Here is a 57238-nt window from a genome sequence, read left to right as displayed (position 1 = left end):
GCGAGGCGTCGCCGACCCATCTCGCGCGATACCTGGCGCATGTCGGCGTCGCGGTCCATCTGACCTCGCTCAGGGGGGATGATGCCGAGATCCAGCCGGGCATCCTGTCGCTCGCGGCCGACGAGTCGCTCGATCTCCTGGTGATGGGCGGCTACGGGCATTCGCGCCTCAAGGAAACCGTGCTCGGCGGGGTCACGCGCGAGATGCTGCGCTCGATGACTGTGCCGACGCTGATGTCGCATTAGATTCGAGACAGATGCCATGCGCGCCCACCAGATCATGACCAGGGACGTCATCACCGTCAGCCCTCATGCATCCATCATGGATGCCGCCAATATCATGCTGCGCTGTCGCCTGAGCGGCCTGCCGGTGATGGGCGAGGATGGTATGCTCAAGGGCATCGTCTCCGAGAGCGACTTCCTTCGCCGCGGCGAGATCGGCACCGAACGCCGACGCGCAGGTTGGCTGCAGTTCTTCGCCGGGCCCGGCCGCGCGGCGATCGATTTCGTGCATGAACGCGGGCGTCACGTCGAAGACGTCATGACGCCGGATCCGATCACGGTGGACGAGCAGACGCCCTTGGACGAGCTCGTGCGCATCATGGAAAAGACGCGCGTGAAGCGCCTGCCGGTGATGAGCGGCAAGATGCTCGTCGGCATCATCACGCGCGCCAACATCCTTCAGGCGGTCGCGAGCCTTGCCAAAGAAATCCCCGACCCGACCGCTGACGACCAGCATATCCGCGATCGTATCCTGCGTCAGATTCAGGGCACCGATTGGCGGCCCGCCGGCTTCCAGGTCACCGTGCGCAACGGCGTCGTTCATCTCCATGGCGTCATCTTCGACGACAGCACGCGCAAGGCGGCCATCGTTCTCGCCGAGAACACCGCCGGCGTTAAAGCGGTCCACGATCACCTCTGCTTCGTGGATACTTATTCGGGGTACTACGTGGAGCCGCCGGAAGACGTCAGTGCGGCGAGGTGAACCGCCCCCGGGAGCGCTGCCGATTCCATGATTTCTAACTACGCCTCCTGAAGCGATCTTCCGAAAGCGGCCGATCTCTTTCGGAAATGCACGCAACGGGGGCGCTGCAGGATCGATCGTCCGGGATCGACGGCAAGCGCATATCGAAAAAGTACGGCCGACATTCCGGATCGAACGAAAAGTTCTTGCGCATTCTGGCGAGGCCTTATCGGCTGACGTACCCTTCGTGTAGATATGGGTGCGGCTTCAATACAATCGCCGCACGGAAATTCGTTCAGGATCGGACTATCGCCATGCTCAACGATGGGCGAGCATTTGACCGCGAGACAACAACAACGGCCGGCAGCTCGAACATCTCGTCGGAGCGAGCGCTGGGTATCGCGCATATATGGCGCTTTGCGCCGCGTTGGCATCAACGCACAAGGCGCATCGTCACGGGAATAGCCGGGCTCGCCGCGGTGGGCACCGTATTGGGCGGCCTGACCGGCTATTGGACGACCTACAAGGCGCTCAACGACTGGATCAGCCGCAGGCAAGTGGTGATGCCGGCGCCGCGCCTCTCCATTGCCGTGCTGCCCTTCGAGAATCTCAGCGGCGATCCGGCGCAGGATTATTTCGGCGACGCCGTCGTCGCGAACCTGACGACGGACTTATCCGTCAACATCCCGGCTCTTGTCGTCATCACCGGCGGCTCGGCACTGACAGACAGAAACCAGAGGATCGATCCCAAACGGATCGGTCAGGAGCTGAATGTCCGCTACCTGCTGCTCGGTTCGGTGCTTCGCTCCGCCGACCAGCTTCGCATCAATGCGCGGCTGGTCGACGCTGAAAACGGCGAGCAGTTGTGGGCGGATCGCTTCGACGGAAGCGCGGCCGATTTATTGAAGTTGCAGGATCAGGTCACATCGCGCATTTCCAGCTCGCTTCAATTCACCTTGCCGATCGCCTGGATGCGCAAGACACAGATGACGACGACCACGCTATTGTCGATGTGACGCCAAGCGGCGGTATCGCAAGGGATGCCTGACAATCCCTACAATATGGTCGGATATTTTTTCTTCAGAAGCGAAGCAAATTTTCTGGCGGCCCATGCGTTGAGGCGGATAACCCGAAAGCTATACGAAGGTATAGAACGGGCATACTAACGACTTCTCTCACGGCTTTATCCGCGGCCAACTCTCTCAGAACTAAAGCAAATTCGCCTCGACGCGGAGGCGAGCACGCTGCCGCCATTTGCAATATCTAACACCCGCTAAGCATCTATAACGGGCATCATAGCGCGAAGGGCATATGCTCTTCAGCATTGCAACTGTTGCATTCGCAGAGTTCCTCGGTCGCAGGCGATGCCGACCGAAACTAGAAAGGATGAGCGATGCTTACGCAGGCTATCAACGAGAGGCTGAGCCACCCTCACGTCAGCCTCCCGATCGGCTCGGAATCGCACCACGTCCATCCTGATGCCGAAGGGCTCCGCCAGGAGCACAAGTGGCGCGACCTGAAAGAGGATGATGCGGCTGCGATCGGGGAGATCGCGATTTCGCGCTGGGCGGGTTCGCAAACCGGCTCCCGATACGAGGAGGCGGCAACGCCGCCCGGTCGATATGTGGTGGCGATCGCCCTGAAGAGCACGCGCCTCACCCTGACACGGGGGCGGCAGATCATTTTCGACGGGGTCATGCCGGCGGGCACGCTGCACGTCACGGCGCCTTCGACCCAGCTTGGTGCGCAGTTTCACGCCCCCTACGACTTCCTGCACTTCCATGTCTCGGCCGACTATCTTCACGGGCACCGCGCCGCGGCCGAGCCCTGTGCGACCGGCGAGGATCTCGGCGACCTCATCCTGCTGCGGGACTCCTTTGCCGAGCAGCTCGGCAGGGCGCTGATCGAGCGCGGCAATGCCAGGGACCCGGCTTTCACCCGCTGCATTGGTCAAACGCTGGCCATGCATATCGCCCGACTCGAGACGCCGCGGAGCAAGGTCAACGCGCTGCCGAAATGGCGGCTCAGGCGGGTCGAGGAGTACGTCAACGCAAACTATCATCGCAGCGTCAGTCTTGCCGATCTGGCCAAGGCCGCCGGCCTGTCCCGCATGCATTTTGCGGCCCAGTTCCGGGCAGCGACAGGTTTCCGCCCGCGCGAATATCTGCTGCACCGGCGCGTCGAGCGCGCGAAATCGATCCTCTCCGACGGCGAGACGCCCCTGGCCGAGGTCGCATTGGCAGTGGGCTTCTGCACCCAGGCGCATTTCTCGACTGTCTTCAAGCGCATCACCGGGGAAACGCCGGCGCGCTGGCGAACCGCCAGCCGAAGCGCATCGCCCTCGCCGATCGACCAGAGCGTCCGGACCAAGATCCCGTTCGGCCGGCCACGGGCTGAAGTATGGCGCGCGGATCATCTCATTGCCGCCGGCGGTCACGCCTCGCTGTGACAGCACCTGAGGCCGTGTCGCAAATTGCGACACCGGCCGCCCCATAGTCACTTGCAATCACTCGATTGAAAATCGGCATCATCGCCGTGGCAGCTCGCGCGCGCATGCTTTTGCCGCGCGGCGCGATATTATTCCTATTTCGATCTGTCGGACGCAGCGCTGTCGGGTAACACCTTTGGCTATCCTGTAACACCTTTGGCTAAGGTTGCTAGGCGTTCGGAAAGCAATATGATGCGCTGGATTGGTCCCTCGACGATCTCAGGTCATTTGGAGTTCGGACGGGCACCGCGACGTGTTGCTCCGGTGCGCATCAAGCTGATGCGGTGAAGGACGGAGAGCGTCGGCCACCTGCTTGATTGAGGTCCCGAACATGGGCGACCGCACGCAACGCGCCGTCCGCGAGGCCGGTCGGGATTCGGCCGCGCCGGAGACCGTTTGCTTCGGTCCGTTTCGGCTGCATGCAGGGCAAAGAACGCTGGAGAAGGACGGCACTCCGATTCAGCTCGGCGGCCGGGCGCTTGATCTTTTGATCGCCCTGGTCGAGCGTGCCGGCACGGTGGTCAGCAAGAATGACCTCTTGGCCAAGGTGTGGCCCGACATCATCGTCGATGAAGGCAGCCTCAGGGTGCAGATCGCGGGCCTTCGGAAAGCGCTCGGCGACGGCGAGGCCGGCGCGAGATACCTGACCACCGTTTCGGGGCAGGGCTACTGTTTCGTCGGACGGCTTTCGCATCCGAATAATCAGGAGCAGTCCTCGATCGGGCCGAGCTCCGAACCGCCCCACAATCTGCCGGCGCGGCCGATGCGGATGGTGGGACGCGACCAGACCGTCCGCGACATATCGGCCAAATTGAGGAGCGAGCGTTTCGTCACCGTCGTCGGCCCCGGCGGCGTCGGCAAGACCACGGTGGCGGTCTCCGTCGGCCATGAATTGCTCGAAGCGTTCGCCGGTGCGGTCCGCTTCCTCGACTTTGGGACACTCCATGATTCCGCACTCGTTCCAAATGTCGTCGCCTCGGCGCTCGGCCTCCTCGGCCAGGCTGGTGATCCATCGGACAGTCTGGTGAACCTGCTCCGCGACAGGCGGATGCTGCTGATACTGGATTGTTGCGAGCATGTGATCGAGACATCGGCCGCGCTGGCCGAGCGGCTCTATGCGGAGGCGCCGCAGCTCCATATCCTGGCCACCAGCCGGGAGTCGCTGCGGGTCGAGGGCGAGCATGTTCACCGTCTACAGCCGCTCTTGAGCCCGCCTGATGACGCCGGCCTGACGGCCGCACAGGCACTTGCCTTTCCCGCAGTCCAGCTATTTGTGGAGCGCGCGGCTGCGAGCGGCGGGCATCTCATCGAGCTGAGCGACGCGGACGCGCGCCTGGTTGGCGAGATCTGCCGCAGGCTGGATGGCATCGCACTGGCGATCGAGCTCGCCGCCAGCCGCGCCAGTGCCTCCAATATCAAGGACACGGTCGCGCTCTTGAACGACGCATTCAAGCTCCTGGGTGAGGGACAGCATGCCGTGCTGCCACGGCATCAGACCCTGCGCGCGACGCTCGACTGGAGTTACAAATTGCTGTCGGAGCCCGAGCGCATGGTGCTGCGGCGAGCGGCCGTGTTCGCCGGCAGCTTCACCTTGGAAGCCGCGCGCTCGGTTGCTGGCGCAGAGGACGCCGACGACGGGCAGGTGATCGCGGCCGTTGCGAGCCTGGTGGCGAAATCCATGCTTGCGGCAAGCGCGAGCGGCACATCAACGCGATACAGATTGCTCGACACGGCACGGGCCTATGCCCTGGAACGGCTTGCCGCCAGCATGGATGCCGATGCGACGGCGCGGCGGCATGCCCGCTATTTCCTGCATCTGCTGCAAGAGGTCGGTAGCGGCTCGGCCCCATCATCGGAAGCGAACCGATTTGCGGCGATCGCAGACCAGTTCGGAAACATACGCGCGGCGCTGACCTGGTGCTTCTCCGAACGCGGCGACCGCGCAACGGGCGTCGCGCTGGCCGCAGCGGCCATGCCGTTTTTCCTCAAACTGTCCCTGTTCGCCGAGTGCCAGCTCTGGGCCAAGCGCGCGATCGCACAGCTTGACGTGGCAAATCACAGCCTGAAATACGACCTCGACCTTCACGCCGCCCTGGGCCTGGCGCTGTTGCTCACGAAGGGGACCACCGACGAGGTCCACGCTTTTCTGACGCGAGCGCTTCGAATAGCCGAAGAGATCGGCGACGTTCCCAGCCAGCTTCGCCTGATCGAGCGGGTTCACGTATTCCAGATGAGGGCAGGAAATTTCACGGAAGCGCTGGCGCTCGCCAAGCGCGGCGAAGCCGTCGCGTCCGATCACGGCGACCGCATTAAACTTGCGCATATGCGGATCGCGCTCGGCGTCTCCTGCCATCTTGCCGGAGACGCGCGGCTGGCCCGGTCTTATGTGGAGTCGGCGTTGTTGCAATTGCCGGGCTCGGAACCTGATGTCGATGATCCCCTGAACTACGACTACCTCAGTCGCGCACGAATCACGCTGGCTCGCATCCTGTGGCTTCAGGGATATCCCGATCAGGCGGTCGACACGGCGCGGCGGGCCATCGCCGACACGATGCGTATCGGTCATCCTGCCAAGCTCTGCATGGCGATGCTTTGGGCATTCTCGATCTTTGTCTGGAACTCGGAGACGGAGAGCTACGAAGAATACGCCGACAGACTTATCCTGGAGGCGAGCAAGCACGCGCTCGGGCCGTACCAGACGATTGGCTACGGAACAAAAGGCGTCGTCCTGGTGGCGCAGGGCCAGGTCGAGACCGGGATTGCGCTGCTGCGGGGCGCGCTCGAAGTCATGCACAGCCATCGATATGGCTCGCTCGCGGATTTCCGCATCGCACTGGCGCAGGCGCTCGCCACCATCGGGCAGGAAAAGGAGGCGCTGGAGACGATCGATCTGGCAATCGCCCGCGTCGGGCACAACAAGGATATGTTCTGCATGCCCGAGCTGCTGCGCGCAAAGGCGGAAGTTCTGCTCTCCGCAAGGAGCCCCGATGCGGTGCAGGCAGAGCGCTGCCTGAAGGAATCGATTGACATGGCCCGCCGTCAATCAGCGCTCGCCATGGAGCTGGTTGCGGCGACCTGCCTCGCAAAACTCTGGCTCGGGCAGGATCGCGCTGGCGAGGCGCGGCGGCTCCTCGCGCCGACCTATGCCCGCTTTACCGAGGGGTTCAACAGCCGCGCGCTGAAGGCGGCAAGGGCGCTATTGGATGAGCTCGGCTCGCAGCACCCTGATTCATCGACGGACGCAAGACTGGCGGTTCGGGGGTAAGGCACCGAACGCATCCGCCTGGGCCGATCTGCGTCTATCCGGCAACCGCGATCATGCGAACTCGAAATGAAGGTGCAGATCCGAAAGACCCGAGCCATCCCATCCGGCATGGTACGTGGCGTAAGCATTCAAGGCCACCAGCTTGCGCCATCGGCTCGCAGCGCCCTTCCCAAGGCAACGAGCCCACGGGGGCCGTCCTATCCCCCGCCCCATCCCCGGGACGGCCCCCTTCTCTCCCCATGCATTGTCCCGTGAGCGGATCCCGTCCAAACTGGTGCCCTAATCCGGGCACAAATCATAGTTGGGCCAAAGACGGCTCTCGCAGCAGGCAGGTACCGCGTGCAGGGCGACAATAGCGACGAATCTGCACTGGCATTCGGGCCGTTCCGACTGCTGCCGAAAGCGCGACTGCTCGAAAAGGACGGCAATCCCGTTCATATCGGCGGCCGCGCGCTCGACATCCTGATCTTCCTCGCCGAACGCGCTGGCGAGGTCGTCGGCAAGCGGGAATTGGTGTCCCGGGTGTGGGCCGATGTGAACGTCGACGAGGGCAGCCTCCGCTTCCACGTCAGCGCGCTGCGCAAGGTGCTCGGCGACAGCGCGTCCGGCGCGAGATATGTCGTGAACGTTCCTGGTCGCGGCTATTGCTTCACCGCGCCGATCGTGCGCGCGGATACGAAGCCTGCCGCAACGCCGGCCGGCAGCCCTCCCCTTCCGGCGCAAATTGCCAGGATGATCGGGCGCACCGAAACAGTCGAGACGATTGCCGCCGAGCTCGCCCGCCACCGCCTGGTCACGGTGGTCGGACCGGGCGGCATCGGCAAGACCACCGTTGCCCTGGCGGTGGGGCACCGTCAGCTCGGCGCTTTTGCCGGAATGGTCAGGTTCGTCGACTTCGGCTCGCTGCGGGACAAGCGCCTGGCGCCGAGCGCGCTGGCATCGGCATTGGGGCTTTCGGTCTCCTCCGACAATCCGGTGCCCAGCATGCTGGCGTTTCTGCGCGAGAAGCGGATGCTGTTGATCTTCGACAGTTGTGAGCATCTCTTGGAAAGCCTGGCGATGCTCGCGGAAAGCATCATCCGCGAGGCGCCTGAGGTTTCCATCCTGGCAACCAGCCGTGAATCGTTGCGCGCCGAAGGCGAGCAGGTGCATCGGCTGTTTCCGCTGGATTGCCCGCCGGAGCGCGCTGCCATCACCGCTCCCGACGTGCTGGCCTATCCCGCGGCGCAATTGTTTGTCGAACGCATCGCCGCGAGCCTCGGGGGGTTCGAGCTTGGCGATGGCGAAGCGCCGCTGGTGGCGGAAATCTGCCGCAAGCTCGATGGCATTGCGCTGGCGATCGAGCTCGCCGCCGGTCGCGTCAACGCCTATGGAATCCAGGGCATCGCCACGCTGCTGAACAGTCGCTTCTCGCTGTTGTGGCAGGGCCGACGCACCGCAGCGCCCAGGCATCAGACGCTGAGCGCGGCGCTCGGCTGGAGCTACGATCTATTGACTCCCATCGAAAGCGTCACTCTGCGCAGGCTGTCGGTGTTCGCCGGCACCTTCACGCTGGAAGCCGCCCTCGCGGTAGCCTCCGAGGATGGGACCGACGAAGCCGAGGCGGTTGAGGCGATCGCAAACCTGGTGGCAAAGTCGCTGATCTCGCTGCCGTCTACGGCTCAGCCGGTGCGCTATCGGCTGCTCGACACCATGCGCGCCTTCGCCGCAGAGAAGCTTGCGGAAGGCGGCGAAGCCACAAGGATATCGCGCAACCATGCGATCTATTTCCGCGATCTCCTTGCGGGCATCGCGGCGAGAGCAGCAGCATTCTCGACGGGCGACAGCTTCACTCCCTATGCGGATCATCTTGCCAATGTGCGCGCGGCGTTGGATTGGAGCTTCTCCGACCAGGGCGAGCGCGCGATCGGGATCGGGCTTGCCGCGGCGGCCGCCCAATTCTTCCTGCAGCTTTCGCTGCTGACGGAATGCCATCGCTGGGCGCGACAGGCGCTGGCGGGGTTTGATCCGCAAATTGCCGACCCGCGTCAGGAGATGGAGCTTCAGGCCGCGCTTGGCGTGTCCTTGATGTTCACGCAAGGCAACACCGAAGAAGTCCATGCGGCCCTCACCCGCAGCCTGCAACTGGCAGAGTCCCACAACGACCTGCACTGGCAGCTATGGCTGCTGCGAGAGCTTCATATCTATCTGACCCGGATCGGCGATTATCATGGCGCGCTGGCGATGGGCGAGCGCGGCGCGGTGGTTGCCAGGACATTGAACGATGCCGGTGCCATCCGTACCGCGGAGTGGATGCTCGGAGTCGCCAACCACCTGATCGGGAATCAGAACGATGCCGTCTTGCAATGCGAGAGCGCCACGACCCATGATCCGTCTCGCCTGCAGATCAACATGCAGCGGCTCGGATATGATGACCGGATCGTTGCGCTGGTAGCCCTTGCGCGAAGCCTCTGGCTGACGGGACGTCCCGACCGCGCCATCGCGGCGGCGAGATATGCGATCAGCGAGGCCGAGCGCACAGAGCAGCCGCTCACCATCGGCATCGGCCTGATATGGTCGATCTACGTGTTTCTCTGGGTCGGCGATTGGGAGGACGCCGACAAGCTGATCGAACGTCTCATCAATCATGCGGCCAGGCATTTTCTCGGGCCCTATCAGGCCGTGGGACTGGGACTGAAGGGCGAACTGTTGATCCGCCGCGGAGAAGCCAAGATCGGCATCGAACTGCTGCGCCAGGGCGCCGGAACATTGCGGCAGACCCGGCACAAGATCCTGAGCACGGTGTTCGCGGCAGCGCTCGCCGAAGGCCTGGTGCAGGTGCGGCAATACGAGGAGGCGCTCGGCATCATCGATGAGGCGATCGCGCAGCGCGACAGCGCCGGGCAGTCGTTCGATCTGCCGGAGATGCTGCGCGTCAAGGGATACATCCTGGCTTCCTCGGCCCGTCCTTACGAGGCCGAAACCTGTCTGATGCAGTCGCTCACGTTGTCCCGCGAGCAAGGCGCGCTCGGATGGGAATTGCGGGCGGCCGCGACCTTGGGACGGCTCTGGCGTGAACAGGGCGATGCAGCAAAGGCACATGCACTGATCGTTCCGCTCTATGCACGATACAGTGAAGGCCTCGACAGCGCCGATCTCAGGTCCGTAAAATTACTGCTCGATGAGCTGACTGCGGGTATCTAACAACATCTAACGCGCAAATTCGCCCGCGCTGGGCCATGCTCCCTGTACGATTTTGGGGCTCGTCGAAGACGGGATTTGCGAATGGCATTGCTTGATGACGCCCTCGATGCCTGCGGTGGGCTGGAACGATGGCGTCGGTTGAAGAGATTCACCGTCCACCTTTCCATCGATGGCGCGCTGTTCTCCCGCATCGGCAATGCAGGGCGGCTCAAGGACATGGTCATGGAAGGTTCGACCGAGGTCCAGACGCTGCAATTCACCGGCTTCACCGCTCCCGACAGATGCGGCCTGTTTCAGCCCGACTGGGTCGCCATCCAAAGTCTGCAAGGCGAGATCCTGCGTTCGTGTGGCGACCCGCAGACAGCATTTTCGGATCACCACGAGGAAATGCCGTGGGACGATCTGCGCCTGGCCTATTTTTGCGGCCTCTCGCTCTGGAACTGTCTGACGACCCCCTTTCTGCTGGCGCAACCTGAAATTGAGACCGAAGAGCTGCCCCCCTGGAACACCGGCGGCCAGATCTGGCGGCGTCTCCGCGCGCTGTTTCCACCGACCATCGTTACGCATTCGCGGGAGCAGATCTTCTACTTCGATAGCGATGGGCTGCAACGGCGATTGGACTACGAGGCCGCGGGCACCCCAATCGCACACCTGACCTGGGCGCATCAGAAGTTCAACGACATCGTTATTCCCACGCTCCGCCGCTGCCTGTCGCGTCAGCCCGGTGGCACGCTGGTTACCAAGCCCGCTCTGATCGACATCGAGATCTTCGACGCGGCATTCGAGTAGCAGCCAGCGAGCGGTGTCGACCGTCGCGTCGCGTGTACGATTACTCCTTGCCCTGAACAAAGAGCTGAATCAGTGCGACGAGAACATCGGGCGCATCCTCCTGGCTGAAGTGGCCGGCATTGGGCAGCTTGATGATGGGCCGGTCCGGCCATATTCCCCTGAAGTCGGCGATTTGGACCGCCGGCGAGATAGCTCTGTCCTTCATACCGACGGCGAGCATTGCTGGCTTTGACTTCAGATTGTCGACGAGAGGAAAACCTTCAACGACGTATGGGATAATCCGACCGAGCAGCACATCGAGCGGGAACTCGATCGCTCCGATACAGTCCTCCCTTGCAGGAAAGGCCGAACCATAGGCCGCGAGCCAATCGGAATTCACTGCCGACAGATTCTCAAGACCAATGATCTTCATGATGCTGAGAACGTTGACGTCCAGATGTCCCAACACCTCGCCAAGCGTGCCGGCTTCGTAATGCTTGCGGACAAACTGAAACCAGGGCGTCTGCGCGTCGAACTCCGCGTTGCCATAGCCCGCCAATGTGTTGAGGAGGAACAGGCGCTTGACGCGGTCGGGGTGTCGCAGCGTGAAGGCCGAACCGATCGGCCCGCCCCAATCCTGCATGACCAGGGTGATGTTCCTCAGATCGATCGCTTCGATGAGGTTCGTAAGGTTGTCGACATGGGCTTTCAGCGAATACTCGCGATCGCGAGGAGTCTCGCTTTTGCCGAAGCCCATATGATCGGGAACGATGACCCTGTGCGTCGCAGAAAGCGGCGGAATAAAGTGTCGATATAGATAGCCCCAGGTCGGCTCACCATGCAGACAAATGATGGGATCGCCGTCGCCCTCGTCGATATAATGCATACGAAAGCCGTTCCCGTCAAAATAGTGCGGCGCAAAGGGCCAGGTTGCACCAAACGTCTCGGCCGCAGGAATCGTCATTTGCTGGATCTCCTCATGCGCGGGTGTCAGTTGCAATTATATACGTCATGTAAAAGCCTCATCGAATGTTCGCTACCAACGACGAACCGTCGTAATGCCGGCATGACGATAATCTTTGCGTGAGAAGCCGCGCGTCGGCGACCGAAAATATTCGGTTCCGATTGAATCAGAACCGAATACCCAGACGGGTGGTCAGCCAAGCGCGAATGCCGTCCAGCGTGCGGAAATCGTCCAGAGATCGGGTCGCGACGTCATGATAGGCGCCAGCCACCATCTCGCTCAGCGCGCGGCCCGGCCCGAGTTCCAGAAACACCGTCGCTTCGCTCTCGATGCAGGCCTGCAGGCAATCGGCCCATTGCACCGTCTGCGAGATCTGGACCGCCAGCTTGTCGAGACCGGCTTTGACATCGATGACGGGCGCAGCGTCGATCCCGCTCAGGAGCCGCGTTCCGGCTGGCAGTACCATCACGGCAGCATGGCTTAGTCTGTCGCGGAATTCCGTCGATGCCTTGGCAAGCCGCGGGGTGTGGGAGGCAACTTCCACCGGTACGTCGACGACCCTGGCCGCCTTCATCGCTTTCGCGTCATCGGCGAGCGCTTTCAACGCTGCGCGGCTTCCGCCGAGAATGAAGGCGTCGCCCGGATTGACGATGGCGACGGCGGCATCGTGCCGCTCGCACAAGGTGTCGATGGCATCGCGGGGAAGGCCGCGAACGAAGACCATTCCGTCACCGGGCAGCGTGGCAGCGTCCATCGCTTCCGCGCGGCAGGCCACCAGGTCGAGCGTATCCGTCATGCTCGTAAGGCCTGCGACGCCCCAGGCCGCGACCTCGCCAACGCTGTAGCCGGCAACGATGAGCCGGTCAGGCATTTGGGCGCGCAGCACGGAAGCTGCGGCCAGCGCCTGCAGCGTGCAGAGGATCTGGCCGATGCGATTGTGGTGCAGCACTTCAGCGCTCTCGCTGCGGACGATCTCGCGCGGATCACGGCCGCCGAGCAGCATCGCCGCATGGGCAAACAGGCTGGCCGCCTCCGGCGCATCGCCGGTCAGGGCGAACATGTCGCGGTGCTGCCGTCCCTGCCCCGAGCAGAGGATTGCGAGAGTCATGGCCAACCCAGCATCACGAAGAACACCAGCGCCAGCGCAAGCAGGATCGCATGGACATCAGGGACACGACCTTTCGTGGGCGTCGACGAACAGGGTCATGGCCAATAGATCGGCCGATCCGCCGGGGCTGAGCCGGCGGACGACGAAGCTCTCGTGGATGGCGCGGGCGCGCTCCTGCCAATCGGGCGCACCTACGCCGCCCCGGCCGAGAAATTGCCGCGCCACACGGCGCGCAAACAAGAGGCCGTCCAGCCCGCCGCGATGCAGCAGGTTGGTGTCCTCGACCGCGGCGATCAGCGCAAAGCATGCTTCAACCCGCGCGGCCTCCGCGTCGGCAGCAGCGAGAGCTCCCCTGTGGAAGGCCGGGAGGCCGACGTGGTAGACACTGGGAAATCCCTTGGCCGCTTCGACGCGCGCGCCACCGGCACCGAAGCGATGACGGGCTTTCATGCCATGGCTGTGGAGCAGCACAGGCCCGCCGAGGATGCTGCCGCCCCACAGTCGCGTCACGGTTGCTCCGAGCGACAAAACCGGATCGACCTGCCCGCTGCTCCTTGCGCCCGCCGCCGCGCACAACAGACCGAGGCCGAAGATCGCGCCGCGATGGGTGTTGATGCCCGACGTCGCCGCAAACATCGCCGCCTCGGCTTCGAGACCGATGATCCTGAGCCGCTCCATCGCCCAGCCGCCGGCACCGGCCTCCGCCAACGCGGCAAAATACGGGCCGATGGTCTTGGCACTGACGCGCAGCGTCTCGGCATCCATATCCTCATGACTGCCGCGATCGATATGGCTCACAAGGCCGGGCTTCGGCCATGTCTCCACTTCCAGCAGCAGGCAATCGACGGCGCTTGCCGCGATAGCCGCCGCATCGGGCGCGCATGGCGCCATCACCTGTGGACGAGGCGCGCGGTGCTGCGCGCTCCATGCCAGAGCCGGCGTCATGACAGCATCTCCCCGGCGAGGAAGAGATTCGTATCGAGCAAGGCGACGCCGCCGATGGTCTTGACCAGCACCTGGTCCGCGCCGGCATGCAGCTCCCGCCAGTTCACGGCGGCGCCGTCGTCGCGGACCAGTTCGCCATCGAGCCGCATCGGCGCCGGCGCCTCGATCTCGGCCATGCCGGTGACAAGAGCGGCAACATCCGTGTCACGATCAATGCGCAGCAGCAGATCGAGGTCGGAGTGATCGGTCAGATAATCCAGTCCGGTCAACACGCGCCAGGCCAAGCCGCCGAACACCCTTGCTTCCACCGAATGACGCGAAGCGAGTTCATCGAGACGTTCAAGCGTCGGCCGCCACGTCGGCGGCGCCATCCGAGCCGCCGCTCCTAACGAGGGTGGGGGCGCGATCGAGAGCACGTCTTCGGCCCGCATCAGGAAGGAAAGCCGCCGCTTGCCGGCAAGGGGCGGCAATGGCAAGCCCGCCGCCACGCCGTGCTGCTCGCAAGGCGTGGCACGCCGCCCGATCAACGGCCAGCCGTTCTCGACCCATCGCGCGATCAGCGGATCGGCCGCCAGATCGCTCCGCATCGCAAGCGCCGCACACCAGCTCTCGGGGCGGACGAAGATCAGATCATGGCGCCTCATCGGTCCCTCAGCCGGTTTGCATGGCAAGCTCACGCACGCGCTCCGCGATCTCAGCGGCCTTCATACGGCCGCCGCGCTCCTTGCCGAGTGCATCGCGTCGGTCGCGCGCATCGCCCATGTTGCGCAGCAGTTTTTCCAATTGATCGGCCAGCGAGACCTCGTCGTCCCAGATGACATGCACCGCGCCGAGCTGAAGCAGATTTTGCAGGCCGGGAGCGAACACCGGCGTGGACTTGGCTTTCTCCTCGAGTACCCCGATCGGCAATTTCGTCACCTTGGACATCGACGGCAAGTCCATCACCGCCGGGTCCGCGCCCGGCAGTCCCACCAGCACGCGGGTCGCCAGCGCGGTGGCGAGGAACGCTCCCGCCGCCGAGTGGCCATACAGTAACCCGATCGTGGGCCTTCCCTGGATATCCGCATGGATGAGCGACTTGGCGAGATGAGCCAGGAACTCGTTCAGTCCCAAAAGCTCGTCGCGCTTGCTCATGCGCTGGCTATCACTGTCGACGATGACCAGGATCGGACCGCTTCCGCGCTTGATCGCGCCAAGAACGGCGCCCGAGAGCCTGATCGCCTCGTCGACACCAAGCGCGGTTCGATCAGCGACTCCGATGACCAGCGCGCGGTCGCCGGATCGCAGCGTGCCGAACCCGAGCAGAACGCCACCGTCATTCTTGACGTCGTGGCCGTCGGGAAACATCGAGGCGAGAATCCTATCGAGCGTCACGGGCAATCCTCCGGACCTTGTCGGCAAGTTCGATGAACTGATCGGCCGGCAGCGCTGGAACGGACGCAGCGTCGGCAACACCCTCCGCCGCCCAGATCTCGACCGCATCCCGGCAGGTGCCAAAGCGCTGCAATCGATCTTCGAGGCGGGACTGTTCGGCATTTAACGTATCGATGCCGAAGCCCGCGGTGGTCTCAAGCAATTCGAGGGCAGCCTCACGGAAGGCTTGCACCGTGTCGTCGGTGAAGAGCTCGGCGCCGCCGATCAGGCGCCGGTGCTTGCCGCCCATCGTGCGCCAGACCAGGGCACGGTCGCGCGAGTCGAACTCTTCGACGCCGCGATTGGTCTCGATGACCTCGGGACCGGAGACGGCGATACGTCCCTGCTCGGACACTGCCAGCGCCGAACAGCAGCCCGCGATCAGTCCGCCGCCGCCATAACATCCCGAGCGGCCACCGATCAGCCCGATCACCTTTACGCCGGCGGTCCGCGCCTCGATCACCGCGCGCATGATCTCGGCAATGGCAAGCTCGCCCGCATTCGCTTCCTGCAGGCGGACGCCGCCGGTGTCGAACAGGATCACTACCGGGATCGACTTGAGCTCCTTCGCCGCACGCAGCAATCCCGTCAGCTTGGCGCCGTGGACCTCGCCGAAAGCGCCGCCCATGAAGCGGCCTTCCTGCGCGGCGACGAAGACCGGCGATTCCGCAAGTCGCCCGCGGCCGATGATGATGCCGTCGTCGAACTGCTCGGGAAGGTCGAACAGTTTCAGATGCGGGCTGACCTCGCGCCGTTCGGGGCCGATGATTTCGACAAAGCTTCCGGGATCGATCAGCAGCCGGATCCGTGCCCGCGCCGAGGCCTCGTAGAAGCTCGTCGCCCTCGCCTGCTCCAGCGACGGCTTTTCCAGATCCGCGACGCTCATTGCTCGTTCTCCGCCATCAGCCGGACAGCCTGGGCGAGACGCAGCGACACGGTGTCCGGCCGCGCGCCGCCGTCATTGATGGAGAACTTGAGCCCGCCCGGCGAGTAGCGCTGGACGAAGTCGGCGACCACGGCGTTCCACACCTCGCCAAAGCCTTCCGCCGCGGTCTTGATCTCCAGTCGGCATTCCGTTTCAGGCAGCACGCGTTCGGCGAGCACTTCCAGATTTCCGGAAGCTACAACACCGATGATCGCCATTTGCCTGGTCCCGCCGGCACGAGCGCGGGCTTGATGGTGAAAGCTCAAATCTTCCATCGCGGCTATCCCCTCACCAGTTGCGGAATTGCGAGGGCGGCGCGTAGAGCCCGCCCGACCACCGCACGAGATCCTTGATCGAGCGCGCCGCCAGCATGCTCCTGTCGGCGTCGAGCGGATCGATGCCGAGATCCTCCGGCCGGCGGATCACGCCGCGCTCGCGCAAGTGCTGCACCATTTTCCTGTCCCTTCTGCGGCCGACATCAGTATAGCCGGCGACGCCGCGGATCGCCTGTTCGCGTTCGTTCTCATCCCGGCACAGCAGCAGGTTGGCAACGCCTTCCTCCGTCACGACGTGGGTGACGTCGTCGCCATAGATCATCACCGGGGCGAGCTCGAGCTTGAGCTTCTCGGCGAGCGCGAGCGCGTCCAGCTTCTCGACCAACAGCGGCACGTTCTTTTCGCCAAAGGTCTCGCCGATCTGCACCACCAGCTTGCGGCCACGGCGCAGCAGCGCCGAGCCGTCGGGATCGGCCTCGCGGCCGGCCTGCAGCCATGGCGTGCTCGGATGGCGCCGCCCGCGGGCATCGGCGCCCATATTCGGCGCACCGCCGAAGCCCGCAATACGCGAGGTGGTCACCGTCGATGAATTGCCCTGCAGGTCGATCTGCAGCGTCGAGCCGATGAACATGTCGCAGGCATAGAGGCCGGCGGTCTGGCAGAAGGCGCGGTTGGAGCGCAGCGAGCCGTCAGGCCCGGTGAAGAAGACGTCGGAGCGTGCGCGGATATAGTCGTCCATGCCGACCTCGGAGCCGAAACAATGGATCTGCTCGACCCAGCCCGATTCAATCGCGGGGATCAGCGCCGGATGAGGATTGAGCGCGAAATGGCTTGCGACCTTGCCCTTCAAGCCCAGCCGCTCGCCATAGGTCGGCAGCAACAATTCGATCGCGGCTGTGGAGAAGCCGATGCCGTGGTTCAGCCGCCGCACGCCGTAGGGCGCGTAGATGGCCTTGATCGCCAACATCGCTGTCAGGATCTGCCCTTCGGTAATGGCGCCGGGATCGCGCGTGAACAACGGCTCGACGAAGAACGGCTTGTCGGCCTCGACCACGAACTGCACCCGGTCCGCCGGGATATCGACGCGCGGCACCTTGTCGACGATCTCGTTGACCTGGGCGATAACGACGCCATTCTTGAAGGCCGTCGCCTCGACCACCGTCGGCGTGTCCTCGGTGTTCGGCCCGGTATAGAGGTTTCCGTCATGGTCGGCGCTGACGGCCGCGATCAGCGCAACCTGCGGCGTGAGGTCGATGAAGTAGCGCGCGAACAATTCGAGATAGGTATGAACGGCGCCGAGCTCGATCTTGCCGCCGAACAGCATGCGCGCGATGCGCGCCGCCTGCGGTCCGGAATAGGCATAGTCGAGCCTCTTTGCGACACCGCGGTCGAACAGGTCCAGATGTTCCGGCAGCACGATGCCGGACTGCACCATATGCAGGCCATTCACCTTGGCGAGGTCGACGGCAAGCAGCGCGCGGCACAAAAGATCCGCCTGCTTCTGGTTGTCGCCCTCCAGGCACACCCGGTCGCACGGCCGGATCACCGCTTCCATCAGGCGGGTGGCATCACTCGCTGCGACGATCTTGCCCTTCGCCAGTTTCGCGCCCGCTTCGATACGGGCATCGCGCGCTTGCCGGCCTTGTTGCCAATTCTTCATTCGCCATGCTCCTGGATCCGGCATTTGAAACGATATGCTTCGGATCCGACTGGATCAGTGAGGCGCTCCGGCGGGCATGCGTCAAAACCCTGTCCCGCCGGAGCCCATGCGTCATTCGCAACCGTCTTGTCAGCGGGCTGCCAACTTTTCAGCGTTGCGAGCAGCTTCGGTGATTACGGCCGCCACTTCCTTCGGATGGGATTCGTAGACGGAGTGGCTGGCGCCCTTGATCTCGGTCGTGTGGCTCTTCGCCCGCGCGTAGTACCAGCGCTCGAGATCAGGATTGATGATCTTGTCGCTCTCGGCGACGATGCCCCAGCTCGGTTTGGTCTTCCAGGCAGCCGCGGTCAGCGGCGTGCTGAAGACCTGGGCCGCAGCCAGGACCTGGGAGCGCGACTCGAACTCCGCCTGCTCGCGCGGCAGATCGGGCGCGAAGAGCTTGGGAAAATCGGCAGGGTTCAGATAGGTGTATTGATCTGGCGTCTTCTTGATCGCGCCTTCGCTCTTGGCCAGCACGCTCGGCATCTTCTTGCCAAGTTCGCCCTCATCTTCGCCGACATCAGGCGCATGCGCGGCGACATAGACGAGACCGACCACGTTTGGATGAACGCCCGCCTCCGTGATGATCGAACCGCCATAGCTGTGGCCGACGAGCAGCGTCGGACCGTCCTGCAAATCGAGGATTCGTTTCGCCGCCGTCACGTCGTCGGCGAATGAAGTTTCCGGCTCCTGCACCATGGTGACATGGAATCCCTCCTTGGTGAGGATTTCATACACGGGCTTCCAGCCCGACGCATCCACCCAGGCCCCGTGCACCAGAACGATGTTCTTGAGCGGATCGGCGCGCGCAGGGACAACTGTCGAAACAAGCGAAAGAGCGGCCGCGAAGGCCAGGCAGGCTTTGACGTGCTTCATGTCCGAAGACTCCAGGTTGCGTCGCGCAAAACATAGAGGCGGGAACCGTCTCGCGTATTTCTGCAACGAAAGGCGTTTTCGACTTTGCACGCCGCCGAGTGATATCGGCTCCATAATCCACTCACGCTGGCCGCGGAGCGCAACTATTGTAAGCGCTTCCCGAAATGGCCGGACGCGCCCTCATATGGTTCATCAACATGCGTAGACACAAGTTCACTCGAGTTCTCGGCCTGGTTGCGGCAGCAGCCGCCGTCGAGATGCTGTTGCCATCGATCGGCTCGACGCAGGAATTCCGTCGGGATCAGGCCGCGAGCGAAGCAGCACCGCCGCTCGTCGTCGAGCTGCGATTACACAGCGGCCTGCGTCAACGCCTGCTGTATATATCACCGCCCAAGCCGCTTGCCGCGATCGTGATGCTGCCGGGCGGCGCCGGAAATATCGACATCGAAAGCAATGGTGATATCAGGCATGGCGACAATTTTGTCGTCCGTTCGCGCGAGTTGTGGGTGCAGCGCGGATATGCCGTGGTCATTCCCGATACGATCAACCACGCCAATCTCCGGGGCGATCGCAGCTCTCCGGAGTATGGCGGGATCGTTGTCGAACTCGCCGAGTTCGCGCGATCGCAGGCTGGCGTTCCCGTGTTCCTGCTCGGCACGAGCCAGGGCGCGATCGCAGCGGTGAATGGCGCCACCCGCGCGCCGCAGGGAAGCGTTTCGGGTCTGATTCTCACGGAATCCGTGTCCAGGGTCGGCAAGAGCGGCGAAACCGTTTTCAGCGCGAAACCGGAGAACGTGCGCGTGCCGCTTCTCATCGTCGCTAACAGGAGCGACCGGTGCAACGTCGCGCCGCCCGGCGACGCGCCGCGCATCGCTGCGGCGATGGGCCATTCCCCCGAGGTCCAGGTCCGATTCGTCAGCGGAGGAATTAACCGGTCGCGGCACGCTTGCGGATCCTTGTCGCCGCACGGCTATTACGGAATCGAAACGCGCATCGTCGATCTCGTTGCCCGCTGGATCAGCGAGCATCGCTGATCCCGCTCTAAGGCCGTGCAGCCAGCTCGCTGCGGTTCTCGGCCCGCGTGGCTTCGTCGTGGATCGGCACCGGCGCCATCGCCTCGAACACGCCATCATGCCGGACCAGCGCGTGGAACAGCGCGGCGGCGACGTGCATCAGGATCAGCGCAAAGAATGCGAAGGCCAGATAGAAATGCGCGTTCCACAACAGCGTACGGAGGCTGTCGCTCTGCGGCAGGATCGCTGGGAGATAAATGCCGCCGTACAGCTCAACAGGATAGGCCGATGCCGACAGCATGGCCCAGCCGAGCAGCGGCATGCCGATCATCAGTGCATAGAGCGCGTAATGCGACAGTTCCGCAGCGAGCTTCATCGGCTCGGGCAGATCAGCCGGCAGCGGCGGCGCGCCGTAATAGAAGCGCGTGACCAGGCGGATCAGCGCCAGCACCAGGATGACACTGCCGAGCGTCTTGTGGATCGAGACCAGCGGCACGTATTTCGGCATGACCGTGGATACCATGCCGACGCCGATGAACAGCATCGTCAGGATGCAGACGGCCATGACCCAATGCAGCAGGCGCTGAAGTGGGGAGAAGTGATGGATAGCGTTCATGGCTTCGGGCCCGTTACGGTTCGCGGATAATCCTTGGCCTCCGCGGTGCGGAGATCGTACGACTTGGCGTAGACCGATGAGCGGGCCGCCGGGAAAGGGTCGTCCGACGTGCGCATGCCCGGCGGCAGCACGGTCGGATCGAAGTTGATATCGCGGCAAGGACCATCAGCCTCGGCCTCGATCCGCGACACGACCAGCGTGCCGATCTCGATGGTGCGACGATCCTCCGGCCAGACCTTGGTCGGATCCGCGGTGGGATCACCGGGGTTGGCGACGGTCACCGTCATGGTCCAACGTTGCGGGCCGCTGCGGACGCGCTGCGTGATCTCCTGCTCGAGGAAGTCAGGATCAAACTTCTTGAGGTCATCCTGCGTCACCGGAACCACCTGTGCCTGTGGCAGCAACGACCATCGCACCGCGTGATCGGCACCGGAACTGTCGGTGAAGACGAAGCTGTTGAGGCCGTTGAAGCGATCCTCCGCATAGCTGCCGGTCCAGGGCGCGGTCTTGGCCCATGCGCCGAACGGCGCAAACTCCGGATGCGCTTCGGCAAACACCTTCATGGCGTTGGGGTCCTTGCTGCCCGCTGCGACCAGGAGTTCGTGAAAACCTTCCGGCGTGGAGGCAGCAAAGACCGGCGCATTGATCATCGCCATGCGCCATTCCTGACCATTCGGCGGCATGATCCGCAGTCCCAGGCCCCGCACGCGGACCGACGCATCCGCGGCATCGGGATTGGGCGTGCCCAGATTGAAGCGTCCCAGCGCCGGATGCTGGCCTGCGGCAAGGACCGAGGCGCGTGAGATCGCCGCGCCATTGCCGTTGGATTCGAAAACGCCGGTGAAGCAGATGCCCTTGGCGTGATTGCGGCGGTGGCCGAGCGCCGGGCCGCTTGGCGGCGCCAGCGCCTCCAACATCTTCCAGGGCGTCAGTCGCTCCGGCGAAAGCCATCCGGCGGTGTAGGCGAAGGCGGCCGCGCTGCCGGCAACGACGACGCCGATCAGCACGAGTGATCCCAGCACCGAACGTGCGGGAGATGGACGCGGCTCGGGCATTCGGACCTCACGATAATAATTCTATCCTGGGACCCTCAGTATCGCTCCGGCGCTTCGGCCGGTCTTCCCGAACCTGCCAAGACTCTTTCAAAATCGCACGGCAGGCATCGGGAACGCGCTGCGCGGCGGAGGGGATTGTCCATCCGCCGCCCCCGTCCTAACCTGCCGGAAAAAACAGGTGGAAACGCAATGGCACGGATCAAGACTATCGAGACCGGACTCTACCGGATTCCGCTGTCGGTCACGCTGTCCGACAGCACGCATGGCGAAATCAAGGCATTCGAGCTCATCACCGTTCGCCTACGCGATGCGGACGGCGCCGAAGGCGTAGGCTACACCTACACAGTCGGTCGCAACGGGGGCGCCATCGCTGACATTCTCCGGCGTGAAGTTCCCGAACTGATCGAAGGCCGCGAGGCCGACGATACCGAGGCGCTGTGGCACCACGTCTGGTGGGGCCTGCATTATGGCGGGCGCGGCGGCCCCACCGTGCTCGCGCTTTCGGCGCTCGACATCGCGCTTTGGGATCTGAAGGCGCGGCGCGCCGCACTGCCGCTCTGGCGCCTGCTCGGCGGATTCGATCAGCGCGTCCCCTGTTATGCCGGCGGCATCGACCTCGATCTGTCGGTCGAGGCATTGCTGAAGCAGACCGACGACAATCTGGGCAAGGGCTTTCGCGCCATCAAGATGAAGGTGGGCCGGGCCGATCTCGGTTCCGACGTCGCGCGCGTGCAGGCGATGCGCAAGCATCTCGGCGACGGCTTTCCCTTGATGGCCGACGCCAACATGAAATGGACGGTGGAGGAAGCCATCCGCGCGGCGCGGGCGCTGCAGCCCTTTGATCTTACCTGGCTCGAAGAGCCGATCATTCCCGACGACGTCGCCGGCCACGCCCGGATCCTCGCCGCAGGCGGCGTGCCGATCGCGGCCGGCGAAAACTTGCGCACGCTCTGGGAGTTCAAGAACTACATCGCCAATGGCGCCGTCTCCTATCCCGAACCTGACGTGACCAACTGCGGCGGCGTGACCGCCTTCATGAAGATTGCGCGGCTTGCCGAAGCCTTCAATCTTCCCGTCACCAGCCACGGCGCGCACGACATCACGGTGCATCTGCTCGCGGCCTGCCCGAACCGTTCCTATCTCGAGGCGCACGGCTTTGGCCTCGATCGCTATATCGAGCATCCGCTCGTGCTCGAAGAAGGCATGGCGCTGACGCCGAGCCGCGCCGGCCACGGCGTCAACTTCGACTGGACAGCGTTGGAGAGTCTCGCCGCTTGAGCCGCGATGGATACTGCGCTCCCTCTCCCGCTTGCGGGAGAGGGTTGGTGTGAGGATGTCTCCACGATGGGACTATGATGACAGGGTGATTTGGGCCATCTCCCCGCTATCAAACAATTGAATCAGAACTCTCCACACGTCGTCCCGGGCTTGACCCGGGACGACGGCGAGAGTGCTGTTGAGTGCAGCCGACAACGGTTCCGGCAGACCAAGGGTGATCGGCTTCCATTGTACCTGTGCAAGCCGTGCGCTTTCGGGGTAGGTTTGAGGCAAACGACGAGCTCTGAGAATTTTACTGGAGGCGGAACGACAAATGCCGACAAAAGATCCGGTCAACTGGATGCTGTCTGAAGCGATCGAATCGCTCGCGCGCGCCGAACGGCTGCATCAAAGATTGTTCAGCCTGCAGCCGGGCGGCACGCGCGAGGTCAATTGGGAGCCTCCGATCGACGTGTTGGAGACCGATCGGGAATTGTTGATCTTCGTGGCGCTGCCCGGCGTCGATCCCGATCAGGTGGTGGCGATCATTGAGAACGGCGTGCTGATCATCAAGGGGCACCGGATATTGCCCGCCGAGCTCCGTGATGCGCTGATCCACCGGCTTGAGCTGCCGCAAGGCGGGTTCGAACGCCGCATTGCCCTGCCGGCCGGACGCTATGGCGTGAGCCGGACCGCCTCGAATGGATGCGTCGTATTGCGCCTGTCGAAAGCCGTGTGAGAATTCATGATGTCGCCTGATAGTCAAAATCCCGGTTCGGCTACAGCCGGTGCGAAAACGGAATCGGTCGCGATTCCCTCGGATGCGCTGATCATCGTCGCGGTCCGCAACATCGTGCTGTTTCCGGCCGTGATCGCTCCGGTCACCATCGCCCGCGCGAAGTCGATCGCCGCCGCGCAGCAGGCGCTGCGCGAACAACGGCCGATTGGAATCCTGCTGCAGCGAAACGCCGAAGTCGACGATCCAGGTCCTGACGACCTGCACCGCGTCTGCACGATCGCCAATATCGTCAGGTACATCACCGCGCCGGACGGAACCCATCACATCGTCTGCCAGGGCGTGCAGCGCGCCCGCATCCTGGATTTCCTGCCCGGCACACCATTCCCCGCGGCGCGGGTGCTTCACATCCCGGAGCCGGCGACGACGTCGCCTGAGATCGAGGCGCGCTTTCTGAATCTGCAGAGGCAGGCCGTCGAAGCGGTCCAGCTCCTGCCGCAGGCGCCGCCCGAGCTGGTCGGCGCCTTCCAGGCAACGACATCTCCCGGCGCGCTCGCCGATCTCACGGCGTCCTATATGGACATCAAGCCGCAGGAGAAGCAGGAGATCCTCGAGACCATCGACCTCACCTCCCGGATGGACAAGGTTTCGCGCTATCTCGCCGAGCGGCTCGAAGTGCTGCGGCTGAGCAACGAGATCGGCCAGAAGACCAAGGCCGCCCTTGACGAGCGGCAGCGTGAAGTGCTGCTGCGCGAGCAGATGGCCACCATCCAGCGCCAGCTCGGCGAAGGCGAAGGCAAGGCGCAGGAGGTCGCCGAATTGAGCGCGGCGATCGACAAGGCGAAGATGTCGCCCGAGGCCGAGAGCCAGGCGCGCAAGGAGCTGCGGCGCTATGAGCGGATGCCGGAAGCCGCAGCCGAAGGCGGCATGGTCCGCAGCTATCTCGACTGGCTGATCGATCTGCCCTGGGCGCTGCCGGACGAAAAGCCGATCGATATCCGAGAAGCGCGGCGCATCCTCGATGAGGATCATTTCGGGCTGGAAAAGATCAAGGCCCGGATCATCGAATATCTCGCGGTTCGCAAACTGGCGCCGCACGGCAAGGCGCCGATCCTCTGCTTCGTCGGACCGCCCGGCGTCGGCAAGACCTCGCTCGGGCAGTCGATCGCCCGCGCCATGGACCGGCCGTTCGTGCGCGTCAGCCTCGGCGGCGTCCACGACGAAGCCGAGATCCGCGGGCACCGCCGCACCTATATCGGCGCTCTGCCCGGCAACATCATCCAGGGCATCAAGAAGGCCGGCTCCCGCGCCTGCGTCATGATGCTGGACGAGATCGACAAGATGGGTCGCGGCATCCAGGGCGACCCGTCGGCGGCGATGCTCGAGGTGCTCGATCCCGAGCAGAATTCGACCTTCCGCGACAACTATCTCGGCGTCCCCTTCGACCTGTCGCGCGTCGCCTTCATAGCGACCGCGAACATGCTCGATACGGTTCCGGGACCGCTGCTGGACCGAATGGAGATCATCAGCCTGCCCGGCTACACCGAGGACGAGAAGCTCGAGATCGCGCGGCGCTATCTGGTGCGTCGCCAGCTCGAGGCCAACGGCCTGAAGCCGGACCAGGCCACGATCGAAGACGAAGCGCTGCGGTCGATCATCAAAGGCTACACGCGGGAAGCCGGCGTCCGTTCGCTCGAACGCGAAATCGGCAAGGCGCTGCGCTATGCCGCGGTGCAGATCGCGGAGGGCAGCTCAGCCAAGGTGACGCTCGGCACGCGGGATCTTGCGACCGTGCTCGGCCAGCCGCGTTTCGAAGGCGAGATCGCCCTGCGCACCAGCGTGCCCGGTGTCGCGACCGGGCTCGCCTGGACGCCGGTCGGCGGCGACATTCTCTTCATTGAAGCAACGCGTGTGCCCGGCAGAGGCGGGCTGATCCTCACCGGCCAGCTCGGCGACGTCATGCGTGAAAGCGCGCAAGCCGCGTTGACGCTGGTGAAAAGCCGCGCCACGCAGCTCGGGATCGATCCGTCGCTGTTCGAGAAAAGCGATATCCATGTCCATGTGCCTGCCGGCGCCACGCCGAAAGATGGTCCGAGCGCCGGCGTCGCCATGTTCACCGCACTGTCCTCGCTGCTCACCAACCGCACGGTGAGACACGACACGGCAATGACAGGCGAGATATCGCTCCGCGGCCTGGTGCTGCCGGTCGGCGGCATCAAGGAGAAGGTCGTCGCGGCCGCAGCCGCCGGCCTGACCAGGGTGATGCTGCCGGCGCGCAACCGGCGCGACTTCGACGACATTCCGCAAGGCGCGCGCGACAAGCTGGAGTTCATCTGGCTCGAGCACGTCGACGATGCGATTGCGCAGGCGCTCGAGCCGGCGAAATAGCCGGCCAGCGCGCAATAGGGACGCACCGGGCGCGCGGCTCCCCGCGTGCCCTCAATCCTTGCCCTTGGTCTTCACCAAATAGCTGACGATCGCCGGCACGTCTGCCTCGCCGATCGGCGCCTTGTAGACGTTGATCATCTTGTGCACCACGGCTTCCCAGGCCGCCTTGGGCAGCGGCGGCTGGTTCAGCACCATGTCCGGCGAATGGCAGGCGAGGCAATTGTTGTTGACCGCCTCGGCGCTGGAGCCGCCGGGAAACAAGGCATCGCCTGCCGGCAGCTCCACCGTCGTCGATTTGATCACCGGCAGATCCTGAACCCAGGCCGGCGTCGAGCACAGCAGCGCGGTTCCGAAGCAGCCGATCGCAGCGAGACCTTTCAGCATGATCAGCTCCTACACTGCCTTGACCTGCACGGTCTCGATGACGTTGCGCATGAAGCCGCTGCCGTTCCAGTTCGGCGTGTCCGGCTGGACCTCGCCTGCGGAATTGGTGCAGCGGACCATGAGCGCGTGATTGCCTTTGTCGGCAAGCGCAACATCCGTCTGCCACTGGCGAAAGCCGTATTTGCCGAAATCATCGCCAAGCCTGGCCGGCTGCCATGACTTGCCGCCGTCGCTGGAAAACTCGACCTTGGCGACGCCGGTGTCACCACCAAAGGCGATGCCGCGAAGGGGCACGCGCGTGCCCGCGGTGAAGGACGCGCCGTCAGTGATATTGGTGAAGAACGAGCGCGGCACCATCCGGTTGATCGGCACCATCTTCACGCCGCTCTGTCCCGGCGCGACGCTGGCGTGCGGCGTATCGGGAATCGTATAGGCGACGGCCATCCAGTAGTTGTCATCCGGCTTGTCGAGCACCTCGATGTCGCTGAGCATCTTGATCCAATAGGTCGAGTACCATCCCGGCACGATCAGGCGCAGCGGGAAGCCGTTGAGCAACGGCAGTTGCTCGCCATTCATGGCGTAGGCGATCATCACTTCGCCGTCGCGGGCATGATCGATCGCAAGCGACTTCCTGAAGGTCGGAGCCTCCGGCACCACTGGCTCGTCCAATCCCTTGAAGCGGACCTGAACGGCGCCGGCCTTGACGCCGGCGCGATCCAGCACGTCCTTCAGCCGTACGCCGGCCCATCTGGCGTTGCCCATGGCGCCATTCGCCCATTGCGCGCCGGGCACGCGTGGCGAGAAGAAGCCGCGCGAATTGCCGGAGCATTGATTGACCGCGGCAAGTTCCACCCGCGGCAGGTCGCGTAGGATGTCCGTTATCGACAGCGACAGCGTCCGATCGACATGCCCACGCACCGCAAGCCTGAAGGCGTTCACATCGACCGAATTCGGGATCTCGGCCCAGTGCCAGCGCACGTAGAACTGGTCGTTCGGCGTGAAGACGCCGCGGTCGAACACGTCCAGCGGCGTTTCGAGCAGCGGCGGCCGCACCCGCTGCAGGATCATGTCGCCTTTTTGCGGAAAAGCATGCGTGATCGGCCGTTCCCGCGGCCCGCTCGCAAACGGCAATTTGACCATTTCGTCGGCTAAGGCCGGCGATACGGCGAGCGACAGACCAGCAATTCCAATGTTCTGAAGCACGGTCCGGCGCGACGGACGTTGAGTGGCGGCGGAGCGAACGGGATGCAGGTTTCGCAGCCATTGGCTGAGCGCATCTTCCTTGTCGTTGCGCATCGGAGCATCCTCCTTGGGCAAGCGGTACCGAGCCCATCGGCACCGCCCATTGCAAATCCGAACAATACCATACCCTGCCCAATGTCGAGCTGACATCTGGGTATTTCGAATTTGCCCGCCAATCGGGGCGGCAATTGCGCAACGTCGCGGGAGCGGACGATCAGGCCGCCAGTGCGTCCTGGTTGATTTCACCCTTGGCAAGCGTCGTCAGCAATTCGTCCGCGCGCTTTTCCTCATCGAGCGCGTTGTGCAGCAGCCGCTGGTCCTCCCGAAGGTTGAGCTGGCCCGCGAGCGCGGCCACACTGCCATAGGCTGCGATCTCGTAATGCTCGAGCTTCTGTGCCGAGGCGATCAGACCGGCGTCGCGAAGGTAACCATCCTTCAGGATTACGCACATCTTCTCGGTCTCACGGATCAGCGCCTGCATGGCCTGATCCGTATGTTGCTCGGCGGCGGCATCGTGCTTCTCCAGGATCGACCGCAGCCGCTCCTCCTGCATGATGGTTTCCCGCTGGTGCCGCTCGAGCGCAGCCCTTAGTGAAGGATGCGAGGCCACTTTGGCCATGCGCAGCAACGCCTCGCCAAGCTGCTGCTCGACGCTGACAAGTTCCTGCAATTCGGCAAGGTACATGTCCTTGAATGTCGTGATCTCCATGATGGTATCCTTTCGAGCGGACCGCCGGCCAGCCGGCCGCCGCGGACCTCAAGTGCAATCGCCGATCGGGTCGAAAGATAGCCCCGGCGAAGCTGCACTCGCTCTCCCGCTTGCGGGGGAGGGCTGGGGTGGGGGTGCCTCCGCATTGGGACTCCCCGAGTGGAGAGCGCCCTCACCCCGGCGCAACGCGCCGACCTTTCCCGCAAGCGGGAGAGGTGAAGATTCAGCCTGATCGGCATACTCAAGCTGAGCACTCAACAAAGGGAACCGGTTCCCGGTTCCTAAAATGGGATACCAGCGACGCCGCTCACGCTCGATAGAGATGAAGGTAGTTCGGCGAGAACAGCGCCGTGCTCTTGAGCACGTCCAGGTCGGTGATCGTCAGCGTCCGTTCGCGCAGCAGGATCAGGCCGGAGCTGCGCAAGTCCTGCAGCGTGCGGTTGAGATGGACCACCGAGAGGCCGGTCGCATCGGCCAGATCCATCTGGGTCACCGGAAAGGCGCAGGAATTGCCGTCGATCAGGCCGACCGGCCGCAGCCGTTCATAGATCTCGCATAGCAGATGCGCTACGCGCTCGAGCGCCAGCCGGCGGCCGAGATTGATCGCCCATTCGCGCTGGATCGCGTTGTTCACCAGCGTCTCGCACCAGAACGCCTCCGCGACCGAGCTGTCGTGCGCCACCAGTGCTTCGAACTGCGCGCGCTTGACCTCGGCATAGACCACTGGCGTCAGGCTCGCGATGGAATGATCCATCACCGGCAGCAGATAGGCATAAGCATCGCAGGTTTCGCCTGGCAGGATGAAATTGACGATCTGGCGCCTTCCATGCTCCAGCGTCTTGTAGCGGCACAGCCAGCCCGACAGCAGGATCCGCACGCCATGGACCGCATCCCCCTCGCTGATCAGGTCCTCGCTCGGGCCGACGTGCTGCATACCCTCGCGTATCGCCCGTTCGAGCGCGGCGATCCCATCGTCCGACAAGCGCCGCAGCGCATTCAGCCGCCGGATCACCGGCTGCGCCGGGTTTCCCTCAATGGCTGGGGGATGCATTTAGCCGTCCACCGCGGGCGTATGGATGGTCCGCAGGCTCAACGGAATGGTAATGGTACAGTGAAGGCCACCAGCATTGTACATGATCATGGTCTGCCCCTTGAACTCGAACGCCAGCGTCCGCTCCAGCAGTTCGGTGCCAAAACCCTTGCGCGGCGGCGGCGTGACGGGCGGTCCGCCCCGCTCGCGCCAGTCGAAAACCAGTCGCGGCGGATCGACCGCGTCGTCGATCCGCCAAGTGACCTCGATGCGCCCGGAAGGCCGGCTCAGCGCGCCGTATTTGAGCGCGTTGGTCGCAAGTTCGTGGAGGGCGAGCGCGAAAGTCTCCGCCGGCTTTGCCTGGAAACGTACTTGCGGGCCGGAGACGAGCAATTGCTCGCCCTCATGGGCATTGTAGCCGAGCAGCTCCTCGATGACGAGGTATTCAAGATCGACGCCGGCTTCGGGGTCGCGCGTCACCAGCGCCTGGGTGCGCGCGAATGCGTTCAGGCGGCCGTCGAGATGCGCAGCATATTCGTCGACGCTCGAGCTGGTTTCAGCCGAGCGGCGCGCAATCGAGCGGACGACGCCGAGCGTGTTGCGGACGCGGTGCTGAAGCTCGGCGAGCAGCAGCCGCTGCCGTTCCTCGGCGCGCGTGATCGCGGTGACGTCGATGAAGGTGATGACGACGCCGGCAATGAAATTGTCGATGCTCCGGTACGGCAGGACGCGGACGATGTAGCGCGTGCCGCTGTCGGGCGCGCTGAGTTCGCGCTCGGCGCTGGCGAGCGTGCGCAGTACGCGGCGAACCTCGTCATAGAGCTCCTCGATCGGAATCCGCGCCTTGATATGTGCGATCGGCCGGCCGACGTCGGTGTCGACCAGGTGCAGCACCTGGGTGATCGCCGGCGTGAAATTCATCACCTTGAGGTCATTGTCCAGGAACACGGTCGCGATCTGCGTGCTCTCGAGGAAGTTCTTCAGGTCGCTGGTGGCACGCGTCAGGTCCTGCACGCGGTGCGCCAGCTCGCCATTGACGGTCGTCAACTCCTCGTTGACCGACTGCAGCTCCTCGCGCGAGGTCTCCAGCTCTTCGTTCGCCGACTGCAATTCCTCGTTCAGCGATTGATATTCCTCGTTGGAGGATTTCAGTTCCTCGTTGGTGCTTTCGAGCTCTTCAATGGTGGCCTGCAGACGCTCGCGCGTCGCCCGCAATTCGTTCTCAAGCCGCTCGACGTGCTCGGTCCTGACCAGCGCATTGGGATTATTCTCCTTGCTATCGACGACGCGCAGCGGCCCATCCTTGAACAGCACGACGAAATTGCGGTGGCCGGCAGCGCCCTCCTGAATCGGCTCGACGGTGATATCGACCAGTATACGATGGCCGTTCACGCCGAGTTGCACCTGCTCGGCATGCGCCGTCTCCTTGGTTTCGGCTGCCCGGCCGAGCGCGGTCCGTAATTCCAGCCGGAGATCGCGGTGCACGAGACTGAGCAGGTCGAGCGTCGCCGCACCCGCGGTCGGCTCGATATAGCGGCCGGTGCGGCCGGAGAAATGCAGGATCTGAAAATTCTCGTCGGTGATGACATAGGCGGGCGCGTAGCGTTCGGCGATGCGGTGGGCACGGCGCTCCAGCCCGACATCGGGACCGAGGGATCGCACCGGAGGGACTTCGACGGTCGCGCGCCCGGCCGCCGTCGTGATCGGGAATTCCGGCGGCAGGCGGGTGCCGGTCTCGAGCTTCTTGAAGATGCGTGCCCGACGATCCACCGGCGCGAACAGTTCTGGATGCCGCGTTACGTTCTCGGAGTTGCCGAGGAACAGGAAGCGGTCCGGCAGCAAGGCGAAGTGGAACAGGGGAATGACCCGATTCTGCAGTTCGGCGTTCAGGTAGATCAGGAGGTTGCGGCAGGACACCAGATCGAGCTTCGAGAACGGCGCGTCCTTGATGACGTTATGCTGCGAGAAGATGCACATCTCGCGCAGGTCCTTCACCACGCAATAGGTGTCGCCCTCGCGGACGAACCAGCGCGCCAACCGCTCCGGCGACATGTCGCCGTCGATAGTGGTCCGATAGCGACCGACCCGGGCCGCGGCAAGCGCGCGCCCATCGATATCGGTGGCAAAGATCTGCACCTGCGGCGGCGAGTCGAGCTTGGCCATGTACTCGCGAAGCAGGATGCCTATCGAATAGGCCTCTTCCCCGGTGGCACAACCCAGCACCCAGACGCGGACCTGCTGGCCCGCAGCCTTGTTCTCGAAAATTTTCGGGATCACCTGGGTTTCCAGCACCTCGAATTCGCGCTTGTCGCGGAAGAATTCGGTGACCCCGATCAGGAGGTCATTGAACAGGTGCTGCGCCTCATCCTTGTCCTGCCTTAGGTGATCGACATAGGCGGCGATCTCGTCGATCTGCACCACCTGCATGCGCCGCTGCACCCGGCGGAGGAAGGTGTTCTGCTTATAGCCGTGAAAATCATTACCGGTCTTGTTGCGCAGGATGTCGGCGATACGCGACAGCGAACTGGCGGCGGCGGCGAGGATTTCGTCAAATCCCTGCCTCTCCTCCAGCCGCCGCAGATGGCGGGCATAAACCTGGATGTGCTCGGGAATGTCGTCAGGCGGCAGCACGAAATCGGCGATTGCGGCCGCATTGTTGCTGTCGGCGTGTGGGTCGGCATGATCGCTGGCGACACGTTCGGCGATGGCCAGCCCGCCGTGGTCCTTCAGGGTCGCCACACCCAGCGTCCCGTCGCCGCCGGTTCCGGCGAGAACGACGCCGATCGCCTCCTCGGCCCGGTCTTCCGCGAGCGATACCAGGAAGCTGTCGACCGTAGCGCGTTCGCCCGGCGCCTGCTCGGCCGCACGGATCGCCAGTCGATCGCCATGGATGCTGACGATCCTGTTGGCGGGGCAGAGATAGATCGTGCTGCCTTCGATCGCGGCGCCGTCCTCGATTTCGGAAAGCTTGGTGCCTTCCGAACGCTCCAGCATCTCTCGCAGCCGCCGTTCGTCGAACGCCTCACGGTGCTGCAACACCAACACGATGGTCTGGTCGGAATTCAGCGTCAGTTTTGAGAAGAAACGCTCGATACTATTCATCGCGCTGGCGGACGCGCCGACGCCGATGATCAACGGCGCCTTGGCCCGACGCCGGCCATCCGCTGGTTCCGATCCGGGTTCACTCATGGGGCGGCGGCTCTCGTTGTTCTGTCAGGGCCTGATTCAGCTTGCCAAACCACGCCCATAGCAGAATTGGACACTATCCCAACAGAGATTACGGCGAAATAACGCGCGAGAGTGCGATCTGGTCGCCCGGCGCCACGAGGTCCTTGCGCATAAAGTGTCGGGAGAACGCGCATACCGCCGAAGACGGCCCCGGAACCCACAAAATGCCTTGAAGAACTCACCGCCCTGATGGACGGCGGCTGACAGCGAGCTGTCGCCGGAGGCAGAGCGCGCTGCAGCAGTGCGACGTACGCTCGGGCTTGGCGCCTGATCACGAAGCCTGGACGCCTCACGTCCCCTTGATCGACAGCGGATAGATCTCATTCTCAAGATACGCGATGCGCTGCTCGATCAGCGTGCGATGGTGCTCCCATTGCAGCAGGGTCTGCTCGAGCAGAACGACCAGGCGTTCGGCCTGCGTCGTATCGTGACCGGCAGCCTGCAGATCGAGCAGCAGATCCTGCTGGTTCTGGAGCCGTTTCAAGCCTTCCTCGATATCGCCGTCGGCCTTGAGCAGAACACGCCGCTCCGCCCTGAGCTCTTCGGCACGCTCGGCAAGCGATATGACCATTGGCACCGCCTAAGCTTTGGAAGGCCGCGGGTCCAGCGACTTTAGCACGACGCGCCGGATCATGTCGGCATATTCGCGATATTCCGCCGCCCGCGCCTCGTACATTTGGGCTACCGCGGCCCGGCCGCTCTGGCGGCCATCAAGCGCCATGCGGTGAACCAGTTCGGCGCGCTCCTCGATGATCCGCAGCGCCACCCGCAAGGCTTCGTCAACCCGGCCTTCCTGCTCCTTGGCCAGCACGTCGACGGTGAAGGCATGGCCGACTTGGCAGCGGAAACGCAGCGGATGACTGTCCTTGAGCTCGGAAAGTACGCCGCCGCAGCTCGGGCAAGTCAGCGACGCCGGATCAGCAATCGGGAGCAGGCTATCGCTGCCGATGCGCTCGCCTGCGGCGATCTCGACTTCCAGCCGGATCTCCGGCGGGATCGGTCGCGCGGCACCCGGCGCCTCCCGAACCAGGTCGGACAGCACGTCACCGATCCGTGCGCCGGGCACGCAGAGGTCGACGGTCGTCGCCTCGAGCGCGCGCAGGGGCATCTCGTCGGAAATCGCGTCTTTGGGGTCCTGTACCAGCGCGAAGCCGCCACAGCGCTTGATCGCATTCAGGCCGGCCGCTCCATCGGACAGAAATCCGCTGAGAACAACGCCGATCACCCGGGATCCATAGTGCAGCGCCGCGGATCGAAACAAGGGATCGATCGCCGGGCGCACCATATTCTCACGCGGGCCGCGGCCCAACATCATATGATCCCTGAACACCAGCAGATGATGGTCCGGCGGTGCGAGATAGATATTGCCATGCTCGATGAGCATGCCGTTTTCCGCTTGGCGAACCGGCAGCTTGGCGGCCGCGCTTGCCACGGTCGAGAGGACTCCAATCCCCTGGGCCGGGATGTGCAGTACAATGAACAGCGCGGCGGGCAGGTTGGCCGGCAGCTTGCTCAAAATGTCCTTCAGCGGCGCCGTCGCGCCGGCAGAGCCCCCGATGACGATAATGTCGCGGTTGACCATGGAACCCGTCGTACTCTGGAGTGTTTACGACAAGGCGCGGCTTCGCCTCATGTTCCTAACTTCAATAGGATTCGGGCGGCGAAGGAGGTTCGAGGTATGATGGCAGCACCTGTCCTTCTTCGCGAACGCGGCGTCCTGACCGGACGCAGCATCCTCGTCGTCGAAGACGAATATTTCCTCGCCGACGATATCGCGCGGGCGTGCCGGGCGCTCGGCGCCGAGATCGAGGGGCCGTTCGGCGATGTCGAGGATGCGCTGGCCATCCTGACTGGAGTTCGGGCGGTCGACGGCGCAGTGCTCGACGTCAATCTCAGAAATGCGTCGATATTCCCGGTCGCACATGCGTTGCGGTCGCGCGGCATCCCATTCGTCTTCACGACCGGCTATGACAGGAGCGCGATCGACCCGGAATTTGAAGCCATCCAGCTATGGGAGAAGCCGCTCGATCTTGCCGCGATGACCCGCAGGCTGAGCGAGCTGATGCTCGCTCGAGCCGGACGATGACGGCGGAGAGCTATTTTACGTTTGAAAACGTGATCTCTTCCCCTCGTCGTCCGGGGTCAAGCCCGGGACGACACCGACGCGCGGTTCTAATCGTAGGATGGGTTTCGCTGCGCTCTACCCATCCTACGGGATGGCGAGGCGTGACAGAATCCGCCGGCAAAACTTGAATCAACTGGCCCGCATCCGGCGTGGATGCGGGCCAGCTCGTCTTCCAGACTGTCCTCAGTGGCGATCGGAATCGCCGGCCTTGAGCGCCACTGCGAGGTTGCGCACCGGCCGGGTCACGACGGGATCGAGGTCAAAGCGCTTCTCGAGCAGCTTGAGGATCGAGGTGGTGTCGTAATCCTCGTGGGCGACGCCAGACTTCTCGAAGCGCTTGGAGATCAAGAGCGCGGGGATACGGGTGCCAGGTCCCCACTGGTCCGCAGCCTTCGCGTCATCGCCGCGACGATTGTGGGGCGGCGGCGGGACATGATCCCACTGACCACCGAACTCGTCATAGGTGATGATGATGAGGGTGTCCTTGCCGTCCGGCCCCTCGGTGATCGCCTTGACCAGGTCAACCAGATGCTGGCTGCCTTCGGCCTCGCTGGCATAGCCAGGATGCTCGTTCTCTTCACCGATCGGCTTGATGAAGCTGACGTCCTTCAGCCTGCCGTTCTTTGCCGCCTGGATGAACTCCGCCTCATCCTTCAGATGATCCTTGCGGGCCTTCGTGCCGGGCGCGTAGTTGGCGAAATAGTTGAACGCCTGGTGGTGGAACTGGAAGTCCACGTCGGCGCAATTGGGGAAGACCGCCGTGGGCAGATGGTTCGGGTCGGTGCAGGTGGTGCCGTTTCCGTTGGTCCAGCCCGAAGCGCCGACGTCACCATTGGCGTTCGACCAGCCGCCCGAATACCAGGCCCAGTCGACGTGCTTGGCTGACAGTTTGTCGCCGATGTTGGGCGTGTTGAGCGGTGGCAGGCGCCGGGCATCCGCCGTGCCGGGCGAATAGGGCTGATAGAATGGCTGGGTGGTGTTGACGGCATAGTCGCCGCAGGCGAGCCCGGCCGGCAAACCAGCCTGGCTGCACTTGGCGGTCAGTTGCGCATCCTTCACCGTGGAAAGCGGGGCGTAAAGCGGCGTGCTGGTCGGCATGCCGTTGGCGTCGACGATGGAGTGCAGGTCGGTGGCGCTGCCGTCGTTGGATGCGCCGACGAATTGCGGAGCGGCGGCCGCGACCAGGAACTGGTGGTTAAGGAACGAACCGCCGAAGGCGCCCTGGAAGAAGCTGTCGGCGATGACGTAATTCGGCGCGCCGCGATCGTGCAGATAGCGGTAGATCGGCAGCTTCTTGGTGTCGTAATAGCCCATCACGAGACCCGCAGCATCGCTGCCGGTCATGTAGCGGTTCTGCCGGCCACCATTGATCTGATACTGCTCGCTGTAGAAGCGATGCACGATGTCCTCCGTGCAGCCGCCGGGCAGACCGGTGCCGTTGAGGAAGCCGTGAGACGCGAAAGCGCCGATCGGTTTCGGGCAGGTGGTTGCCGACGTCGGAATGAAGTCGTTGATTTCGAACGGCTTGTTCTTGAAGGCGCTGAGGATGGCGACCGAGCTTCCATTGTCGGTGCAGCTCGTCGGCAACGGCGAGGGAGAGGTCAGGTTGACGTCATTCTGCAACAGGCAGGTGTAGGCCGTCTTGCCGTCCTGGCGGACCTGCAGCGTGTGCGGCTGATCGGCGTCGGAAACGCCGTTGATGTTGTCACGACCGACGTCGCCCCAGTGGCCGTAGAGGTTATCGAAGCTGTGATTCTCCTGATAGATGATCACGACGTGCTTGTATGCCTTCAGCAGACTGTCATGGTCATGGTGACCGTGATCATGACCATGGTCATGATGTTTGAAGTCATCGCCTTTGTCGTGCTTGAACTGGTCGACGATCTTGTCGACGAGATTCTCTGCCTTGGCCACCGGCGCGACAGCGATCGCACCAACAGCCAATGTGAGCGCGGGAATGGCTCCCCAAAGCCGCATGGTTTTCTCCCCTGAGAGCAAAGATGGAATGAAACAAGGTGAGGCTATCTGCCGCACATTTCGATCCGATGACTGTTTTCCGACAATGCAAGGAGTCGCGCACACGCTGAGACGTCATCGCCATGCTTAGACGGATATCGAGGTATGCTCTGCCATCTGATCGTCATCAAACCGACGACAAGTTCTGTCTATCCAGTCCAGCTGCGGTCTCGCCAGCAGGGACACTGTCATCCGTGCGACATCTGCTGTTCACAGACCGCCCAACTAAATTGCTGCAGGGGCTTTGTCGTGATGACCAGGGACATTCTTGCGTGCCGCTCGCGCCGAAACGGCGCGGCTGCCGCGCATCGCACCACTTCGTGCGCTTTGATCGTGCTGATCGCGCTTGTTGCAGCGCTCATTCCCTTGCGGACAGAGGCGTTTCCTTTGGGCGGCGATCAGACGGTCTTGCCGACCGGGACGGAATTTTCCGAGGAAGCGCTGGCGAAGCCGCGCGAACTGTTCCACTCGGAAGCCGTGGGCGGGCACAAGTCCTACCTGGTCAATCTTGGCGATCTCGCATTCAACTCGCCTTCCATCCTGGGCGGCAAGGCGCGGCAGGCGGAAATGAGCTGCGGCACCTGTCACGTCAACGGGACATCGAATCCGAAGCTGTTCGTTCCCGGTGCCTCCTCGCGCCCCGGCACCTTCGACACCACCAGCCTGATGTTCAATCCGAAGGCATTCAACAGCATTCTCGATCCGGTTCGGATCCCCAGCCTGCGCGGCGCGCGCTTCCTGGCGCCATACGGGCACGACGGCCGCATCACCTCGCTGCGCGACTTTATATATAACGTCATCGTCAACGAGTTTCAGGGGCCGCGACCGAGCGATGCCATCCTGGACGGCCTTGTCGCCTACATTAACGACATCGATTTTCTCCCCAACCCCAGGCTTTCGCCCGGCGGCATGCTAAGCGCACAGGCAAGTGCCGCCGAGCGCCACGGCGAGCAACTGTTCTTCAAGCCGTTTCCGCACCAGCCCCAAGTGAACTGCGCCACCTGCCACGTTCCAACGGGTGTCTTCACCGACCAGGCCCGCCATGACGTGGGCTCAGGGGGGCTGGTGAAAACACCGACCTTGCTCAACGCCAATTTCAACGCGCCCTACTTCCACGATGGCCGCTACGACACCTATGAAGAAGTGGTCCGACATTTCGACCGCAGCTTCGAGCTCGGTCTCTCGTCGCAGGACACGCAGGATCTCGTCGCCTATCTGACTGCGGTCGGCGACGGCGACCGCCCGTTCGACAAGGACGGCGTGGCGATTCGGATGAAGGAAGTGCGTGAGCTCGCGAGCGTCCTGGAGCTCGCCATCCCCGCCACGGATACAGCCGTGGTGTCGCTGGCCGTCACGGGCGTAGGCGCTGAATTGCGTGAATTGACCGAGCATATTCCGGATATCAGGTATGCTTCGGTCGGGGGCCAGGAGGAGCGGCTTGCGGCGCGGACCGCCGTCAAGGACCTGGTTCTCAGCCTGCGCCGGATTGATCTTGCGGTCGCAGCCGGCCATCTCGACGAGGCCATGGCCGAATACGAGACGTTCTCGATGCTCGCCACCTTCGACGTCCCCGTCGCCTTGAAGAAAGCCGAACCGTGGTCGCTGTTCAACGCCAACGTCCACCAGTCGCACTATGCGGCGCTTGGACGGATGCTGCAAACAATGACCAAGCAAGCGCAGTGATCGCTCACTCCGAGGCGGGCGGAGCGACCCATACATCGCTCTGCCTGATACGATCGATCAACGCCCGCGGATCGAATTTGCGCGCGCCAGAGGAAATTTCGAACGCTTGCGCCGGCTGCAGCTCGTCGCGGATGTGCTCGATCGCGATCATCGTTCCGTCCCCGGTCTTGATCTGCAACGGAAACTTGCGTTCGCGGTCGATCCATCCGACAAAGCCGCCGCCGGGAGCCGCAACGATCCGATAGACGTCCGCCTTACGATCTCCGACAGTTCCCTCTCCGTCGCGCTCGCAATGCCAATTATCGGGCTCCACCGGCGCCGCCAGCGATGCCATCGCCCACCATTGCCGACAGGGTTCATCGGGATCGACCGGGACAAACATTTGTGTCAACGGACTTGACTGCCTTGCGTCCATGAACACCTTCGCGCGCGGGCGCACGAAAGCGGCCGCAGGCTCCGCCCCATCGATCAGAAAGAAGCCATCGGCGAAATCGGTTGTCTCGATCCTCACCTTGCTTTCGGACACGCGCAGGCTTCCCACACGCACGACCTTCTCACCTTGCCTCGCGACAAGGTCCGCGGAAAACTGCTGCGCTGCGGCCGAGGTGCCGGCAAGCGCCGAACCGACCAAGGCAAGCAGGCATGCTCGCAGCCTCTTGCTCCCCAGCATCCGATCTCGATCCATCGGCAAAACCTCGGCGGCACAAAAAATGCGGTGGCGCCGACCGAACCATTGGCTCGATCGGCACCATCTTCAGACCAGTCGTTCTTGGAACGCTGCTCAGCTACTCGGTATAGGACAGTGCAACCGGCTTGCTGAAATCGAACGCATCGAACATGTCAGCAAGCGCGGGGCTGTTGGTCGGCACATACTCGTTGTTCCGCGAATATGTCGGGTTCGGCAGGTTGTCGCGGCTGCGGTTCGTCAGCGGCTGCAGACTCCAGTTACGTTCGATGAACTTCAGCAGCGAAACGTGGTCACCGTAGTTGTGGTAGATCTTGCCGCCGGTCGAATAGGGCGACAGGATGAGGATCGGCATACGCGGTCCATCACCGAAGAAATCGATCGACTGGATGTAGCCCGAGTCCCAGTAGCCGCCGGCTTCGTCCCAGGTGATGAACACCGCGGTCTCCGACTTGAGCTCCGGATTGTTGTCCAGCGCGTTCAAGACATTCAGCACATAGGCCTCGAACAGATCGACCTTCGAGCTTTGCGGGTGGCCGTCTAGCAGACCGTCCGGCTTGCCGAACGACACCGAAGGCAACTTGTTGTCCTGGATCGCCGTAATCAGATCGGCAGTGTCCTTGATGTGAGCCTGACGCACGGTCGGGTTGGCCATGATCGACGTCGCATACTGGAACGGATTGCAGATCTGGCAGTAGGCCACACCGAGCGCGTGAGCCGGATCGGCGAGCGCCGCCGCATTGATATCCGGATTGTTCGGATTGGCGGCAACCGCGGCGTTCGAAAGCGCCACGGCGTCATTATACGCACCACCGTAGAAGGCCCACGAGATCTTCTTCTCCATCAGGGCATCGCCGATGGTCCGCACCGACGACGGCGGCATGTTGTTTCCGCCCGCCAGTGCACCGTTCGGCAGATAGCCCGGATTGGTGTTGTTGAGCATGTAGTAGTGGTTGGGCTTGCAGTTCGGCTCGGCTGCATACGGCAGATTGTTCAGATAGGTCACGATCGGCTTGACGCCGGGGTGCGCCACATCAGAGCAGTCGCTGAAGTTGCCATCCACCGTGTAACGGTTCACCGTTCCGGAGACCGGATTCGGGTTGGCAATCAGGTTCGCGGGAGGCGTGGTCGGGTTGCCCTTGCCGTCGCTCCAGAAGCCAGCGTCACCGGTGCCCAGCATGAAGTGGTTGGCGCCGGTGCCGCCATGGAACGACTGGTGGAAGTTGTCGCCCAAGGTGAAGCGGTCAGCCAGCATCTTCAGGATCGGAGCCTGCCCCTGCTGGGCATTATAGAAGCCCATCGAGTTGGCCATGCTCTTGTTGGACGCCGAGTAGGTCGCCATCACGAACGGAAACAGATCATTGAGGCAACCGGAGTTGTTGGCTTTGGTCACGCTGGCCGCGCTGCAATCCTCCTGCTGCCAGTCCTGATAGAACCGATGCGTGGTGTCACCGGTGTAGTCGTCGTCGCTGATCTGCTCACCCTGCAGCGCGAACGGTCCGGTCAAGTGACCAGCGCCGGGAACGCGGGTATCAAGAGCGCCAGTCGGCAGGCCGCTGAAGCCGGTCGTGAGGATATCCAGATCGCTCGAATCCATGTCCTTCTCGACGCTGGCTTCGGCGATTGTTTTGAACGGAGCACCGGTGTCGCTCTGCGCGGTGGGCGTTCCGGCCGTGTTCGGCTGCGGCATCGTGTTGGTCGCACTGTAGGGCGACTTCGCGATCGTCGGCGCACCAATATAGAAAGAGGACTGCGCGGCGACCGAGTATTGCTGGGCTTGCGCAAAGTTCGGTCCGGGCGAGCCGTCCTCGTTGACGATACCCTTCGACAGCAGGTTGGAGATTGTCTGTCCCCCGCCCTTCGGCTTGTACACTCCGAACGTGTGATCGAGCCCGCGGTTTTCGCCGATCAGGACGATGACATGCTTGATCGGCGATGCGGTCTTCACTTTGTCAGCCGGATCATTGTCCTTGTCACCGTGGTGGCCATTGTTGTCGTGACCGTTGTCGCCGTGGTGACCGTTCCCGTCGTGATCGTTGCCCTGCTTGTCATGGGCGAAATTATTGTGATGCGAGCGCTTGTCCCAATCACTTCGTCCGCCGGGATAATGTGCTGCATAAGCGGCTGTTGCGACAGCGACTGTTGAGATGACGCAAAGTGCCGTAGTGGTTCGCCAGTTCTTCTTATGATTGAAAGTCATTATCGACTCCAAAGGTTGTGGTTGGCGACACATCGTCTAATGCGGCAACATGACGCACGCTTATCGTTGCTGTGAAAGCGCGCGAGAAATTTTGACTCGCTCAAAAATTTTCTGCGTAGCGTCCAATGCCGCGATGCATTCGCATCGCGCGACAAAGGCTCAGGAGTTTTGGAAGTGATGCGCGATGCTATCGCGCGAGAATTTCTGCGGAGACAAATTCGCGCAACGCAGCAGCGACCTAGTGAGACAGATGTTTCGACTGCATCACCTGGCGCAGCGCCGCGTAGTGCTGATCATGCACATCCTGATTGAACAGCGACCATGGCTCGGCGCCTGCCAGCAGCGCAGGGACAGCCGCGGCCATGAGATAGCGATAGTTCCTGAACTCAGTCGCGGCGTCGGCATTGCGCCCTTCGCTTACGGCGATGTCGATTCGCCGCAGCATGAGGACGAGTTCCTTGAGACTGTTGCGCGCCGAAACCCGCTGCTGCTCGCCGCCCGACACGCTGGTGTTCTTTCGATCGGGATATCGCTCAGTGAGCTCACGCAGCTCCTCGCCGATGGTGTCGACGGCAAGCGCAACGATGGCCTTGTCGCCCGAAGGAATTGCGGTCGCGAGTACCATGTTGAAGTCATTGATTTCCTTAAGCGTCGCACCCGCGCCATCGCGCTCATAGGGTTGCACGCCATCACCAACCGCCGTGAGATAGGCCACGAGGTCGCGCTTGTCCTGCGCCGACAGGCCAAGATCGAATGCGCGGTCGAAATGATCGACGACCTGATCAAAGCTGTCGAAGCGGCCGTCGTGAAAATAGGGTGCGTTGAAATCCGCGTTGCGCAGGGTCGGCGTCTTGAACAGACCGCCGGAGCCAACGTCATGTTGTTGGTGGTCGACAAAGGCAGCCGACGGGACATGACAACCGGCGCAGCTCAAGCCGGGATCATGCGGAAATGGTTTGGAGAACAAGGCTTCGCCGCGACGTTCGGACTCGCTGACATCGCCAACCAGCCGGCCACCGGGACCGAGGCTCGGATTGGGCAGGAAGTCGATGTCCTGAACATAGGCGACGATGGCGTCGATGATCGCAGGCGACGGTTCGGGCCCGGCGAACTCATTCACGATGACGTTGCGGATGAAGTCGCGCAGCGAAGCCGATCGCCCGTCGCTGCCGTACGGCGCGAGATAGCGCGCACCGCGCAGGCTCGGGATCCTCACCGGATCGAGCACGAGATTGTTCGCCTTCGGATTGAAAACGGGGCCGGTGACGTCGAAGTTTCCCGGCCGCGTCGACATCTTCGGCATGAAGAACTTGGCGTTTCCGACGCCGTTGACATGACAGGTGCCGCAGCTCACGCCGGCTTGCCGTGCCACCTCGCCCAGGATCGACGGCGAATTGAACGCGAGGTCGCCGAGATTCACCATATACGATTTCGCGCCGGCGCGTTCCGATTGGAACACCTCGCGCGGCTTGTCGAGCGCATCCTCGTTCAGCTCGGTTTTTGCCGGCAGGACAGTCTGATTGCCGTCGACGGGAAAAGCCAGCGCGCGTCCAAGCGACGCGACGACAAGCAGACCGGACGCAAGCGCCGTCAGCCGCAACCAAGGCGAATTCATCGCACCTGGGCCTCCAGCGTCGGCCGTTGCAGTCCAAGCTTTGCCGAAGCAGTCTGCAGCGCCACCACCAGTTCCTCGCTGGCGCGGCGCAACCGCGGGATATCGACATGCGGCAGGTCGGGCGCCGCAACAATCGCTTCAAGCAGCTCGATCCGATTCGTCACCATTTCATCGAGCTTGCCGTCCGCCGTGTTGAGCGCCGCGGAGAAAATCGTGTGGTAGGCGAAGTCGATGCCGGCGATGTTGTTGCGCATGTCGTCGAGCGAGGTGCCGCTGATGCGGGATTCGCCGCCATCGGCCTTGCTTTCCCCGACTTCGTAAGCGAGGCGCGCCGTACCATCCAGCAATCCCTGCGGCGTGAGCTGCATATCCTTGAGCTTGACGTGCAGATTATTCAGATCTTCGACCAAAACGGCAGCATCCTTGTCGACGTCGGTCTGGCCGGCGCCGAACAATTTCGCTTCGATGGCATGGAACCCGCTGTCGGCGTTCGGCCAGGCGTCAATCTTCGCGTCAAGCTCGGGTACGAAGCCGGTCGTGAAGACTTCGGAGCGCTCCCAGCCGGCGCGAGCCGATATCCAGGCTTTCTTCGCGCCCGCGAGATCCCCCGCTGCAGCCTTTTCGCGCAGCGCTCGCGCGCCCGCCAGCGCGCTGCCAATGCCTTCAATCATGTAAGGCCGATAGCGATCGGCGCCTTCATCAAGGACACCGGCGTCTGCGGAACGCACACCGATCAACGTCACCAGCAAGGCAAGGCATGTCGCCACTCGCATCTCATTCACCGTCATTCACGCATCAGCTATCGCTCGCAGCGACGGGAAATATTGTCAGCTTCCTATGCGGTTTTGTGACAGACTGATTGCACGTTGCGGTTTTCTGCTGTGAAGAGTTTTTTCGACGATCACATTCCCGAAAGGCCGCTCCGTACTTGTGCCGGCTGCTCGGAAATTGAGCTTCTGAGCGCCGAAGGAAATTCTGGTAAGCACTCACACACTTCGTCATTCATCGTAGCTCTCATGCCAATCGACAGTGAAGCTGTGCAGTTCCTTGGATTCTACGCCGTCCTTAGCGCGGTGTGCTGCGCGTTGGCACTGATCGACCTTCGTCACGGCATCATTCCGGATGGGTTGAATCTTACGATTGCCGTCCTTGGCGTTGTCCAAGCCATTGTCTTCGGGAACCTGACAGATGGCTTCGAGGCGCTCGGCGAAGCAGCCGCGGTTGCTGTTGTCTTCTTGTTGTTGCGACGCCTCTATTTTTTTCTACGACAAACCGAGGGGCTCGGGCTTGGCGATGTCAAGTTTCTCGCAGCCGCCGCGACCTGGATCGGCGTCACCGGCATTCCAACGTTGCTGTTGATTGCCACCTTGACCGCGCTCGCGACAGCAGGCGGTCTGCAACTCGCCGGACGCCAGATGAAGCGCCAGACATCGATGCCATTCGGCCCGTTTCTGGCCCTCGGCCTGCTGCTCACGCCGGCTTTCCAGCGATGGTTCTGAATTAGCTAACGTCGTGTCACCAATGGCGTTCTGATCGTGCTCACCGGGACGAGATGAACCTCGCCACCACCCTCGCCCCCCGGCGGCGGCAGTGTGAGCACAGCGCCCTGCTCGTCCTTTTCCATGGTGACTTCCCGCCCGCGAATCGCACTCAGCTTCCAGCCCTGAAAATCTTCGCCGACTTTCAGCCGCAGCGCAGCATTGCTCGATTGATCCAGGAAGATGCCGAAGCCTTCGTCGTCTCCGGCAATGGTGCCAACAAGCGACAGTTGCGGAGGTTCGACTTCCTTCTTCCGCGGCGGCGGAGGCGGCTCGGTGACGACAGGCTCGGCGACAGCGACGGGCGGCGGCCGGCGTGACGGCGAGAACACCGGACGCTCGCGTGTGTTGGATAGTTGCGTCAGCGGAATGCCCCACAACGGATTGGCACTGAGTGGCCGGACCGGTGCCGGCAGTGGTGGAACCGCGCGCATTGTCGTGACCGGTTCGGAAGGCGGTGGCGATGTCAGGACAGGCCCGCCGAGCCGCATGTCATCCAATAGTCCGGCATCCAATGCATCGCCAGCAGCGTCAGGCGCCGCGGCGGCGACGGATTGGACTGACAGCGCCCAGCACATGACGATGACTGGCAAACGCATTACTTGGCCCCTCGCCACTGTCCGGAGACACCCAGCAGCACGCGCAGCTTGCCCAGGCGTTCGCCCGTGTTCGTGTTCGCCCCATCGAGGATGGTCTGCACGACGAGCTGGTCGATGAACAAGAACGGCATGCCGGCCTCAAGATCGTAAAGCACCTGTTGCAACTGTTGTTGCTCGATTTCAAAACTCGCGACCATGCTGATGAAGCCGGCCTTCGCAGGTGTATTGGGAACATCGAGCTGGGTCGACAATACATTGCCGCCGAATTTGGTCACCGAACCCGCCACGCGCTGCAACAGCGTCGCGCCGGCAACCGTGACGGTGGCGCCTTCGAGATAGGCCGATCCAGCTGGCATCGTCTCACCGGGCGCCCCGCCTGCTCTGGACGTGCGGCCCTCCAACTGCGCCAGCATCGCCGACAACGAGGCGAGTTCGTTGCGCTGACCGATCAGATCGGATAGCGACGATATGGCCACGAACAGCAGCAGGATCAGCAGCCCGATATAGGTCGCGGCCGCCACGAACGGCGAGGTGCCGATTGCCTTCAATGACCGGGCTGATGCGTTCATGAGCCGGATCCAAAATACGCTGATATATTGGCCTCGACGTGAAAGCGCTCGCCCGACTCGTTCGCCGCGCGGGTGGTCGGTGCGAAGAATGTGGCGCGGGTGAATTGCGGCGACTGTTCCATCAGGCGGATGAGCGCGGGGGCGTCCTGGGTCATGCCGACGACCTGCACCTTGTCGCCTTCGATGCGCAGCTCGGTCACATAGGTCGTGTCGGGCAGCACGCGCGAAAGCGCTTCCAGCACCATCACGCTCGATGGCGTCGTCTGCTTGCGCTTTGCCAAGAGACCGATGCCGGACGCCACGCCATTGGCGTCAACCCGCAATGCCGCGCGGCGTTGCGAAATCTGCCGCTGGATATCGTCCTGTTCAGATTGCAGCGAGCCGCCGAGATAGATGCTGAGGAACAATGACGCAGCGGCGGCGACGGCCGTGGAGATCAGGGCGACGCGCAACAGGCGCGACACGTTCGGTCCCGCCATGCTGCGCAGCCGCTTGTCGAGCAGCTTCACCCGGACCGGCCTGCCGCTGCCGCCCGCTGCCGGCGCATGGATGGCAACGGAAGCAGCGCCCAACCTGTCCACCAACTGCACCAACGGATCGACTTTCGACGCCGAGGTCGCACTGAAGGCTACTTCGATCCGATCGTCAGCCACCGGGACCGGCGAACTCCAGCCGAACACCGCTTCGCCTGCCGCCCACGGCGTCAGGCGGTCGACCTGAGAGCGAATCATGCCATCGAGAAAATCAGCCGCCCGCGTTGGGAAGTCGAGCAGACGGGTCATGACATGATCGGCCGGCAACTGCACCTCGACACGGCTGCCCTTGAAGGCCGCACTCCACTGCGCCGGCAACGTCGGCTCCGGCGCGCCGTGCCGGATCCGGAAGGAGAGAACCGTCGGAGCCAGATTGTCTTTCGATGCGGTCATGCTGGCGGTGAAGGCGCCGTCAGCATTCTCGTCAAGCTGGATGCGGCGCTGACGCACCAGCCTGTCCGTCATGCCGTCAACCGCACCCGCGACCGCCGCGATCCATTGCTCGAACCACTCCCTGCCCTGCGCGATCATCGCCATCATGTGCTCCCGCGACGTGAAACGGCGTTTCGCGGTGCAATGTCATCCTGCCAGGACAACACGCGATAGGGGTCGACCTTGTCGCCCATGGCGATCACGACCTCCGAAGTGCTGCGGCGGCCATTGCGGAAACGGATCGTGGTCTCGACGCGATAACAAGGACTCGTCGCGGTCGACGCATCGTTCTTCCCCGAATCGGACGGCGACGCCGGCAGGGGCCGGTTCAGCGAGGCCGAACTATTTCCGAACGAATTGGGCTTGTTCGCAGGTTTGTCAGGCATCGCCTGGATGACCTCCGGCGCCGCGATCGCCGGATCGACATCGGGAGATCCATTAAACACAGTCACGAAAGGCAGTGCACGCTCCACCAGCGCAGCCGGGAGGCCGACGACCAGCGCCAATTCATTGACATGGACAAACGGAGCCTGCCGCGGCGAGTAGCCGGCAGAATTGTAACGCGCCTCCTCCTCGTTCGCGCTACCGAGAACGGGACGGGTTCGCCAGCCGACGACCCGATCCGCATATTCAAGGGCCGCGTCCTTGCGGGCGCCCAGCGTGGCAAACAGGCCGGCCAACATTTCCTTGGGAGCGAAGTTCAGATCGATGCGGGCGGCCTCGGAAATGAAAGCGACCTGGACGCTCGCATCATCCATGCGGAATTGGAAGGCTCCGTGGGGAGGCTTGGTACGTTCGTCCGCCAGCGCCAGTTGGTAGGCCGTCAGTTCGAGACTCGCGGATACCAAGGCTTCGGTCTGCAGCGCTGTCTCGTTGACGGCGATCGCCCGCGTGGATGCCGATAAATAGGCGGCGAAGACCATCGCGAGCGATGACAGCGCCGCCAGGATCCAAAGCACGGCAACGATGACGAAGCCGCGTTCGCCTGAGGGTTTACGTGCGCCGATCGCTGTCATCGCGTCCCCCCGGTTCAGTAGCGCCTTGCGCGTTGTTATCGTTGCATTTGCCGTCCGGCTTCGTGCAGTCACTCGGCAATTGCACATGGACTGGCGCGATCGTCGAGACCGACAGCACGCGCTGGCTCGCAGCATCACGCACCGTCAGCTTGATCATTGCCGGCAGCCGGTCCGCGTTTCGCCACGTGCTTTTCCAGACATGGTCGGGACCGGCATAGGCGAATGACAGTCGAAAGGGCGCTTGCAGCAGCACCACCGGATCGCCGAGATGCGTTTGTTCCGACAGCGACAGCCCAACGGGCAACGGCGTGAAGCGCGTCCGCGAGCGGACCGTGACGAATTCGCCGCGATCTTTGGTTTCACCGAGACGCACCACGTCGAGCCCTGGCCCCGCGTTCGGCCCCACCGCCGTCCGCACGAACGTGACAGACAATTCCGATCCGTCGAACAGCGGCCGACGCGAGTCGCGGTTGGCGGGAATAAATTCGGCTGCGGCCAGGTCCGCGGCAATCCGCTCGAGCGCGATCCCAGCCAGTTCGCTGCGCTGGATCCGGCCAAATCCCTTGTTCCAGTTCGGCAACCATTGCGCGGTGATGCTCGCGAGCGCCGACAGCAATAGCCCCATCAGCGCCAGCGCGACGATGGTCTCTATCAACGTAAATCCGCGCTCATGGGCGCGCCGCGTTGCCGATGCCGGGCTCATTCTGATGGCCTCGGCATCAAGCGTACGGTTCGAACATCGGATAGCGCGCCAGTGGGCGACCTGACGCGTATCCTCACCAGTTCGGCCGTCCATGGCACATTAGCACCCGGCACATTCCAATCGTCACCAAGCGGACTGACGTCGATGGTCCAGCGATAGCTCTCGGCCTGGCCTGTCGAGGTGCCCTGCTGCAATTCCGCGCGCGGCGGAACGCCCACCGTCATCAAGGTGCGCGCCGCCTGCATCAGCGCCACGTGCTGCTCCAATGCCCGCACGCCGCGCATATTGCCGGCCATGACGGTACCGATCGCGATGATGGAGACGGCCACCACCGCCAGCGCGACCAGCACCTCGATGATCGTGAAGCCCGCGTCGGGGCGATCAGTTGGTGGCGGTGTCACGGGAAACAACCTCGACTCTTCCGGTGAGCCAGTTGACGCGGATCTCATAGCCGGCGTCGAACCGTGTCAGCGCGATGGATCCGCCACATGAGCTGCCATTGGCGAAGAAGCGAATGGTCGACAGCGCGGCTTGCCGCTGGCAGGTTTGCGGCAACAGCGCATCGAACCGTACGTCCTCGGGAATACGGATCGTCGATCGCGACGAACCGGAATGGATCACGCGGCTTGGCGCGTCGACCAGCGTCGCGATGCTGGTGTTGCGGTTGATGGCGGCGTTACGGTCCGCTTTCAGGAGCGTCGCGGTCTGCAACGCATAGGCCTGCAGCCGCGACCGCGATGTCTGACGCGGAATGAACGGCAGCAACACGGCAGCCAGCAACGCGATGATGGCGAGCACACACACCATCTCCAGCAGGGTGAAACCGCGCTGCGTGACGTCATTCATCTCGGGAGGCTGTCGTCTTTTCGAGAGAAATGTCGGCGGAATTGCCGCTGCCACCCTCCTGGCCATCGGCGCCATAGGAGACGATGTCATAGGGACCGTGCTCGCCGGGCGACCGATAGACGTAAGGGTGATTCCAGGGATCCTTCGGGACATTGCCGCCCTTCAGATACGGCCCGTTCCAGGCGGCGAGCCCCGGCGTCCGCTGCACCAGCGCGGCGAGACCTTCGGCAGATGAAGGAAACCGGCCGGCATCGAGATAGAACAGGTCAAGCGCACTTGAGAAGCTTTGCAGCTGGATGCGTGCGGCCTTGACCTTGGACTCGCTGAGATAATTGAGCACACGTGGACCGATCAGGCCCATGATCAGGCCGATGATGGCGATCACGACCAGCATCTCGACCAGCGTAAAGCCCTCTTGACCGCGATAGGCGTGCTGTTTTCTCTCGCGGGCGGCTCGATGAATGAAGCGAGTGACGAGCAGTTCAGTAATACTCTTGAGCGAAATCATGATGTGACCCTTGCTCTTAACCGACAAGTTGCGTGACCGACAGCAGCGCCGTCATGACCGACACGATCAATCCGCCGACGACCGTGCTGATCGTGATGATCGCGAGCGGTCCGACAATGCCGACGATGCGGTCAAGGCTGCGCTGCAGTTTTGCTTCGTAGAATTCGGCGACACGTCCCGCCAGGACCGGCAGTTGCCCCGTCTCTTCACCGAGCCGAAGCATACGCACCGCCATCGGCGGCAGGCTGTTGGCGACGGCAAGCGCCTCCGACAACTTCCCGCCATGCCGGACGCGGTCGGCAGCGGCCGTCCAGCTCGCTTCGCTGCCCGTCACCGCCATGATGTCAACCAGGATACGTAACGTCGCCGTGAGATTGACCCCGCTGCCGAGCAGGACACCAAGATTGCGGCAGAACAGGCTGGCGCGATAGAACTGAAAGATGTTGCCGATGAGGGGTAGCTGCGATAGCCCGTTCATCATTGCAGCGCGCACGCTCGCCTGGCGCAACAACCACCAGACGACTGCAATGGTCGCAGTCGCGATCAACATGGCTGCCGTCGCATTGGCACGCAGGAAATCCGACAACTGGATGAAGGTGGCGAGCGCCGTATCGGACTTCGTACCGAAATCCCCAAGCACGGTCGAGAATTGCGGCAGCACGAACAGAACAAAGAACAGCATCACGCCCGAAGCCGCGACCAATACAAAGGCGGGATACTGCATCGCGTCGGTGAGTTTCCGCCGCATCTGTTCGGAACGTTCGCGCTCAGCGCCCAGCATTTCGAGCACGGAATCGAGCGTGCCCGAGACTTCGCCGACGCGCACCAAGGCGCCATACATCGGAGGAAACAAGCCCGGATGATCTGCCACCGCATCGGCGAAACTCTCGCCGGCGAGGAGAGCCGCCCGGATCTTCGCCACCACCGGGCGCATCCGCCCGACATCGGCATCGCCGGACAGCAGTTCAAGGGCGTCGTCGAGGCGGGCGCCGGCCTTGAGCAGCAGTGCAAGGTCGCGCGTGAACGTGGTGATCTCGGCGGCGCTCGGCCGGCCGAACAGGCCGAGACCTCCCGCACCGGAAGAAGCTCGTTTGTCCTCAATGGTTTCGATCGGCAAGAGCCGCAGATATTCGATCCGGCGCGCGACCTCGGCGGCCGTCGGCGCGCTGATCGTGCCGTTCACGATCTCGCCGTTCTGCGTCAGGGCGCGGTAGCGGAAATTCGGCACGTGGTCACCGCATGGTCGTGACGCGGAGAATTTCGGCAGGCGACGTCAGCCCGGCGCGGCATTTGGCGATGCCGTCGTCGAGCATTGTCGTCATCCCCGCACGGATCGCCATCGCATCGATCTTCAGCCCGTCGGTCTTCTCCCCGATCAGTTCGCGCAACTCGTTGGAGATTTCTAGCAGCTCGAACACACCGAGCCGGCCGCGATAGCCGTTGCCGCCGCAGCGTTCGCATCCGCACGGTTCCTGGATCGTTTCACCGGCGCGAAACCCGAATGCGACAAGCCGCGGATCCTCGGCGAAATCGGCAGGGCCAAGCGTCCGTCCTGATTTGCAGCGTTCGCATAGCTGCCGGACCAGACGCTGCGCGATCACGCCGCGCAGGACCGAACGCAGGAGATAGCCCTCGACGCCGAGGTCGAGCAGGCGTGGCACCGCCGCGGCCGCCGTCTCGGTATGCAGCGTCGTCAGCACCAGATGGCCGGTGAGAGCCGCATGGACCGCAACATGCGCGGTCTCGGCATCTCTGATTTCGCCCACCATGATCACGTCCGGATCCTGGCGCACAAACGAGCGCAATGCGGTGGCAAAGGTCAGACCGATCGCAGGCTTGATCTGGGATTGATTGACGCCGGGAATTTCGTACTCGACCGGATCTTCGATCGTCAGGATCTTGCGCGTCGGCTCGTTGAGGATTGAGAGGATTGTAGCAAGCGTCGTCGTCTTGCCGCTGCCGGTCGGACCGGTGATGACGATCATGCCGTGCGGCAGCGCAAGGAGCTGCCGCAACTTGCTTTCGTCGGATGCGGAGAAGCCCAGTTTTTCCACGACCAGCAATCCGCGATCCTTTGGTAGGATGCGAATGACGGCCGACTCGCCGTGCTGCGTCGGCATGATCGCGACGCGGATATCGATATCGGAACGCCCTGCCCGCAATCGCGCCGCACCATCCTGGGGCAACCTGCGCTCGGCGATATTGAGATTGGCGATGATCTTGATGCGGGAGATGACGGCTTGCGGCAGCACGCCTGACAATGCCGCCACCGGCCGCAGCAGGCCGTCGATGCGCAGGCGGACCACGAGGCTGGAAGCGAACGGCTCGATGTGGATGTCACTGGCGCGAAGTTCGACGGCTTTTTCAAGCAGATCATTGACGGCGCGGACCACCGGCGCGCCGCTCGCAAGATCGCGCAGGCTCTCGATGTCGTCCTCGCGCGGCAGCGCTGCCGCCGGTCCGGCCGCGTCAGTATCATCGACATTCAGTCGCTGATCGAGGACGACGGCAACGTCCTCCGAGGTTGCGATCTTGACCGTGACGGCGGTGCCGAGCACGATCTGCGCCGCGCGTTGCGTCGCCTGATCGGTCGGATCGACGACCGCGAGCGTCATTGTTCCATCGGAGGTGGTGCACGGATAGACCATGGTCTCGCGCAGGAAGCGCTGCGAGAACGACGCCACCAGCGGCGCCGCCGACATCATCTCCTGCAAAGTCATGCGGCCGAGCTCGAAAAAACGAGCAGCCTCATCGGCAAACTCGGCGGGCGAGAGATTGGTGATTTCCCAGATCTTGTGGTGACGGCGATCGGAGCCGCTCTGTCCCGCCGGATCAGCCTCGCCATCAACCGGCGTCAAATGCTTGTTCTGACGGAGGTAGTCGACGAACTGCGAGGACGGATCGCTGGCCATGTCGTCTTTATTCCGTCACATGATTTGAAGCAGCGCAGACGTCAGGCGTGTTGTTATCGATCCGAAGTGTGACAGGCATACGAATGCGGCGCCTGCTCATCGCTAAAGAAAACTTTGAGACTACCCTCCCTGATCTGAATTGCTGCCTCATTTTCATGCTTCGGCCTCCATCGCAGAATGGTCGCCAGGGCAACAATCACGCAACCAATTTATTTCTGTCATGTTGGCTCGCTAATAATCCGAGGGGACAGGGACGGATCGTCGAACATCCTCCAGTCGGAAACAGCAAGGACTAATGGTGCGCGTAGGCAAGCTGGGCCGCTACCAACGGATTCGTGGCGGCGTTGCTGCCGCCTTTGCTTTGTTGTCGCTGGGGCTGCTGGCGTCCTGCAATTCCGCAACGGTCGGAGGCGTGGATTCGGCTCAAGTCGATATCTCCGACAAGGTACGTTCGCTCGATCTGTTGCCGCGGCAATCGCAACCGGTGAACGCGTCGGGTGCTGGTGGCGCTCAAAATGGCAGCGTTCGCGCGGCCATGTATGAGGGATCCGAAGTCACGGCGGTGTCGGACGAGCGGCTGCAGCCGACAGCGAACGGCAACGGCTTCGATCTGAACTTTGAGAACACACCGGTTGCAACGGTCGCCAAGGTCGTCCTCGGCGACATACTGCATGTCGGCTACACCATCGATCCGCGAGTGCAGGGCACGGTGAGCCTGGTGTCGGTCCGTCCGGTGCCGAAGTCGGACATCGTGTTCGTGCTGGAAAATGCTTTGAGATTGAGCGGCGTCGTGCTGCTTCGCGATACGACCGGTTACCGACTCACGCCACTCGGCGATGCGGTCGGCGGTGGCCGGGTTGATACGGCAAGCGGCAACCCGGAACCCGGGTTCGGCGTCTCCGTCGTGCCTTTACAATATGTGTCGGCGCAAACGCTGCTCAAGCTGATGGACAGCTTCGCCACTAAAGCCGGCGCCGTGCGCGCCGATACGACACGAAACCTCATCCTGATTCAGGGAACCGGGGCCGAGCGCCGCACCGCGGTCGATACGGTGCTGAGCTTCGATGTCGACTGGATGCGCGGCCAATCCGTCGGCGTATTCCCGATATCGAGCGGCTCGCCCGCTCCCATCATTGCCGAGATGGAGAAGATCGTCGATTCCGGCGAGAACGGCCTTAGTCAGAACATCATCAAGTTCCTGCCGATTGCCCGCCTCAACGCAGTGCTGGTGGTGACCAAGAAGCCGGACATGCTTCGCACCGCGGCGACCTGGATCAAGCGGCTTGATCGAAACGATACCGCGCGGACCACCGTCCACGTTTATCGCGTCAAGTTCGGCGATGCCCGCCAGATCGCGCGGGTGCTGACGGATATGTTCCTCGGCGGATCGTCGTCGAGCCTGACCGAGAGTGCCGACAGCCAGATCGCGCCGGGGTCCGGGATAGCGGCAACTTCAAGCGCCGGGGATCGCCTCTCGCTCAACGGCAATGTGGGGTCAAACACAAATGGCGGCTTTGCCTCGCGCGGCAATCTCTCCATGAATGGCACGCCCGGCCTCGGCGGCAACGGCGGGCTTGGCGCGCAACCGACCGGTCCCAACCAGAACGGCGGCAGTGCTCCGCTCGACAGCGGCCGCAGTTCCGGAAACGGCCAGCCGATGATGCAGGACGTGCGGATCACACCCGACACGGTCAACAACACGCTGCTGATCTACGCCGACCAGGCGAACTACCGGATCATCGAATCCACGCTGGTGCAGATCGACCAGCCGCAGTTGCAGGTCGCGATCGATGCGACGATTGCTGAGGTCACGCTGAACAATACGTTGTCTTATGGCGTGCAGGCCTACCTGACGAGCCGGAATGTCGGATTGAAGCCGAACACCGGCTCCATTCTCAACACCCAGGCCACCGCGGCGCCGACGACAATTACCGACCCGACGACCGGGGCGGCCACCGTCGCCGGATCGGTCACCAACGCTTTCATCAATCGGGCCTTCCCTGGCTTTAACTTCCTGATCGGATCTGAAACCCAGCCCAGCCTGATCCTCGATGCATTGCATGCGGTGACCAGCGTCAAGGTGCTCTCCAACCCGTCGCTGGTGGTGATCAACAACCAGGTGGCGACGCTGCAGGTCGGCGACGTCGTCCCGGTATCGACCGGAAGCGCGACGGTGTTGACGACGAACAACACCGTCGTCAACACGATCGACTATCGCAACACCGGCATCATCCTCCGCGTCTCGCCGCGCATCAGCGTCAATGGCAATGTCCGGCTCGACGTCGAGCAGGAGATCAGCAACGTGCCCGCAGCCAGTGCGAACAGCCTGACACCGACGGTATCGGAGCGGCGGGTCAAGAGCCAGATCTCGGTCGCAAACGGCCAGACCGTGCTGCTGGCCGGCCTGATCAGCGAACAGCAGAACGGCACCCGCAGCGCCATCCCGGTGCTCGACCAGCTTCCGGGCCTCGGCGATGCCTTCGGACACCAGAACAATTCGACTCAGCGTACCGAACTCATCATCTTCATCCGCCCGCAGATCATCCGCGACGGCTCCGACGCTCACGTCGTGGCGGAAGAACTCCGATCGAAATTGCGCGGCAGCATTGCCACGACCCCGACCAACGCCGCAATCACGACCAGCTTCCATTGAGCAGGACAGAGAATGCTGAGCATCCGCGCCGGGCGTCGATTTCTCCTCGCGCTCTTGGCCGTTGCGCTTTCGGCAGCCGCCGCGCCGGTCGCGGCCAGCAGTCTTTCGCGCGGGACCGCGGCGTTCCATCGCGGCGACTACGTCAGCGCGTTCCGGGAGCTTGCACCGCTGGCCGAACGCGAGAATGCAACCGCACTCGGCCTGCTCGGCTTCATGTACGAGCATGGCTTTGGCGCGCCGCAGGCCTATGACGCCGCCGCCGATCTCTATTGCCGCGCGGCCGTCCAGGGCAACCCATTCGCGCAGGCCATGCTCGGCTTGATGTACGACAAGGGCCACGGCGTTCCGCAGGATTTCATCCTCGCCTATAAGTGGCTCAATCTCGCGGCAGCCCGAACCACCGGCCGCGAGCGGGACACCTATGCGCGGTTCCGCAACGCAGTCGCTTCAAAAATGTCGACCGATGAGATCGTGATCGGCCAGCGGCTTGCGCTCAACTGGTCGCCGGCTTTTCCTGCGCCCGCCCTGCGAGCGAGCAGGTAGCGTCTCCGTCACATTAAGTCCGGCTGGCCGCGCGCGTTGCGCCGCCCAGTCGACCGCGTCACAGAAGCGTCAAGCCTCCGTCAGACCGTCGCAATCAGGTTGCGATTTGTGACAGAATTGCTACCGTCGAATGTCAGTTCGACTACGCGGGAGCACGGCCCCATGAGTATGGAGTGGCGGGCGCGGCCAAATCCGGTGGTTCGGTGGTGGGGTCTGTTGGCCCTCATCAGCGGCGCCAACATCGCGCTTTGGTTCTTGCTGTACGGCGAGTTTCACCAAGTTCCCTCGGGCGGCCCGGTCAACAGCTCCGGCACCCAGTCCATGTTCCTGCTTTCCGCGGCCTATGTCTTTGGCTGCGCCTTCAGGTCGCTGCTGCCGCGCGCGGATGTTCAGCGTATCTGCCTGGTCGACACCTGGCTATCGAGCGTCTTCGTTGGCCGATCGGTCGCGACCGTGGCCGAGATCTGCTTTGCCGTGCAGTGGGCGATTATCCTCAATCAATTGGGCGGGATGACCGGCGCGGACACCACGTTGAACGCCGCGCAATTGATCGTCCCCCTGATCCTCATTGCCGAGTGCTTCTCGTGGTATGCGGTGGTGTCCACCAACTATCTGGGCAACGCCATCGAGAACTCGATATGGGCGATCGCCTTCTTCGTTGTGGGGGTTGGTCTTTGCCGGCTGCTGCCTGAATTCAACGGTCCGGTTCGTATCGCCCTCATCGTCGCGATCGTGGGAATTGCCGGTTATCTGGCCTTTCTCATTACGGTCGACGTCCCGATGTATTTGAGCCGATGGCAGGCCGGTCTTGCCGATGGCAGCAAGCTTCTCGGTTTTCTCGAGGGGCTCCACGACGTGAGCACGCGCTGGGTCGTGACGCGCGATTTCGAGCATTGGAAAGACGAGATCGCCTGGATGTCGCTTTATTTCAGCGCGGCCGTCTGGGCCAGCCTCGCGCTTTGCGTCGTCTATTCGCTCGACGGTCATCTGCCGCAATATCGCACCGAGGCGGCGGCTGCGAGCTGCCCTGCAGCGGTATGCAGCTTGCCGCAAGGTGCCGGCGATGACCGATATTTTCGTGTGGCCTACGCGCCGAAGTGAGGGCGGCGACGTAGGAGCTCCTGTAGGATGGGTAGAGCGCAGCGAAACCCATCGCGATGGAGCGAGCGGCACGAATGATGGGTTTCGCTTCGCTCTACCCATCCTACGATTCTCTCACGCCTCGCATCAGTGTCGTCCCCGCGAAGGCGGACCCATAACCACAGGGAAGTGTTGTGGCGCGAGCGAGCGGTTGCAGCGGAGCACACGACAACGGCCTGTGGTTATGGGTCCCGGGTGAAGCCCGGGACGACGGGGGGTGGGTTCTGATTCAAATTTCAAATAGCGTGAGGATATGAGTCCGCATTCTCGCGGCGCTTTGCGTCCGAGCTTTGCTTCACTTTCCGCCCTCTCATTGAACAGAGGGCGCAGGGAAAGCCGGGTGCCGGTTGCACCCATGGGTCCCGTGCAACAAAAAGCACGGGGGTAGGACC

At 63.1% G+C, this 57238-nt stretch carries 50 protein-coding genes (1 of these 50 cut by a window edge); 17 read left to right on the top strand and 33 right to left on the bottom strand.

Features of this window, described 5'->3' with window-relative positions:
- The 7 genes from AC5ZG1_RS34105 to AC5ZG1_RS34075 all read left to right on the top strand — a co-directional run.
- A protein-coding gene (locus AC5ZG1_RS34105; RefSeq protein WP_456642552.1) for a universal stress protein crosses the window boundary here: on the top strand, positions 1 to 245 show its final stretch. 592 nt of this gene lie to the left of the window's left edge; 245 of the gene's 837 nt are visible here — the last part of the coding sequence; its start codon lies off the left edge, out of view; its stop codon occupies positions 243 to 245.
- A 16-nt stretch (positions 246 to 261) separates the two neighbouring features.
- Entirely contained in the window at positions 262 to 984 is a 723-nt protein-coding gene (locus AC5ZG1_RS34100; protein WP_456642551.1) for a CBS domain-containing protein, read from the top strand.
- Between the two features lie 86 nt (positions 985 to 1070).
- Positions 1071 to 1979, top strand: a complete 909-nt coding sequence (locus AC5ZG1_RS34095) for a hypothetical protein (protein WP_496135464.1) — start codon at positions 1071 to 1073, stop codon at positions 1977 to 1979.
- Between the two features lie 377 nt (positions 1980 to 2356).
- A complete protein-coding gene (locus tag AC5ZG1_RS34090) occupies positions 2357 to 3412 on the top strand; it encodes an AraC family transcriptional regulator (protein WP_130228142.1) in 1056 nt (351 codons plus the stop codon).
- Between the two features lie 370 nt (positions 3413 to 3782).
- Positions 3783 to 6716, top strand: a complete 2934-nt coding sequence (locus AC5ZG1_RS34085; protein ID WP_496135463.1) for an ATP-binding protein — start codon at positions 3783 to 3785, stop codon at positions 6714 to 6716.
- 339 nt (positions 6717 to 7055) lie between these two features.
- A complete protein-coding gene (locus AC5ZG1_RS34080; protein ID WP_496135462.1) occupies positions 7056 to 9899 on the top strand; it encodes an ATP-binding protein in 2844 nt (947 codons plus the stop codon).
- Positions 9900 to 9980: 81 nt separating this feature from the next.
- Entirely contained in the window at positions 9981 to 10688 is a 708-nt protein-coding gene (locus tag AC5ZG1_RS34075; RefSeq protein ID WP_496135461.1) for a hypothetical protein, read from the top strand.
- Between the two features lie 40 nt (positions 10689 to 10728).
- On the opposite strand, the gene AC5ZG1_RS34070 is transcribed toward AC5ZG1_RS34075, so the two are convergent.
- The 9 genes from AC5ZG1_RS34070 to AC5ZG1_RS34030 all read right to left on the bottom strand — a co-directional run bounded on the left by AC5ZG1_RS34070 (position 10729) and on the right by AC5ZG1_RS34030 (position 18872).
- Entirely contained in the window at positions 10729 to 11631 is a 903-nt protein-coding gene (locus AC5ZG1_RS34070) for an alpha/beta fold hydrolase (protein ID WP_496135460.1), read from the bottom strand.
- Between the two features lie 166 nt (positions 11632 to 11797).
- Positions 11798 to 12739 carry an acyltransferase domain-containing protein gene (locus AC5ZG1_RS34065; RefSeq protein WP_496135459.1) on the bottom strand — a complete coding sequence of 314 codons (942 nt, stop codon included), beginning with the start codon at positions 12737 to 12739 and terminating at the stop codon, positions 11798 to 11800.
- Between the two features lie 57 nt (positions 12740 to 12796).
- Positions 12797 to 13684, bottom strand: a complete 888-nt coding sequence (mdcB, locus tag AC5ZG1_RS34060) for a triphosphoribosyl-dephospho-CoA synthase MdcB (RefSeq protein ID WP_496135458.1) — start codon at positions 13682 to 13684, stop codon at positions 12797 to 12799.
- Positions 13681 to 14361 (bottom strand): malonate decarboxylase holo-[acyl-carrier-protein] synthase, encoded by a 681-nt coding sequence (gene mdcG, locus AC5ZG1_RS34055; RefSeq protein WP_496135457.1) that lies wholly within the window; start codon positions 14359 to 14361, stop codon positions 13681 to 13683. Before mdcG ends, mdcB begins: the two co-directional genes overlap by 4 nt.
- The gene (mdcE, locus tag AC5ZG1_RS34050) at positions 14336 to 15058 is read right to left on the bottom strand and encodes a biotin-independent malonate decarboxylase subunit gamma (RefSeq protein ID WP_496135456.1); all 723 of its coding nucleotides are present in this window, start codon (positions 15056 to 15058) and stop codon (positions 14336 to 14338) included. Before mdcE ends, mdcG begins: the two co-directional genes overlap by 26 nt.
- Entirely contained in the window at positions 15045 to 15983 is a 939-nt protein-coding gene (locus AC5ZG1_RS34045) for a biotin-independent malonate decarboxylase subunit beta (RefSeq protein ID WP_496135455.1), read from the bottom strand. The genes mdcE and AC5ZG1_RS34045 overlap by 14 nt, the downstream gene beginning before the upstream one ends.
- A complete protein-coding gene (gene mdcC, locus AC5ZG1_RS34040; RefSeq protein ID WP_496135454.1) occupies positions 15980 to 16297 on the bottom strand; it encodes a malonate decarboxylase acyl carrier protein in 318 nt (105 codons plus the stop codon). The genes AC5ZG1_RS34045 and mdcC overlap by 4 nt, the downstream gene beginning before the upstream one ends.
- Before the next feature lie 13 nt (positions 16298 to 16310).
- Positions 16311 to 17957: a malonate decarboxylase subunit alpha gene (gene mdcA, locus AC5ZG1_RS34035; RefSeq protein WP_456642542.1), complete on the bottom strand. Its 1647-nt coding sequence runs from the start codon at positions 17955 to 17957 to the stop codon at positions 16311 to 16313.
- 129 nt (positions 17958 to 18086) lie between these two features.
- Positions 18087 to 18872, bottom strand: coding sequence for an alpha/beta hydrolase (locus AC5ZG1_RS34030; RefSeq protein ID WP_130227096.1), 786 nt, complete (start codon positions 18870 to 18872; stop codon positions 18087 to 18089).
- A gap of 197 nt (positions 18873 to 19069) precedes the next feature.
- Between AC5ZG1_RS34030 and AC5ZG1_RS34025 the strand changes: the two genes are divergently transcribed.
- The gene (locus tag AC5ZG1_RS34025) at positions 19070 to 19906 is read left to right on the top strand and encodes an alpha/beta hydrolase (protein WP_496135453.1); all 837 of its coding nucleotides are present in this window, start codon (positions 19070 to 19072) and stop codon (positions 19904 to 19906) included.
- Between the two features lie 7 nt (positions 19907 to 19913).
- Here the strand turns inward: AC5ZG1_RS34025 and AC5ZG1_RS34020 are convergent, their stop codons facing one another.
- Positions 19914 to 20501, bottom strand: coding sequence for a cytochrome b (locus AC5ZG1_RS34020; RefSeq protein ID WP_496135452.1), 588 nt, complete (start codon positions 20499 to 20501; stop codon positions 19914 to 19916).
- Positions 20498 to 21556, bottom strand: a complete 1059-nt coding sequence (locus AC5ZG1_RS34015) for a catalase family peroxidase (RefSeq protein WP_496135451.1) — start codon at positions 21554 to 21556, stop codon at positions 20498 to 20500. Before AC5ZG1_RS34015 ends, AC5ZG1_RS34020 begins: the two co-directional genes overlap by 4 nt.
- Before the next feature lie 189 nt (positions 21557 to 21745).
- On the opposite strand from AC5ZG1_RS34015, the gene AC5ZG1_RS34010 reads away from it, so the two are divergent.
- The 3 genes from AC5ZG1_RS34010 to lon all read left to right on the top strand — a co-directional run bounded on the left by AC5ZG1_RS34010 (position 21746) and on the right by lon (position 25937).
- A complete protein-coding gene (locus tag AC5ZG1_RS34010; protein ID WP_496135450.1) occupies positions 21746 to 22834 on the top strand; it encodes a mandelate racemase/muconate lactonizing enzyme family protein in 1089 nt (362 codons plus the stop codon).
- Between the two features lie 313 nt (positions 22835 to 23147).
- Positions 23148 to 23552: an Hsp20/alpha crystallin family protein gene (locus AC5ZG1_RS34005; RefSeq protein ID WP_130227099.1), complete on the top strand. Its 405-nt coding sequence runs from the start codon at positions 23148 to 23150 to the stop codon at positions 23550 to 23552.
- Between the two features lie 6 nt (positions 23553 to 23558).
- Entirely contained in the window at positions 23559 to 25937 is a 2379-nt protein-coding gene (lon, locus tag AC5ZG1_RS34000) for an endopeptidase La (RefSeq protein ID WP_496135449.1), read from the top strand.
- Between the two features lie 51 nt (positions 25938 to 25988).
- Here the strand turns inward: lon and AC5ZG1_RS33995 are convergent, their stop codons facing one another.
- The 7 genes from AC5ZG1_RS33995 to AC5ZG1_RS33965 form a co-directional block, all read right to left on the bottom strand.
- Positions 25989 to 26321, bottom strand: coding sequence for a c-type cytochrome (locus AC5ZG1_RS33995; protein ID WP_130227100.1), 333 nt, complete (start codon positions 26319 to 26321; stop codon positions 25989 to 25991).
- 9 nt (positions 26322 to 26330) lie between these two features.
- On the bottom strand, positions 26331 to 27617 hold the full coding sequence (locus tag AC5ZG1_RS33990) for a molybdopterin-dependent oxidoreductase (protein ID WP_496135448.1): 1287 nt from the start codon (positions 27615 to 27617) through the stop codon (positions 26331 to 26333).
- 160 nt (positions 27618 to 27777) lie between these two features.
- Positions 27778 to 28272, bottom strand: coding sequence for a YciE/YciF ferroxidase family protein (locus AC5ZG1_RS33985; RefSeq protein WP_130227102.1), 495 nt, complete (start codon positions 28270 to 28272; stop codon positions 27778 to 27780).
- Positions 28273 to 28579: 307 nt separating this feature from the next.
- Complete coding sequence (locus AC5ZG1_RS33980) at positions 28580 to 29323, bottom strand: Crp/Fnr family transcriptional regulator (RefSeq protein ID WP_496135447.1); 744 nt, start codon at positions 29321 to 29323, stop codon at positions 28580 to 28582.
- Positions 29324 to 32491 carry a CheR family methyltransferase gene (locus AC5ZG1_RS33975; protein ID WP_496135446.1) on the bottom strand — a complete coding sequence of 1056 codons (3168 nt, stop codon included), beginning with the start codon at positions 32489 to 32491 and terminating at the stop codon, positions 29324 to 29326. It lies immediately after the preceding gene.
- Between the two features lie 328 nt (positions 32492 to 32819).
- On the bottom strand, positions 32820 to 33101 hold the full coding sequence (locus AC5ZG1_RS33970; RefSeq protein ID WP_028162724.1) for a hypothetical protein: 282 nt from the start codon (positions 33099 to 33101) through the stop codon (positions 32820 to 32822).
- 9 nt (positions 33102 to 33110) lie between these two features.
- Positions 33111 to 34112, bottom strand: coding sequence for a chemotaxis protein CheB (locus AC5ZG1_RS33965; protein WP_130227104.1), 1002 nt, complete (start codon positions 34110 to 34112; stop codon positions 33111 to 33113).
- Positions 34113 to 34211: 99 nt separating this feature from the next.
- Here AC5ZG1_RS33965 and AC5ZG1_RS33960 point away from each other — a divergent pair, with 99 nt between their 5' ends.
- Complete coding sequence (locus tag AC5ZG1_RS33960) at positions 34212 to 34616, top strand: response regulator (RefSeq protein WP_496135445.1); 405 nt, start codon at positions 34212 to 34214, stop codon at positions 34614 to 34616.
- A 222-nt stretch (positions 34617 to 34838) separates the two neighbouring features.
- On the opposite strand, the gene AC5ZG1_RS33955 is transcribed toward AC5ZG1_RS33960, so the two are convergent.
- Positions 34839 to 36632, bottom strand: a complete 1794-nt coding sequence (locus tag AC5ZG1_RS33955; RefSeq protein WP_496135444.1) for an alkaline phosphatase family protein — start codon at positions 36630 to 36632, stop codon at positions 34839 to 34841.
- Positions 36633 to 36923: 291 nt separating this feature from the next.
- On the opposite strand from AC5ZG1_RS33955, the gene AC5ZG1_RS33950 reads away from it, so the two are divergent.
- The gene (locus AC5ZG1_RS33950; protein WP_496135443.1) at positions 36924 to 38354 is read left to right on the top strand and encodes a cytochrome c peroxidase; all 1431 of its coding nucleotides are present in this window, start codon (positions 36924 to 36926) and stop codon (positions 38352 to 38354) included.
- Between the two features lie 4 nt (positions 38355 to 38358).
- Here AC5ZG1_RS33950 and AC5ZG1_RS33945 read toward each other — a convergent pair whose 3' ends face one another.
- The 4 genes from AC5ZG1_RS33945 to AC5ZG1_RS33930 form a co-directional block, all read right to left on the bottom strand.
- On the bottom strand, positions 38359 to 39024 hold the full coding sequence (locus tag AC5ZG1_RS33945) for a hypothetical protein (protein WP_496135442.1): 666 nt from the start codon (positions 39022 to 39024) through the stop codon (positions 38359 to 38361).
- Between the two features lie 115 nt (positions 39025 to 39139).
- Entirely contained in the window at positions 39140 to 41239 is a 2100-nt protein-coding gene (locus tag AC5ZG1_RS33940; RefSeq protein ID WP_496135441.1) for a phospholipase C, read from the bottom strand.
- 238 nt (positions 41240 to 41477) lie between these two features.
- Complete coding sequence (locus AC5ZG1_RS33935; RefSeq protein ID WP_496135440.1) at positions 41478 to 42854, bottom strand: cytochrome c peroxidase; 1377 nt, start codon at positions 42852 to 42854, stop codon at positions 41478 to 41480.
- Positions 42851 to 43627 carry an EfeM/EfeO family lipoprotein gene (locus AC5ZG1_RS33930; protein WP_496135476.1) on the bottom strand — a complete coding sequence of 259 codons (777 nt, stop codon included), beginning with the start codon at positions 43625 to 43627 and terminating at the stop codon, positions 42851 to 42853. The genes AC5ZG1_RS33935 and AC5ZG1_RS33930 overlap by 4 nt, the downstream gene beginning before the upstream one ends.
- Positions 43628 to 43735: 108 nt before the next feature.
- Here AC5ZG1_RS33930 and AC5ZG1_RS33925 point away from each other — a divergent pair, with 108 nt between their 5' ends.
- The gene (locus AC5ZG1_RS33925) at positions 43736 to 44353 is read left to right on the top strand and encodes a prepilin peptidase (RefSeq protein WP_496135439.1); all 618 of its coding nucleotides are present in this window, start codon (positions 43736 to 43738) and stop codon (positions 44351 to 44353) included.
- A gap of 5 nt (positions 44354 to 44358) precedes the next feature.
- Here AC5ZG1_RS33925 and AC5ZG1_RS33920 read toward each other — a convergent pair whose 3' ends face one another.
- Genes AC5ZG1_RS33920 through AC5ZG1_RS33875 form a run of 10 tightly spaced genes read right to left on the bottom strand, consistent with a single transcriptional unit; the run spans position 44359 to position 52510 of the window.
- Complete coding sequence (locus tag AC5ZG1_RS33920) at positions 44359 to 44991, bottom strand: hypothetical protein (protein WP_496135438.1); 633 nt, start codon at positions 44989 to 44991, stop codon at positions 44359 to 44361.
- Entirely contained in the window at positions 44991 to 45560 is a 570-nt protein-coding gene (gspM, locus tag AC5ZG1_RS33915; RefSeq protein ID WP_496135437.1) for a type II secretion system protein GspM, read from the bottom strand. The genes AC5ZG1_RS33920 and gspM overlap by 1 nt, the downstream gene beginning before the upstream one ends.
- Positions 45557 to 46630 carry a PilN domain-containing protein gene (locus tag AC5ZG1_RS33910; RefSeq protein ID WP_496135436.1) on the bottom strand — a complete coding sequence of 358 codons (1074 nt, stop codon included), beginning with the start codon at positions 46628 to 46630 and terminating at the stop codon, positions 45557 to 45559. The genes gspM and AC5ZG1_RS33910 overlap by 4 nt, the downstream gene beginning before the upstream one ends.
- A complete protein-coding gene (locus AC5ZG1_RS33905) occupies positions 46630 to 47541 on the bottom strand; it encodes a type II secretion system minor pseudopilin (RefSeq protein WP_496135435.1) in 912 nt (303 codons plus the stop codon). Before AC5ZG1_RS33905 ends, AC5ZG1_RS33910 begins: the two co-directional genes overlap by 1 nt.
- Positions 47519 to 48244, bottom strand: coding sequence for a PulJ/GspJ family protein (locus AC5ZG1_RS33900; protein ID WP_496135434.1), 726 nt, complete (start codon positions 48242 to 48244; stop codon positions 47519 to 47521). The genes AC5ZG1_RS33905 and AC5ZG1_RS33900 overlap by 23 nt, the downstream gene beginning before the upstream one ends.
- Entirely contained in the window at positions 48241 to 48645 is a 405-nt protein-coding gene (locus AC5ZG1_RS33895; protein ID WP_496135433.1) for a prepilin-type N-terminal cleavage/methylation domain-containing protein, read from the bottom strand. Before AC5ZG1_RS33895 ends, AC5ZG1_RS33900 begins: the two co-directional genes overlap by 4 nt.
- Complete coding sequence (locus AC5ZG1_RS33890) at positions 48626 to 49090, bottom strand: type II secretion system protein (protein ID WP_130227116.1); 465 nt, start codon at positions 49088 to 49090, stop codon at positions 48626 to 48628. Before AC5ZG1_RS33890 ends, AC5ZG1_RS33895 begins: the two co-directional genes overlap by 20 nt.
- Positions 49083 to 49598, bottom strand: a complete 516-nt coding sequence (gspG, locus tag AC5ZG1_RS33885) for a type II secretion system major pseudopilin GspG (protein WP_496135432.1) — start codon at positions 49596 to 49598, stop codon at positions 49083 to 49085. Before gspG ends, AC5ZG1_RS33890 begins: the two co-directional genes overlap by 8 nt.
- Positions 49599 to 49614: 16 nt before the next feature.
- Complete coding sequence (locus AC5ZG1_RS33880) at positions 49615 to 50826, bottom strand: type II secretion system F family protein (RefSeq protein WP_496135431.1); 1212 nt, start codon at positions 50824 to 50826, stop codon at positions 49615 to 49617.
- 4 nt (positions 50827 to 50830) lie between these two features.
- The gene (locus AC5ZG1_RS33875; RefSeq protein WP_130227118.1) at positions 50831 to 52510 is read right to left on the bottom strand and encodes a GspE/PulE family protein; all 1680 of its coding nucleotides are present in this window, start codon (positions 52508 to 52510) and stop codon (positions 50831 to 50833) included.
- A 295-nt stretch (positions 52511 to 52805) separates the two neighbouring features.
- On the opposite strand from AC5ZG1_RS33875, the gene gspD reads away from it, so the two are divergent.
- From gspD to AC5ZG1_RS33860, 3 genes are all read left to right on the top strand, one after another.
- Positions 52806 to 55163: a type II secretion system secretin GspD gene (gene gspD / locus AC5ZG1_RS33870; protein WP_496135430.1), complete on the top strand. Its 2358-nt coding sequence runs from the start codon at positions 52806 to 52808 to the stop codon at positions 55161 to 55163.
- Positions 55164 to 55175: 12 nt separating this feature from the next.
- The gene (locus AC5ZG1_RS33865; protein WP_456647193.1) at positions 55176 to 55706 is read left to right on the top strand and encodes a tetratricopeptide repeat protein; all 531 of its coding nucleotides are present in this window, start codon (positions 55176 to 55178) and stop codon (positions 55704 to 55706) included.
- Between the two features lie 162 nt (positions 55707 to 55868).
- On the top strand, positions 55869 to 56807 hold the full coding sequence (locus AC5ZG1_RS33860; protein WP_245474797.1) for a hypothetical protein: 939 nt from the start codon (positions 55869 to 55871) through the stop codon (positions 56805 to 56807).
- Positions 56808 to 57238: the final 431 nt, after the last annotated feature.

Source organism: Bradyrhizobium sp. Leo78, from assembly GCF_059512425.1.
Note: the sequence above shows the minus strand (reverse complement) of the source record. Positions and strands in the feature narration are given on the sequence as shown.

Excerpts from the sequence above, each read along its gene's own strand:
- AC5ZG1_RS34100 (WP_456642551.1), top strand. The coding sequence starts at position 262 with ATGCGCGCCCACCAGATCATGACCAGGGACGTCATCACCGTCAGCCCT.
- AC5ZG1_RS34095 (WP_496135464.1), top strand. The coding sequence starts at position 1,071 with ATGCACGCAACGGGGGCGCTGCAGGATCGATCGTCCGGGATCGACGGC.
- AC5ZG1_RS34090 (WP_130228142.1), top strand. The coding sequence starts at position 2,357 with ATGCTTACGCAGGCTATCAACGAGAGGCTGAGCCACCCTCACGTCAGC.
- AC5ZG1_RS34085 (WP_496135463.1), top strand. The coding sequence starts at position 3,783 with ATGGGCGACCGCACGCAACGCGCCGTCCGCGAGGCCGGTCGGGATTCG.
- AC5ZG1_RS34075 (WP_496135461.1), top strand. The coding sequence starts at position 9,981 with ATGGCATTGCTTGATGACGCCCTCGATGCCTGCGGTGGGCTGGAACGA.
- AC5ZG1_RS34070 (WP_496135460.1), bottom strand. The coding sequence starts at position 11,631 with ATGACGATTCCTGCGGCCGAGACGTTTGGTGCAACCTGGCCCTTTGCG.
- AC5ZG1_RS34065 (WP_496135459.1), bottom strand. The coding sequence starts at position 12,739 with ATGACTCTCGCAATCCTCTGCTCGGGGCAGGGACGGCAGCACCGCGAC.
- mdcB (WP_496135458.1), bottom strand. The coding sequence starts at position 13,684 with ATGACGCCGGCTCTGGCATGGAGCGCGCAGCACCGCGCGCCTCGTCCA.
- AC5ZG1_RS34045 (WP_496135455.1), bottom strand. The coding sequence starts at position 15,983 with ATGAGCGTCGCGGATCTGGAAAAGCCGTCGCTGGAGCAGGCGAGGGCG.
- mdcC (WP_496135454.1), bottom strand. The coding sequence starts at position 16,297 with ATGGAAGATTTGAGCTTTCACCATCAAGCCCGCGCTCGTGCCGGCGGG.
- mdcA (WP_456642542.1), bottom strand. The coding sequence starts at position 17,957 with ATGAAGAATTGGCAACAAGGCCGGCAAGCGCGCGATGCCCGTATCGAA.
- AC5ZG1_RS34030 (WP_130227096.1), bottom strand. The coding sequence starts at position 18,872 with ATGAAGCACGTCAAAGCCTGCCTGGCCTTCGCGGCCGCTCTTTCGCTT.
- AC5ZG1_RS34025 (WP_496135453.1), top strand. The coding sequence starts at position 19,070 with ATGCGTAGACACAAGTTCACTCGAGTTCTCGGCCTGGTTGCGGCAGCA.
- AC5ZG1_RS34020 (WP_496135452.1), bottom strand. The coding sequence starts at position 20,501 with ATGAACGCTATCCATCACTTCTCCCCACTTCAGCGCCTGCTGCATTGG.
- AC5ZG1_RS34015 (WP_496135451.1), bottom strand. The coding sequence starts at position 21,556 with ATGCCCGAGCCGCGTCCATCTCCCGCACGTTCGGTGCTGGGATCACTC.
- AC5ZG1_RS34010 (WP_496135450.1), top strand. The coding sequence starts at position 21,746 with ATGGCACGGATCAAGACTATCGAGACCGGACTCTACCGGATTCCGCTG.
- AC5ZG1_RS34005 (WP_130227099.1), top strand. The coding sequence starts at position 23,148 with ATGCCGACAAAAGATCCGGTCAACTGGATGCTGTCTGAAGCGATCGAA.
- lon (WP_496135449.1), top strand. The coding sequence starts at position 23,559 with ATGATGTCGCCTGATAGTCAAAATCCCGGTTCGGCTACAGCCGGTGCG.
- AC5ZG1_RS33995 (WP_130227100.1), bottom strand. The coding sequence starts at position 26,321 with ATGCTGAAAGGTCTCGCTGCGATCGGCTGCTTCGGAACCGCGCTGCTG.
- AC5ZG1_RS33990 (WP_496135448.1), bottom strand. The coding sequence starts at position 27,617 with ATGCGCAACGACAAGGAAGATGCGCTCAGCCAATGGCTGCGAAACCTG.
- AC5ZG1_RS33985 (WP_130227102.1), bottom strand. The coding sequence starts at position 28,272 with ATGGAGATCACGACATTCAAGGACATGTACCTTGCCGAATTGCAGGAA.
- AC5ZG1_RS33980 (WP_496135447.1), bottom strand. The coding sequence starts at position 29,323 with ATGCATCCCCCAGCCATTGAGGGAAACCCGGCGCAGCCGGTGATCCGG.
- AC5ZG1_RS33975 (WP_496135446.1), bottom strand. The coding sequence starts at position 32,491 with ATGAGTGAACCCGGATCGGAACCAGCGGATGGCCGGCGTCGGGCCAAG.
- AC5ZG1_RS33970 (WP_028162724.1), bottom strand. The coding sequence starts at position 33,101 with ATGGTCATATCGCTTGCCGAGCGTGCCGAAGAGCTCAGGGCGGAGCGG.
- AC5ZG1_RS33965 (WP_130227104.1), bottom strand. The coding sequence starts at position 34,112 with ATGGTCAACCGCGACATTATCGTCATCGGGGGCTCTGCCGGCGCGACG.
- AC5ZG1_RS33960 (WP_496135445.1), top strand. The coding sequence starts at position 34,212 with ATGGCAGCACCTGTCCTTCTTCGCGAACGCGGCGTCCTGACCGGACGC.
- AC5ZG1_RS33955 (WP_496135444.1), bottom strand. The coding sequence starts at position 36,632 with ATGCGGCTTTGGGGAGCCATTCCCGCGCTCACATTGGCTGTTGGTGCG.
- AC5ZG1_RS33950 (WP_496135443.1), top strand. The coding sequence starts at position 36,924 with ATGACCAGGGACATTCTTGCGTGCCGCTCGCGCCGAAACGGCGCGGCT.
- AC5ZG1_RS33945 (WP_496135442.1), bottom strand. The coding sequence starts at position 39,024 with ATGCTGGGGAGCAAGAGGCTGCGAGCATGCCTGCTTGCCTTGGTCGGT.
- AC5ZG1_RS33940 (WP_496135441.1), bottom strand. The coding sequence starts at position 41,239 with ATGACTTTCAATCATAAGAAGAACTGGCGAACCACTACGGCACTTTGC.
- AC5ZG1_RS33935 (WP_496135440.1), bottom strand. The coding sequence starts at position 42,854 with ATGAATTCGCCTTGGTTGCGGCTGACGGCGCTTGCGTCCGGTCTGCTT.
- AC5ZG1_RS33930 (WP_496135476.1), bottom strand. The coding sequence starts at position 43,627 with ATGCGAGTGGCGACATGCCTTGCCTTGCTGGTGACGTTGATCGGTGTG.
- AC5ZG1_RS33920 (WP_496135438.1), bottom strand. The coding sequence starts at position 44,991 with ATGCGTTTGCCAGTCATCGTCATGTGCTGGGCGCTGTCAGTCCAATCC.
- gspM (WP_496135437.1), bottom strand. The coding sequence starts at position 45,560 with ATGAACGCATCAGCCCGGTCATTGAAGGCAATCGGCACCTCGCCGTTC.
- AC5ZG1_RS33910 (WP_496135436.1), bottom strand. The coding sequence starts at position 46,630 with ATGGCGATGATCGCGCAGGGCAGGGAGTGGTTCGAGCAATGGATCGCG.
- AC5ZG1_RS33905 (WP_496135435.1), bottom strand. The coding sequence starts at position 47,541 with ATGACAGCGATCGGCGCACGTAAACCCTCAGGCGAACGCGGCTTCGTC.
- AC5ZG1_RS33900 (WP_496135434.1), bottom strand. The coding sequence starts at position 48,244 with ATGAGCCCGGCATCGGCAACGCGGCGCGCCCATGAGCGCGGATTTACG.
- AC5ZG1_RS33890 (WP_130227116.1), bottom strand. The coding sequence starts at position 49,090 with ATGAATGACGTCACGCAGCGCGGTTTCACCCTGCTGGAGATGGTGTGT.
- gspG (WP_496135432.1), bottom strand. The coding sequence starts at position 49,598 with ATGATTTCGCTCAAGAGTATTACTGAACTGCTCGTCACTCGCTTCATT.
- AC5ZG1_RS33875 (WP_130227118.1), bottom strand. The coding sequence starts at position 52,510 with ATGGCCAGCGATCCGTCCTCGCAGTTCGTCGACTACCTCCGTCAGAAC.
- gspD (WP_496135430.1), top strand. The coding sequence starts at position 52,806 with ATGGTGCGCGTAGGCAAGCTGGGCCGCTACCAACGGATTCGTGGCGGC.
- AC5ZG1_RS33865 (WP_456647193.1), top strand. The coding sequence starts at position 55,176 with ATGCTGAGCATCCGCGCCGGGCGTCGATTTCTCCTCGCGCTCTTGGCC.
- AC5ZG1_RS33860 (WP_245474797.1), top strand. The coding sequence starts at position 55,869 with ATGAGTATGGAGTGGCGGGCGCGGCCAAATCCGGTGGTTCGGTGGTGG.